We start from the raw sequence: 57671 nt of genomic DNA on the forward strand, positions 1-57671 counted from the left end.
GAGCTTCGAGTGCCAGTACCTCAGGAGATTTCTCCTCTTTCTTTTTACGTGCCATATCTTCAAGCGGTTTGGTATCCGCCTGCAAAGATACAACATTTTTTGATTTTCTGTACCGGCTTACCCAACATCTTATCGTACTTGGTTCAACATTGTAGTACTTTCCCAACTCTTCATAACTGTTGGTACCATTCAAATAAGCAGAAATAATCTCCGCTTTCTTCTCTTCTGGAATCCTTGGATTTAAAATTCTCATAAGTCTAACACATTTATTAAGTTTCTAAATGTGTCAACCTATATCAGTATAAGACACAATAGCCTCGAAAACATTTGGTGGGTTAAATAAAAAGCCGTACCTTTGCAAGCAATAACAGTAAACTTACCAAATTTATGCAATACACAATTGAATCACTTGAAAAGCTTGACCAACTATTGGCCGACCCGCAGTTCGACATCTGCCGTCGCGAGGGGCAAACACCGCTGCAAGCACTGGCTTGGCACTTGATAACTCACAAGCCATTCGATATTAACGTTATATTAAAAGGTACGTGCGCGCGCGAAGATACCATAGTTTGCGAGCCGCATTGGAACGACGATGACTTTACGGAGCAGATAAACGCCATGTACGCCCCACAGTTCACACTCGACAACAAAGAACTGCGAACATGGCTGGAAACCACTCCGCTGCACGATGTTGCCGCATGGACAGCCTACATAGTACGACGTGTGGAGTTGGATAAGATATCGAACTACTACGATGCCGCCCAGGATTTTTATGCCGACAGCTGGTACGAATGGAGCGACTACGAGAGTGGCAAGCTGGCAGCAAAAGATTTTGTAAACATAGTGATAGCCAAAGTTGACGAGGTGAACGCTCACATAGCCGATGGCAAGCAGCATGGACTATCGATGGATGAAATAGTACTGCATGATGCCATGTGGGGATTGCTACCTAAGAACATCGACGACGAACTGGGTGCTATTGCACGCGACACCCTGAAAACCGCCATCAGCAGTCTGCCCTCACGCCCATACATCTGGAGCGAGGCTGGAAAAGAAAACTATGCACAGGACATGGTAAAAATGGCAGCCGAAAAACTGCAAGCACAGGGCTACGACATTAATTACGGCAAAGGCTACTCGATAGAACAAGGCTACCTGCTGGATTACTTCAGCCGCCTGTATTGGAGAGAAGCTGCAGCAAAACCCGAGGATTAACCACACAAAAGCTAGCAACACTATGAGAAGTTTTGACGAAGAAGCCCCCCACTCAACAGCGCGCAAAGAATTCGTAAATCTTTCAGATAGCGAACTCAACCAAACATTTGATTTAACCGCAATAAGAAGTGAGGTTTACGGATTGGTACGCAATGAGGGCGAAAAGCCTTGGAATATAAAAGAACAAGAACTACTGGATGCCGACAGCGACAAGCGTGCCGAATGGATATTTGCTACACGACTATTAGCCTCGTACGGCACCTCAATCCCCCAAGTTGAGCATTTGCTAAAATCAGCACCACCTGCATTAAAACTCCAAATGCTGAGTAAGAAACGTACCGAACTCATTAACCAGTTTGCTGGCACCGAGGCAGGCCAACATTGGATGATGTGCATGAAGGAGCAAGACGGATGGAAATATGTAGCGCAGTATGCCTATGGTGCAAACGGCATACAGGATTCGGGGTTGTTGGATAGATTTATGCTGATGCTCGACCAGATAGCGATTATCCACGACGTAATTAATGGTCGTGGTCGGAAATATGGTTTCGACTTAGATATTGTAAGTACAGAGAGCATTAATGCAACCAAACAATACTGCAAACATCCAGAGAATGCCCATTTAATTCTGCAAATGCTGCACAAGATGATTGATGGACAAACCACCCCCAAACGTTCATCGCGCCCTATACGCGCAGCACTCCAATCGGGTGCATTCTGCGAAAGGCCCTCGTACGCATGGTTCGACAACGAATTTGGTAACTCATGCAAGAACGACAGTTCAAGCTATTACTCATATACCGACATGGAGAAAGAATGCCCGTACGACGACAAGCTCTATGATGAATACAAAAACGATTTCAAGAAATTCAAATAAAGAATTATGTCCGAGCGGGTGTCCGAAAAACCACCCGTTCGGACTACACAACAAACTATTTTCGGACTAAGAAACCACCCATTCGGACACCTCCGGAAGAATCCAATCTTGCATTATTTTTATTACTAGTTTTGCACTCGCTAAGGTCAAACGAAGGCGCGGTGCCGGGGAGGCCTAACCAGCAAAACTAAGTAATATATGAAACGTATTTTAATTGTGAACGGAAAAAAGATGGCACAGCCCATCAACTCGAAGGAGGAGTACTTTAACCTGCGTAACAGCGAGAAGAACCGTCTGAACCTGACACTCGCCCGAAAGGGAGACGAAGTGGCCAAGAGGCAGCTACTGCAGATTGCCTACAACGACTTGATGCCCGACGGCAAAGTAGAAGGCGCCTGCCACCCCAGCTCGATGTTTGCCTACGACATCGATTGTGAGAGCCTCGACGAGAGCAACCGCATCGCCAAGAAACTGTTGGAGATGAAAAGCGAAATCGGTCTGCTTGAGATGAGTCGCTCGGCACGCTACGGCCTGCACCTGGTGCTGCGCCGCGAGAAAGGTAAGACCATTCTGGAGAATCAGGTACGCGTATCCATCCTCACCCAGACCGAGATGGATAATGGTGCCCACGACCTGGGACGCGTGATGTTCACCACCACAGCCGACGAAGGTGAGCTGCTGTATCTCGACGATGCTATCTTCGACGAAAAGATGACCATCGAAGAGAGCGAACAGGAGTACAAAACGCTGAAGGAGCGCGAGAAGAACAAACAGGAAGAGGTGCCCGCAGGCGCCAAGAAAGCCAACAAGCACTATCGCCCTTGGGAGGACAACAGCGCTACAACAACAGCAAAGGCCGAGATGGAAGCAGCTACTATTAATGATGTACCCGCGAAGCTCGACATGCGCTACCTCAAGGCATTCAATGAGTTTATGGATGATGCAGGTCTCTCTGAGCGCTCGTTGCAGATTGAAGGTGTTCGCCACAACTCGCTGCTAAGCATCTTCTCTGTTGGAGCCTGCCGATTGATTCCCAAGGCACAGATGATAGCCATCGTACGCCATCTCACCCCTGAGTATGCCAAGGAGCAGGATTGCCAGAAGCTTATCGACGACTTCTACAAGGCCACCGATCCTAATGCCGCCCTTACCAAGCGCCAGCGTGAAATACTGGCCGAGACCTTTGGCGACAACGACGATGAAGAAGCCATCGAAGCCGAAGATGCCCAGGAAACCAGCGACAAGCATCGCCGCAAACTGATAGCCAAGCTGCTGCCCTCGGGCCTGCGCGAGCCCGTAATGGCCGCACCCAAGGAGATGCAGATGAACGTACTGTGCGCCATCATGCCCATTGCAGCCACCTATGCCGACCAGGTAGAAGTGATGTATGCCGACGAGAAGAAGCAGTACCTCGGACTGATGTCGATTATCGTAGCCCGCCAGGCTGGAGGTAAATCAGGTTGTAAAGAGGCCGTAGAGTGCTGGATGAAGATTCTGAAAGACGAGTCGGATGCCTATCGCCGTCAGGAGGATGAAATCAAGCAGAAGAACAAGTGCCGCAAGTCAAACGAGCGTGCAGAAGAGATGCCCAAGTTTCCCATCCGCAAGCTGCCCATCACGGTATCGTGCTCTACCCTACTGAAGCGACTCAAGAATGCTGCTGGCCATTGCATGTACTCGTTCTGTGAAGAGCTCGACACGCTGCTGAAAACCAATTCGGCAGGCAACTGGAGCGCTAAGTACGATATCTATCGCTACTCGTTCGACCGCGCCGAATGGGGTCAGGATTACAACAGCGATCAGGCCGAATCGGGCGATGTACAGGTAATCTACAACTGGACCATCTTTGGTACCTATGGTTCGCTTAACAAGTGCTTTCAGCGCGACAATGCCGAGAATGGACTGGGTGGACGCGTACTAATATCAGAGCTACCCGACACCCGCTTTGCCAAGATGCCCAAGTATCGTCCCTTATCAGACGAGGAACAGGAAGCCATCCAGCAGGCCGCCCGCAAACTGAGCGAACTGAAAGGCTATGTTGACACCCCTCGCTTGCGCAAAGCCATCAGCAAATGGGCTGAAGAGAAACGCATATTCTGCCTCAAGAATAACGATGAAGTGATGGATAACTTCCGCCGTCGTGCAGCTGTCATCGGCTTCCGTTGTGCCGTAGTGTTCTATCTCCTTTCAGGCGAGGAGCACGAATCGAAAGCCTGCGTAGATTTTATGCTAATGATGGCCGACTACTGTCTGGATACACAGATGCGACTGCTGGGCAATCTTATTGAGAGTCAGCAGGCGCAGAACGCCCCTGCCGAGGTACGCACCATCAGCGACAAGACCACCTACGACAAACTGCCCAAGGAGTTTACCTACGCTGATGTGAAGGACGCCAAGGGCCCTGGCTATAGCGACTCATCCTATCGCAGCTCAGTAAGCCGATGGAAAAAGTTCAATCTGATTGAAGAAATCGGAGTTGGCACAAACAAAAAGTTCCGAAAGAAAATTGCCTAACCTTAACAATAATCCCCTCCAAAATTTGGAGGGGATTACTTTGTTTTATCGGATTCTGTCCATTGAGCGGACTAACTTTTCGTCTGCCAGGATAGCTCGGCGAGCCATCAGGTAAAGTATCAGGGCAATTGCAGGGAACACTGCAGGCCATGAGGGGCGGAAACTGACAGCTCCCCACGACTTATCGCCCACCATCTGACCTACAACAAAGAATACCACATACCAGCCAATGATAAACAACACATTGAACAGGCAGAACAAAGCCTGCATCTTACGGTTGTTATATATAAATATGGTATAGGTAGCGATTACTGCTGTAGGTAGCAGAACAGCCATCAAGGGCCATGTATCAAAATGATGCTTGCCAATGGGGTCGGTGTACCAAAGGTTATACACCTTTGCCACAGAGATACCACCCAGTTTGAATGAGCCTATCTGCATACAAAGACAAATGACGGTCATAATAATGGCCGCCAAAAGATATAATGTCTGCTTACGCTGTATCATATTAATCTTCCTGGTTCTGGTTCTCGCGAGAAGGATCACGCCAGTAAACCTTATCCTCAATAAACTCCTGAGTAGCCAGAAGACTTGGTTTTGGCAGCTTTTCGTAGTAACGAGAAATCTCAATCTGCTCACGATTCTCGAATACCTCCTCGAGTGAATCGTTATATGAAGCGAACTCAGCCAGCTTCTTAGAGAGATCGTCCTTAATCTGCAGACTAATCTGATTGGCGCGCTTGCCAATGATAGCTACACTCTCGTAGATGTTACCTGTGTCCTCACACAGATCCATAATGTTACGTGTTACGGTGTTAACCGGTGCTTTTGACTTCTTATAATCCATATCTTAATCTTTAATAACTTTTTTGCACTTATTGATAAACTTCTCGGCCATAGCGGCATTCTTCGACTCAGGGAACTCGTTCAGGAATCCGTAGCACTCATCCTCGGCATCGCGATAGCGATCCATACGCTTCTCCTCCGAACTGTTCTCGGCCAACTCGAACTTAGCCTTCATAATAAGCAGCATCAAATCCTCGCGAATACTGCAGTAAGGATAGTTCTTCAGGCAGTTCTGAGCCGTAATGATACAAGCATTGTAGTTACTCTCCTCGTTTGAGTTGATGTTACCGAAGTAGCCACCCAGATTATAATACAACTCGGCTGAGAGATACTCCTTCTGAATCAGCTTCTCATGGAGCTCGTACAAACGAGACTGAGCCTGAGGACGAAGTGTTGACTCGGGATAGAGATCCATAAACTGTTGGTAGGCAGTAATGGCGCCATTAGTAGGCGACTGATCCAGTCGAGGCTCGGGGGCACTCTGATACAACGACTGACCTACATAGAAGTAAGCCAACTCAGCATAAGTACCACGAGGATAGCTTGTTGTATATTTCTTGAAAGTCTCCGAAGCAGCATCGTAATCCATATTACCATACTGAGCCATACCCAACATATATAGACACTCCTGAGCTTCGTCAGAGCCTTTCTTGATAGTCACCAATTCTTCCAACAGCGAAGTAGCCTGCTGGAATTTTCCACATGCGAATGCTTCTTTAGCATACTCATACTGATAATCAGTGTCGCCATACTTGTAGACACTGTTAAACTCTGAGGCGCAACTGCTAAGCAGTAATGCCGCACATGCCAATGTTATGATACCTTTATTCATATTCGGGGTGCAAAATTAGCACTTTTCGGTCAAATAACAAAGTTTTATGTAAGGTTTTTGGCGTTTTTTGATGTTTTTTTAATAACTTATTCGTATCTTTGCACACTCAATGAGCAAATTTATACTAACATCGGAATATAAACCCACTGGCGATCAGCCCGAGGCGATACGTCAGTTAACTGAGGGATTGGATCGCGGAGACCGTGCTCAGGTACTGCTTGGAGTAACGGGATCGGGTAAGACATTTACGATGGCAAACGTGATTGCGCAACACAATCGCCCTACCCTGATTCTGAGTCATAACAAGACATTGGCTGCTCAGCTTTACGAGGAGATGAAAGGTTTCTTTCCGCAGAATGCCGTAGAGTATTATGTAAGCTATTATGACTACTATCAGCCAGAAGCATATCTTCCCACCACCGACACTTATATCGAAAAAGACCTGGCTATCAACGACGAGATCGACCGTTTGCGTCTATCCGCCGTATCCAATCTGCTTTCAGGTCGTAACGATGTAGTTGTGGTGTCATCTGTATCATGCATATATGGTATGGGAAGCCCGGTAGCGCTTCAGGAGAATGTGATCGAGCTGAAGAAAGGTCAGATACTCGACCGCAACGCTTTGTTAAGAAAGTTAGTAGCCGCATTATACGTAAGAAACGACCTAGATTTGCAGCGTGGTAACTTCCGTGTAAAGGGTGATACCGTAGATATAGCGATGGCCTATAGCGAGGTGGTACTCCGTATCACATTCTGGGACGATGAGATAGATGCCATCGAAGAGATGGATGCCGTTACCTTTGACCGACTGGCCAGTTTCGACGAATACCGCCTGTACCCAGCTAACCTTTTCATGACCTCGCAAGAGCAAACCAACATCGCCATCCATCAGATTCAGGACGACCTGATGAAGCAGGTTCTCTATTTCGAAGAGATTGGCGATACCATTAAGGCTCAACGTATTAAGGAACGCGTAGAGTACGACATGGAAATGATTAAGGAACTGGGGCATTGCTCAGGTATCGAGAACTATAGTCGTTATTTTGATGGTCGCCAAGCCGGCGAGCGCCCTTACTGTCTGCTTGATTTCTTCCCCGACGACTATCTGCTCATCATAGATGAGAGTCACGTAAGTGTCCCCCAAATCAGCGCTATGTATGGTGGCGACCGCAGTCGTAAGCAGAACCTGGTGGAATATGGATTCCGTTTGCCCGCCGCCTTCGACAACCGTCCGTTGAAGTTCGAAGAATTTCAGCAGGAAGTGAATCAGGTAATCTACGTGAGCGCTACCCCAGCCGATTACGAGTTGAATGAGGCCGAGGGCGTAGTGGTTGAACAAGTTATCCGTCCTACAGGACTGCTCGACCCTGAGATTGAAGTACGTCCCAGCGAGAATCAGATTGACGACTTGATGGACGAAATCCTGACCCGTAGTCATCGTGGCGAGCGTGTACTCATCACCACACTGACCAAACGCATGGCCGAGGAACTCACAGAATATCTGCTGAACCACAGCGTAAAAACCGCCTACATCCATAGCGATGTAGCCACACTGGACCGTGTAAAGATTCTGAGCGATTTGCGCCAAGGCGTTTACGACGTACTGGTAGGTGTAAACCTGCTTCGTGAAGGTCTCGACCTGCCCGAAGTATCACTGGTTGCCATCCTCGATGCCGATAAAGAAGGCTTTTTGCGCAGTCATCGCAGCTTAACTCAGACAGCCGGTCGAGCCGCCCGTAACGTTAACGGCAAGGTAATCATGTATGCCGACACTATCACGGCATCGATGCAGCTAACCATCGACGAAACCCTGCGCCGCCGCCTGAAACAGATGAAGTATAACGAGGAGCATCGCATCACTCCAAAGCAGATTGTGAAGAACCTGAGTTTCAACGCCTTGCAGAAGGAGAACCGTGCCGACACGAAAGAGCTGATGCGTAACTTCTCGATGGCTGCCGAAAACGGCGATGCTGGTGTGAGAGTGGCTGCCGACCCGATAGAGGAACGCATGACCCGACCTCAGATGGAAAAACTGATTGAAGAGACTACACGCAAGATGAAAGAAGCTGCCAAACAGCTCGACTTCCTGCAAGCAGCACAATATCGCGATGAGATAGTTAGATTGCAGAAAGAGCTGGAATTGAAGTAAAAAAACATAAAATCCGTGTTAATCCGTGTAATCCGTGCGAAAATTTAAAAATAAATTAGTACTTTTGCACGGTTTTATTAATATAAAAAAGGTTATATGAAAAAGTTTTTGATAGCCATACTGATGGCAATGCCTGTAATAGCTTCGGCTCAGGACAATACTTGGGAGCGTATCGAACAGGAACCAGTTCCAACAGTAAACCCAGACGCCAAATATCTGGCAGATGGTGCAGTACCAGAGGTTAATGGAAAGGTTTGCTGGCAAACCACTATCAAAGCGCCAGGCAAATCGGCTCAACAGATTTACGACATTCTGCTTAAGCAGATGGAAAAAATGGTAAACGAGCCCAACCAGATTGCCAATAGCGCCGTTGCCATTAAGGACGCCGATAAGCATGAGCTGGGTGCCGTATTCCACGAGTGGCTGGTATTCAAGAACACCACACTGTCACTCGACCGCACACAGTTTAACTTCCAGCTGATTGTAAAATGCAGTGACGAGCAGGCCGATGTAAAAATCGCCCACATTTCGTATAACTACGACATCGATCGCAAACCCGTACGCTATACTGCCGAAGAATGGATTACCGACAAATATGCCGTTAATAAGAAGCACACTAAGCTCTATCCTCTCTCGGCTAAGTTCCGCCGCAAAACTATTGACCGTAAGGACTTTATCTTCAATAAGTTCAATACGTTGTTAAACGATAAATAAATAACATGAGCAAAGACCAGATACGCAATATTCTGAATTTTATCTTTATGATTGGTGCAATCGTGGGACTGTATTTTTTTCTCTCTAAGAACGAAGAACGACATACCCTCGGTTTGTACATCATTTTATTCTCTATGTGCTTCAAGCTAGCCGAATCGTCTATGCGAATGATCAAATAATCCATGTACAGAAGACTATACACACTTATCGTAGCACTATTGGCGCTGACTCATGTCAGCGCTCAGACCGATCGTGATTTCAATCAGATTGATGAGAACGGAAATGTAAGCCGCCGAAGCGAGAACTTCAACAAGCACAGCAAGGATTCCACACAGCATAAAGAGATCCCCAAGGGACTCTATACGTGGACCATAGACAGAAGGTTTGGTGATGTAATTCCTACAGAACCCGACACCCTGTCGCACTTGTTTATGAATACCACTTTCAATAGTGGCATGTATGGCGACTATAACACCACAGGAAGCAATTACACCGCCCGACTGAGTCGTATCTTTATCGACCGTCCTTATGGCGAATACTTCATATTCACCGAACCTTATAGTTTTGTGAACAAGAAACCTGATGCATTGCTATACATGAATACTTTGTCGCCCTACACTAGCGTACTATACGACAATTGCGGCGACAAGACCAACGGTGAGGACCATATCGATGCCAAATTCGCAGTAAATGCCAACAAGCGTCTCAACTTCGGATTCGATTTGGATTATGCTTATGCTCGCGGCTATTACAGCAATCAGAACGTTTCACACTTTAACGGTACCTTGTTTGGTTCGTATTTAGGCGATCGTTATCAGATGCATTTCTTCTTTAATGCAGCTCACCAGAAGACTTCAGAGAATGGTGGTATCACAACTGACGACTACGTAACCCATCCCGAATCTTTTACCGACAATTATACTGAAAGTGAAATTCCTACCGTACTCTCCAAGAATTGGAATCGTAACGACCACCAGCACCTGTTCCTGAGTCATCGTTACAACATTGGTTTCTATCGCATGGTAAAGATGACCGACGAAGAAATCAAGGCCCGCCAGTTTGCCAAGGAATCCATGAAGGAGCACGAGGCTGAAAAAGAGCAGAAGAATGCCGATGAGAGAGAATTGCGTAAAGAAAAAGAGGCCATAAAGCCTACCGGCCGCCCAGAAGGAGCTAAAGTAGTAGGCAAAGAACCACAAAGAGACTCACTCGATATAGCTGCCGACACCACCCGCATAAAAATTGACGGTCAGGCTGCCATCGATAGTTTGAATCGCTTGCAGGCTATTCAAGATTCTATCGACGCCACGATGAAACGCGAGTACGTACCTGTTACCAGTTTCATCCACACACTCGATATCAGCAACTACAACCACATCTATCAGGCCTATAGCACGCCAACAAATTATTATCAGAACACCTATTATAAACAGGGTTTGACATACGGCAACGACTCGATTTACGATCAAGTCAAGCACCAGCATATCAAGAACACGTTGGCATTGGCCCTGCTCGAAGGTTTCAATAAATACGTAAAGGCCGGATTAAAGGCATTTGTATCGTACGAACACAACACCTACCAGATGCCTGAATTTGAAAATGATTTGCTGCTTTGGAATAAATGGAAAGAGTATAACCTTACATTCGGTGCCCAGTTGAGTAAGACGCAAGGTAAGACGCTGCATTTCAACCTTACTGCCGAGAGATGGCTTTCGGGAGCCGATGCTGGCGACATGACTATCGACTTCAGTACCGATCTTAACTTCCCATTATTCGGCGATACCGTCCAGCTGGCAGCATCAGCTTTCTATCAGCAGTGCAACCCTGTATTCCTGCAAGCCACCTATCACTCTAAGCATATCTGGTGGGATAACAATTTCGACAGAGAAAAACGCAGTCGCATTGAGGGTCTGTTCAGTTATCAGAAGACCAATACCAAACTGCGTATAGCTGCCGAAAATATCAAGAACTACACCTACTACGGTATGAGTTACGACCTGACCGATAATGGAGGACGTAAGAATATGACCGCAGGTGTTTATCAGGAAGGCGAGAATATCCAGATACTTACAGCTCAGCTGCATCAGAATTTCCGCTTGGGCCCACTGAACTGGGAGAACGTCATCACCTATCAGAAATCCAGCAACAAGGAAGTTTTACCCTTGCCCGACCTGAATATCTTCACCAATCTTTACCTGAAGTTTAAGATAGCCAAGGTGCTGGGTGTAGAACTGGGTGCTGATGCCACCTACTTTACCAAGTATTACGCCCCTGATTTCTGTCCTGCCATCAACCAGTTTGCAGTTCAGAAAAACGAGGCCAGCCGTGTTGAATTAGGTGAGTTCCCCTTTATTGATGTATATGCTAACATGACACTGAAGGGTGTAAGATTCTTCCTGGTAATGACTAATGTAGTAAACAGTGGTGCAAACCACATGAAGTTCCTCACACCACACTATCCCACCAACGGATCAGTACTACACTTTGGTGTTTCGTGGCCTTTCTTCAACTAAAGCAGCAGAAGTCCAAGACTCACGCAAACACCATAGATAAAGATATTACGCGCTGTTTCTCCTAAGCAGAGATTCAGCGCTTTTCCTTGATATATACGCTTTATCTTCAAATACGTCATAAAATGAAGCAACAGATAGATAAACGGAAATACAAAGGCAAGCAGATGACCATTCAATAGGAATATACCACCAAGAATCATAGCGCCTACACCTACACCGATATACAATTGCAAACCAGCTTTAGCACCTAAACGCACAATAATGGTATTCTTACCAGCCTGACGATCGTTATCTCTGTCGCGGAAATTATTCACAATCAGAAGCGCATCGATAACCAGTCCACAAGCTATCGAAGCAAGTACCAGTTCCCAAGTAAACTCATGAAGCTGGATATAATAGGTACAGCAGACAGGAACCAAACCAAAAAACACAAGTACCAACAAATCGCCTAAGCCTTGATACGAGAACCACGTGGTATAAAGGAATGCAAATATCACACATATCATTCCAACCAGCACCATCTCGAAACCGCCATAATACACTAGCGGCAAACCAATCACACAAGCTATGCAGGTTGTCAAGGCAATCGCTTTCTTCATCGAATCAAGTTTAACCCAACCTTGTGCACAAGCTCTTCGAGGACCTAATCGTGTTTCTGCATCATCGGTACCATTTACAAAATCAAAAAAATCGTTGATAAAGTTGGCATCTATCTGCATGGCAAAGGCGAACAGCAAGCACAGCAATGCTGCAACCCAACTAAAAGTTCCTTCACCAAACTGTGCCGCATCAGAATATGCCAAAGCCATACCTATCATCACAGGAACCGCAGCTCCTGATAATGTTTTTGGACGGGCGGCCAACAACCATGCTTTAGCCGAATCCGTCACAATTTTTTGTTCTTCTGCCATAATTTTCTTAAAATTTCTTGCAAAAGTAACTACTTTTTTGTAAATTTGCAAAGAAAATCAAAACTTTTTATGACAAGCAATACCCCGAGTCTGGATTTAGTGGAGTTTATCGAGACACAGATTCTCCCAAAATACGCTGAGTTTGACCGTGCACATAACATGGAGCACGTCACAAGAGTTATACGCAATTCTCTCGAGCTGGTTAGGGCTACGGGAGCTGACGTCAACATGGTTTATACCATTGCTGCCTACCACGATCTGGGCATGTGCGGCCATCGCGCCGATCACCATATGCGTGGCGGTAAGATTCTGGCAGCTGATGCCCGCCTGAAAAAATGGTTCTCGATCGAACAGATCAAGATTATGAAAGAGGCCGTAGAGGATCATCGTGCATCAGCCAGTCGCAGTCCCCGTTCTATATACGGCAAGATTGTGGCCGAAGCTGATAGAGACATCGATCCCGACCGTATTATTCGTCGCTGTATCCAGTTCGGTTTGGCTAACTATCCCGAGAAATCAGTAGAGGAACATTGGGCTCGCTTCAAAGAGCATATGGCCAGCAAGTACTCAAAGGACGGCTATATTAAACTATGGATTCCCAATTCGCCGAACGCCAAGCGACTCAACGAATTGAGAACCATTATCGAACAGCCACAACAACTTCGTGAGGCTTTCGACCGTATTTTCCCAGAAGAAGCAGCTATCTCAGATACAGAAAGTAAATAGCTGCAAGTGCCACTACCATCGCAATCAGAATGGCCGACTTGATGAGACAAGAAGCAACTTTCTTAATCACCAAGAAGGCTACCACGATGGCTACCAGCACAAATATGTAATAACTCACGTTTCCCATTTTACTTAAATAGTTTTTTGAATGCAGTAGGAACAGGTGTTTCAAACTCCATAGGCTCACCAGTTACAGGGTGATGGAAGCACAGCAACCAGGCATGCAGACAAAGACGGTGGATAGGATCATCGCCATTGCCGTACTTAGGATCACCACATACAGGATGTCCCATATCAGCCGAATGCACACGAATCTGATTCTTACGACCTGTCTCGAGCTTGAACTCTACCAACGAGTAATCGGTAGTGCGGTCTAACACATGATAATGCGTAACGGCATACTTACCACCATTATCGGTAGGCGAAGAATAAGTAACATACGCCTTATTGTCCTTCAGCCAGTTGGCAATAGTACCCTCGTCGTTCTCCATTTCTCCTGAACATACAGCTACATATCGGCGATCGTACACGATATCATGCCAGTTATGCTCCAGAATCTGTTCGGTTTCCATATCCTTGGCATAAACCATCAGTCCACTGGTATCACGATCCAGTCGGTGTACCACATGTGCCGTACATTTCTGACGCGACTTCTTGAAATAATCATCCAGCACCGTCTTTACGTTCAATGTTGAGTGACCAGCCGCCATAGAGAGAATGCCCTCAGCCTTCTCAATCACAATCAGCCATTTATCCTCGTAAACGATTTTCACGTAACGACTCTTAAACGACTGCTGATTGCGCTTGGTTTTACTAACAGCCACCTTCATGCCTGGTTCCAACTGGAAATCAAACTGACTAACGGTCTTGCCGTTTACTTTGATACCTCTACCCTGCAGAGTCGCCTTAATCTTTGAACGACTTTGCTGAACATTGGCCAACAGCCATTCCAACAACGGCATCGACTCGTTGACCACCAGGTGCTCATAGTCACCCTCTCGATTATAGCCTGCGTTATATCTCATTTCAACATCTTATTTGGCGGCAAAGGTACAAAAAAAACCGCAGATTCGAAAATCTGCGGCCTCTTTTTTTATTAGTAGAATTTAAAGTAGCGTCGGGCGTTGTTATAACTGATGTCCTCAACCATGCGACTGAGAATCTCCATATCACAAGGCAACAGACCCTTCTCAACGTCGTTTCCAAGCATATTACAGAGAATACGACGGAAGTACTCATGACGTGGATAACTCAGGAACGAACGACTATCAGTAAGCATACCTACAAAGCGACTCAGCAAACCAAGAACCGAAAGGGCATTCATCTGACGAACCATACCGTCCATCTGGTCGTTGAACCACCAACCAGAACCGAACTGAATCTTGCCAGGCTCGCCACCCTGGAAGTTACCCAGCATAGTAGCAATCACCTCGTTGGCACAAGGATTCAGAGTATATAAGATGGTACGTGTAAGCTTATCCTTCATGTTCAGCTTGTTCAGGAAAGTCGACATAGCCTTAGCAGTATTGAACTCGCCAATAGAATCGAAACCTGTATCAGGACCGAGCTGGTTAAACATCTTAGTATTGTTATCGCGGATAGCGCCATAGTGGAACTGCTGTGTCCAGTCAGCATCAGCATCCATCTCAGCCATCACTGTCAGGAAGCAGTTCTTGAACTGACGAATCTCCAACTTTGAAAGCGACTGACCACGCATAGCCTTCTCGAAGATAGTCTCGATCTCAGAATCGGTGTATTCCTCATCGTAGAACTCCTCGATACCATGGTCAGAGAGCTTACAACCATTCTCAGCAAAGAAGTCGTGACGCTTCTGCAAGGCATCAACCATATCGGAAAACTTCACAATATTAACATTGCTCACCTCAGCCAACTGCTCCACATACTTTGAGAACTCAGCCTTCTCAATGTTCATAGCCTTGTCAGGACGCCATGCAGGAATCATCATGGGATCGTCCTTAGCCTTGGTCTTGGCATACTCAATGTGGTTATGCAGATCATCAACAGGATCATCGGTAGTACATACACACTCCACGTTGTAATGCTTCATCAGTCCACGAGCCGAGAACTCTGGCTGCTGAAGTTTCTCATTACACTCATCGAAAATCTCGCGTGCTGTCTTGGGCGAGAGCTGCTTGGTAATACCGAAGGCAGTTTTCAACTCCAGATGAGTCCAGTGATAAAGGGGGTTACGGAAAGTATAAGGAACGGTCTCAGCCCACTTCTCAAACTTTTCCCAATCGGTGGTATCCTTACCAGTGCAATACTTCTCGTCGATACCATTGGTGCGCATAGCACGCCACTTATAGTGGTCGCCACCCAACCACAACTCGGTTATGCTCTTAAACTTGTGGTCTTTGGCCACCATCTCAGGAATCAAATGACAATGATAGTCGATAATGGGCATCTTAGCCGCATGATTGTGATACAAGTCCTGTGCCACCTGGGTCTCCAGAACGAAGTTATCATCATTGAATTGCTTCATAAAACTGTATGTTTATAGGTCCTTCTTAAAAATTTTCTGCAAAGATAATTAAAATCTCGGAGAAAAGCACTATCTTTGCAGAAAAATAAAACGTAAACGATGACGTACCGCAGTAAAGTCCTTCTCATATACACCGGAGGCACCATTGGCATGAACCGGAACCCTCGCACTGGGGCTCTGGAGCCATTCGATTTTGAACACCTTTTATATAATGTACCCGAACTGAAGCAGTTTGATATCACTATCGAAACATACCAGTTCGATCCACCTATTGATTCAAGTGACATGTCGCCTGCCATGTGGACAGATCTGTCGCATTGTATCGCCGACCACTACGATCAGTACGATGGATTTGTAGTTCTACATGGCACCGACACGATGGCCTTTACCGCCTCAGCCCTATCGTATATGCTTGAGAACCTCACCAAGCCCGTTATTTTCACTGGTTCGCAGTTACCTATCGGACAGCTGAGAACAGATGGCAAGGAAAATCTCATCACAGCCATAGAAATTGCTGCAGCCAAAGATAGAGAAGGACATGCTTTGGTACCCGAGGTGGGCATTTATTTCGGTGGTCATCTGCTTCGTGGTAATCGCACTACCAAGCAGAGCGCCGAGGAGTTTAATGCCTTCGAATCATTCAACTATCCCCATTTAGTTGAAGCTGGTGTGAACATCACCTATTACCACGATCGCATGCTGAAGCCAGATTGGGACAAGCCGATGGCTCCCCACTTTCGCATGGACAATAATGTGATTATCTTCTCGCTCTTCCCAGGAATCCGCGAAGATTTGATTCGTCACATCATTCATACGCCCAACCTGAAGGCCATTGTGATGCGTACCTTTGGCAGTGGCAACGCGCCCCAACGCCCATGGTTGTTGAATGCTCTACGTGAAGGAACCCGCAATGGCAAAGTAATTGTAAACATCAGTCAGTGTATGCAAGGTGCCGTTGAAATGGGCCGCTATGACAACGGATACCATCTACAGGAAGCAGGTGTTATCAGTGGTTGCGATTCTACCGTTGAAGCAGCAGTTACCAAACTGATGTTCCTGCAGGCACACTACCCCGACGATCCAGAAACGGTTCGCAAATACATGCAACAGAGTATAAGAGGAGAGATATCGTTTTAGTGATATCTCTCCTCTTATTTTTTCCAGAACCACGAGGTCATATCCTCCATCTCGCCGTCTTCTTTGATACGATACAACCGCTGATTGGTTGTTGGACTCTTCAAAGGACCTAAGTGTTTGATAAACGGCCCAATCTTGATATAGTCGAAATCACGCTTGTTGATAGCCGATGATATGACCGTTTTACCACTATACCAAGCTACTTTGAACTCAGGGTGTACCTCTCGGATATATAATGCCAGCTGGCTAACGGCCTTGGGTTCGGCATCACCACCCATAAACGAGATACAAGTAATATCGGTACCAAACTTCTCTACAAACGCATCAATAGCTTCTGTATCAAGGGGTAATCCGATATCTTCCCAAAGGTAATAGCTATGACACCCAGGACAATGACACGGGCAATTACTAATGTTAATTGCCAGTGTCACTTCGTCGGGTATCTCTTGAAAAACTATGCCGGTATTGACGTATTTTAGCATAATTGTTTCTTTCCAGCATAGTAGCGACGTGAAGCCTCTTCCTGACGAGCCTGTGAGAAGTTGCTAACACGCTTCAAGTAGCCGATGATACGGGTCATGTAGTCAACATTCTTAGAATGACAATGCGGACACTCCTTCAGATAGCGCTTGTCGATATGACCACAATCATTACATACAGTATTAGGAATATTGAATGTAAAGTAGTTACATCCTTCCTTGGCAGCCACCTTCAGCAGGTGCAGATACTGCTCTTTCGACAGATGCTCATCGAGATTCATATGCAGGGCCGAACCACCTGTCAGATGTTCAATATAAGGTGCACCATGCAGTTTGAACTTATCGATAATGGTCAGCGAGTCATCCTCTACTACATAGAAGTAACTGTTATAGCAGTCGCGTGGCACAAAGTAACCATCCTCACGATCCCACTTAGCATGCTTTACACCAACGTTCTCTGCAGGAATCATCTCACAGTTGAACATCACCTCCTTAGAGCGGTACTGCTTGTTGTACTTCTCAATCAGTCCAAGAATTCCCTGAACAAAGTGCAGATACTCGTCGTTTGGAGTAATCTTCAGTCCCATGAATTCAGCAGCCTCAACCAGACCGTTGATACCGATTGTCAGATACTGACGGGCAATATTGATATAACCTGCATCGAACAGTGGCAACATACCCTGCTGCTGCAGCTCCTTCAAATTCTCATTGTAAGCCAACTGTACTTTATGGCACAGATCAATCACACCACTCAGATACTCCAAATAATCCAGCTTGTGGTTTACGGCATACTGAATACAACGGTTCAGGTTGATAGTGAGCACACTCTTAGAACCTGTACTTACACCACCTGCACCAAGTGTATAACTGAAACCATTATCAGTAATCTCATTACGCAAACGACAACAGCTAGACAGCGAGTCGGCATTATCACTCATATAGGTGAAGAACGAGTGTCCCTCAGCATACATTTCGGCCGTAAACTCTCCCCACTCCTTGTCCTTGCAGTTACCATTCTCATCAACCAGCAGAGCCATGGTTTCAACTGGGAAAGTCAACAAAGTCTTAGTACGCTCATTATTAAACCACTTCATGAAACGCTTCTGCAACCATGAAAGTCCTTCCCAATCTGGTTTTGAGCCATCGGGGAAGTAGAACTCACCAAAGATACTCTCGAAATAGTAACGATCATAGTAAGCGATATTCCAGAATACTGCCTGATAGTTACGAGCACCAGTTGGTTGGTTCAAGGTATAAACAATCTGCTCAAAGTAATCTGTTATAATCTTATCGATAGTACGTTTCTTCAAACTCAGATCAGCCTGGTCTTCAGAACGCTTATAGTAATCCAGTCCGTACTCCTTTCCAAGGAAATAGTTCATATACATCAGAAACTCTGGTGTAGCACAGGCACCACTCAGCATTGAGCTTACCATAAACACCATATTCACGAAACCACCAGCAAACGACTTCATGTTCGTGGGAGCTGTTGAGTTACCACCAATAGCCACAGTACCACCAATCAACCAAGGATACATGGTGATAGAAGCACAATAGTTGGCCAACGAAGTCTCGTCATTCTTATATATAAAGTGGTGTGTCAGCTTGTCGATATACTCATCGGCCAACTGCTTACCATACATTTTCTTAATACGATCAGTAAGGAGGCGACGGTTCAGACGGATAAAGTTCGACTTTGGGAGCTCACCAATCAGTGTAGCAATATTCTTATGCTCTACATTGGCATTTGCATCGTACTTTGATCCTGTAGCAGCATTCACCGATTCGCAGTATTCTGAAAGGAACACCATTTTCTCGAGTGTCTCACGATCCTCAGAGTGCAACTGACGATAGAGAATAAACGATTTGGCAACCTTATAATAGCCTTCACGCATTAGCGCTTCTTCCACCTGGTTCTGAATATCCTCCACAGTAATGTTGTCATGCATGTCAAGGTGGTTCAAGATTTTAGACACGATGGCTAGGTCAGCAGGTTCCTGAACGCTCTCGAAAGCCTTTACGATAGCATTCATAATTTTGTCGAGTGAGAACAAATCTTTCGATCCGTCTCGCTTGGTGATGGTAAAGTTTTTAATTTCCATGTTATTGTCTCTGTTTTTATTTATGTTTTGTTATTTAATTCTCTCCCAAAGTTTTCTTTTTTGGAAACTTTTTTGTTTTTGAATTCGGAAAAGTTTTCCAAAAAGTAAAACCGAATACGGTTGCAAAGATACAAAATATGCCAGAAAAAGCGTTCTCGACAAGCCAAAAAATTCTCTAAAATAAAGTTAATATTAAAATAATACGCTACAACATCAAGCTATAACAAACTGATCCTCAGCCACTTTCAATATTACACAGAAAGACTACGGCTTAAACAAACGCTTTCAAAAATAAAAAAACGCGTTTCACAGTCAGTAATCTTTTTGGAGCACCACCATATACACCAAGATTTTCTTTTTGGAAAACTTTTCGTTTTCAAAAATGAGAAAAGTTTTCCGTTTTAACATTTTACAACATTTCTCTTTAACCCCTCTCGCGTACCTTATTATATATATAAGAGAATACTAAAAATACACAAAAAGACCACTTAAAACTTGCAAGTATCAAATTAATATTGTATCTTTGCCGAAGATATCATTTACAATTAAACTAAACAAGTACAATTATGAAGGATCTTAAAGGAACAAAAACCGAGAAGAATCTGCAGGAAGCATTTGCAGGTGAGTCGATGGCACGTAACAAGTACAGTTATTGGGCATCAAAGGCCAAGAAGGACGGCTTTGTACAGATAGCCGCTATTTTCGAGGAGACAGCCAACAACGAGAAGGAGCACGCCAAGATGTGGTTCAAGCTTTTGGAAGGTGGTGCCATCAAGAGCACACCAGAGAATCTGGAAGCAGCTGCCGCAGGTGAAAACTACGAGTGGACCGACATGTATGCTCGCATGGCCCAGGAGGCCCGCGAGGAAGGATTCAATGAGATTGCCGCTAAATTCGAGCTTGTAGCCAAAGTAGAGGCTGAGCACGAGGCTCGCTACCGCAAACTGCTCGACAACGTCAAGAAGGAACGCGTATTCTCTAAGGATAATGACGTTATCTGGCAGTGCAGCAACTGCGGCCACATTGTTATCGGCAAGAAAGCCCCACAAGTATGCCCAGTATGTGATCATCCACAGGCCTACTTCCAGGTAAAAGCCGAGAACTATTAAAGATAGGATTAGGCAAGTATAATCTGAACAATGCGCTCTGCTGTTCGACCATCCCAACGGTCAGGCAGGGCGCATTTCTTCCATTCGCCACTCACCATTTTCTTAACAGCCTCGCTCAGTTTGTCAGCGTCCTCACCTACCAACACATTCGAACCAACATTCACGGTTTCCTGATGTTCTGTATAATTGTTCAGGGTAATGCAAGGCACGCTATTAAAAGTAGCCTCTTCCGACACATTGCCCGAATCGGTAATAATACCAAGTGCATGAGCAGTTAACCAGCCAAACTCCAAATAACTCAAAGGCTCTACAATATCAATAGCCAATCCCATGCCTTCAACCACCTTTCTGGCTTCACCACGCAAAGGAGCAATAATTCGCATACCATTAGCCGAAGCTACCATTGCCTTTAGCATCTTCTCTAAATTATCAATATCTGCAATCAGTGCCTTACGGTTCAATGTAAATACCAGATACTGTTTCTCTTCAAGTGATGGGATTGAGGCAGGCTTCTTCATGCGGTCGTAGTTGTATCGCAAAGTATCCATCAGGATATTACCCACCATATAGGTCTGTGAGCTCTCCGACTGTTCACGAGTAGCTATGCCCGTACTCTTCACGCCAGCCGTAAACAGGTAATCAGACAAGGCATCTATCACCAAACGGTTGATTTCCTTAGGCATATTGATATTAAACGAACGTGTACCAGCTACCAGATGCGCCAAGCGAATACCACGTTTCTTGGTAACTATGGCAGCAGCCATGGTCGAAGCCAAATCATCCACCACAATCACAACATCAATCTGATGCGCATCGAGGAAAGCATCAAAACGGGCCATGACCTGACTGGTAATCTCGTTCAGACTCGTTGAATCTACACCTAAATAATATTGTGGACGTGGCATCTGCAAATCATCAAACAGCGATGCCTCAAGCGTTGGATCGTTCTCACTTCCTGCATAAACCAACAAACATGTTGCTTCAGGATTCTTATTAATGGCTCTTACCAAAGGTGACACCTTAACGAAATTTGGGCGAGCACCCGCTATGATACATACAGTCTTTCCCATTTCTTTCTATTTTTGAGTGCAAAGATATAGAAAAAGTTTCTATTTACCAAGAAAAATGGCAAAAGGTTTGGATAAGTCCCAAAATAGTTGTATCTTTGCAGCAGAAACAGTGGGTCGTGCCTGATAGATCGGGATACTCTACATTAACAAAACAAATCGGGATCGTTTCCCTTGCCAATGGCGGGCCACGATTATCCTCCACGAGGAGAGCAGCAATGCCGGTGGATTACAACAGCAGGGAGCCCCCACATCGTGTGAAACAGGAGTTTTCACCAAATCATCGGCACGTACCCTTTTCTTTTTTATTAAACATTATATTTTTTGATATGTTTTCTGGAATCATCGAAGAATTTGCTACTGTAACAGCTATCCATAAGGATCGCGAAAACATCGATTTTACATTAAAGTGTTCGTTTGTCGATGAGTTAAAGATCGACCAGAGTGTTGCTCATAATGGTGTTTGCCTGACTGTTGTTGCCATTGAGAATGGCACCTACACGGTTACCGCTATGAAGGAAACACTCGACCGCACCAATTTGGGCTTGCTCAAAGTTGGTGATAAAGTAAACGTTGAACGCTCTATGCTGATGAACGGCCGATTAGACGGTCATATTGTCCAGGGCCATGTGGATGAGACAGCTCGCTGCATTGCTGTTGAGGACGCTGATGGTTCTACCTATTTTACTTTCGAATATCCAGAGAACCGCGAGATGGCATTGAAAGGCTATTTCACTGTTGACAAAGGCAGTGTTACCGTTAATGGCGTAAGCCTCACAGTCTGCAATCCAACAGCTAACACCTTCCAGGTTGCCATCATCCCCTACACTTTCGAGCACACTAACTTCTGCGATATCCGTGTAGGTTCGGTAGTCAACATCGAGTTTGACATTCTTGGCAAATATATCGCCAGACTACAGCAAATTTAATGCACCTTTATCATAACAATTCTGATGGAGCGGAGATGAAAGTCTTCGCTCCATGTTGTATCAGGAAGTCACGATCACGGAATCCCCACAACACGGAAATACAAGGCAGCCCAGAATTCGCAGCCGTTTGCACATCCACATCACTATCGCCAACATAAACTGCCCCATCTTTCTCAACGCCAAGCTCTCGTAAGGCGGCAAACACCGTATCTGGAGCCGGTTTCTTTCGGATTCCCTCAGCCTCATGTTCACCAATAGCCACCTCTATGGTATCCGGAAAGAAGTGGTGACATAGCTCCACGGTAGCAGCCATCATCTTATTGCTAACAACCGCCAGTCTGCAACCATGAGCCTTTAATTCAGCTAACGTCTCAGGAATTCCTGGATATGGTTGTGTAGTATCAAGCGAATGATGCATATAATGTTCGCGGAAAGTTGCAAAAGTCGCATCAAAGTCAGGATTATCCGCCCCGTTGGGAATAGCCCGTTCCATCAACTTTCGTACACCATTCCCCACAAACCTACGCACATCATCTACCGAATGTTCAGGCATACCATGTGTGCGGAGGGCATAATTACATGAAGCCGCCAAATCTGTTATTGTATCTAGTAAAGTACCGTCAAGATCAAATATATAAGTGTTATACATTGAAGATAAAATAATTTATAATTTAAACATTAGCGCTTTGAACGCTGAATCATGGTTTTCACCTTATTATTATATTTTTCTGCTTTCAGTAAGTCCTCGATAGAAATATGCATACGGTATTTCCAATGGTTATAAGGATCACTGGGCACATTAATACGCTCTTCACGAACATTCTTTGAGCGTAGTTCGCCATCCATAGCCAACCAGTCCTGCAACGACAACATACAGAGCATGGATGGACAATAGAGGTGCCGTCCAATAATCTCCTCAGCCAAGTGAGCTGGTAACTGCTCTGGGGCTCGACCTTGTTTCTGCAACATCGACACATAGAAACGCTGAGTACGCTCAGGACTTTCACTCCACCACAAGCGTAAGGGCGACATATCGTGCGTTGAAATCGTTGCAACAGAACGGTAAGGATTACCATCAAGATGAGCAAACTCATAGCCACTCTGTTTAGGCATCGACTGGATTTCGAGCGACAGAATACGTAACTGATCGAGTACTGGCGTCACACAATCAGGCAACATTCCCAAATCCTCGCCACAGCAAAGCATGCGGGTTGAACCAAACACATCAGTCAACTTGCGGATAGCCTCAGCCCCCCAGAAAAAGTTATGACGCTGATAGTAATAATTATTGTAAAGTCGCATAAATGCATCTTTCTCTTCAGCATTCAACGCATCAAACACAGGCTCCCCTATCACACCGATTCGTGGATGATACATACCCGGCTGTTTAGGATCCTCCAAGAAGAGCACCCCACTAATCAAGCGATAAAGCCCATCGCGAATCCATAAACTATTTTCATCTGTACGTCCCTCAAAAGCCTGCTGCACCTTTTTCTGCGTACTATAATCTGGATTCAAATCATACAGACCGTAACTCTTAGGCATCAGGAAATGTTCACGGACATATGGTGCATGCATACCAAACAGCTTATCCAGCACCCTATCGTTAATAAAAGGTCTGGTAAACAAGTCCTTACGGAAAGGCAAACCAAAGTATTCTATCTCACCAACAGTCATAGGCAACGAAGGCGAGAAGTGACCAAGTAATCCAAAGACAGCGTCGCCAGGTATCTCCCATATTCTGAAGAAGCCCAGGATATGGTCAATGCGGATGGCATCGAAATACTGTTCCATCCACCTTAAACGCTTACGGAACCACTCCACGACGCCAGTTCCCCAATTATAAGTAGGAAATCCCCAATTCTGACCGTTGGGTGAGAACATGTCTGGCGGCGCACCTGTTTGTGCATCAAGATGAAAATAATCAGGGTGGATAGCCGTTTCTACACTATTGCCATTTACGCCGATAGGTACATCGCCCTGCAGGAAGATGCCTTTTGATCGGGCATAGTCAGCCGCGACTTTCAGTTGTAAGTGAAGATGGTATTGTGTAAAGTAAACCACCCCCAATGGCAAATCCAACCACTTGGCGTAAGGCACCAACCAATCCTGATTCTCAGCAAACCAAACTTTAAATTCCTTGGCTTCAAGCGTCTGTTGGCCTTTCTCATCAAACAGTTCTTGAATATAAGCCCGCTTCACACGGCCCACCGCCTCATAATCACTATAACCAAGTGCGTTAAGTTCCTGGCGTTGACGATGATACGTATTCATTTTCTGTTTATTTCTCAATACTCCAACAGCCTCTATATCCAGATAATGAGGATGCAGAGCAAAAGCCGAAACAATATTATATGGATACGAATCACTCCAGTTTTTTGAGCACGTTGTATCGTTAACCGGCAGCAATTGGATAGCCTTCATACCCGTAGCCACGCACCAGTCAATGAATCGGTATAGATCGCCAAAATCGCCCACGCCATACGACTGCTTACTACGTAGCGAGAACACGGGAATCACCACGCCTGCAGCTCGCCATGTATGCTCTTTAACTCTCAGGTTCTCACCATAAGCCACCAGTACAGTACCATCAGGCACCATAGTCTGATCAGCTGGCAGCAAACCTGCAGTTGTGCGATTATCACCTTCCTCCCAAGTCACAAGTGCATGGGTAGCGTCATCAATAATCACATATTTATATTCTATAGGCAACAGCACAGCATCCACATTCACCGACAGCAGCCACTCGAATCTACCAATCGACTCCATACGTAGATAACGAGCCACATTCCAGCTACCCAACGCCGGATGGTTACCTATAATAGCTACCGATTGCCCCTTCTGCAATTGAGGAGCCGACACTCTGAACAGGATTGTTTTACGATACAAAGGTACACGAAGCGGCTCAACCTGCTGGTCAACAGCCAGTCCCATCGTAGTATGATAAGCCAAGCTATAAAGATGATACTGCAGAGGCACATCACGCCACAAATCAGCCATCACATAGTCTTTTGCCGAATCAAAGTAATAGGTTCGTGGTATCGCATTCCACTCTTTTCTAAGCACATTGTCATCAGCATCCTCTACCTGATAGTAGTAAGAGAACGATGCTATCGGATGTTTGCGCGATTCAAGCACGGTGGTTTCCAAGTGCCACTCCAAACCGTCAGAGGTAATCATCATCAACCGTTCCGTCTTTTTGGTCTGGTCGATGCTGAGATAAGTCAGCAGCACATAGAGATTTTGTCCCCATTGAGTGCCATATTGTATAGAAAACTTAAGTTTCATAAGCTATATTTTAGGGCAAAGATACAAAAAAATGATAAATTAGCGATAATAGTGGAGAGATTTTTGTAACTTTGCAGCGTTTTTTCAAGGATATGAAGATGAATTGGATAAAAAAGTCAAGCTATCTGGTTCCTATCATTGTATGCGTATTAGGAATCTTGGGCATCGCATATTACTATTTTGTGGGGAGTTTTTCTAAACTCAGCGCCACAGAATACGTGTATATCGACAACAACGACAATCTTGATTCAGTATGCGTCAAGTTGGAGCCGATTGCATCCGAACATGGTCTTTCGGCATTCAGAATGCTCGCACGCCATGGTGGTTATAAGGAGCATATTCGTAGCGGTCGATACGCTATCACACCCGATCAGAGTACGATCAAAGTATTCCGTAATCTGAAGAACGGACATCAGGAACCAGTAAAACTTACCATTCCCGAGAGTCGTACCATGGACAGACTGGCCGGTTACCTGTCACGAAAACTGATGATGGACAGCGTTGCTGTAGCCATCCTGCTCAGTGATTCATCGTTCTGCGCACAGCAGGGTTATGACACAGCCACTATCGCCTGTTTGTTCATCCCCAACACCTACGAGGTCTATTGGAACATCTCTATAGAGAACCTGATGAAGCGCATGCAGAAGGAGAACGAGAATTTCTGGAATGTACAGCGAACACTGAAAGCCGAGGCGCTGAAACTCAGCAAAAACGAGGTTTGCACATTGGCGAGCATTATCGACGAGGAGACAGCTAACAATGCCGAGAAACCTATGATTGCTGGCATGTATCTGAACCGATTGAAGGCAGATATGCCACTTCAGGCCGACCCCACCATCAAGTTTGCCTTGAAAGATTTTGCAATCAAGCGTATCTACCACAACATGCTGCAATTCAACAGTCCTTATAACACCTATAAGAATACAGGACTGCCTCCCGGTCCCATCAAGATTGCATCGGTAGCAGGTATCGACGCTGTACTGAATCGCACAGCCCACGATTATCTGTATATGTGCGCCAAGGAGGACTTTTCTGGCACGCATAATTTTGCCAGAACCTATCAGGAGCACCTGAAGAATGCAGCCAAATATTCACAAGCATTAAACGAAAAAGGAATAAAATAACACAAGATATGGAAGAGATAATTAAGAACGAGACAGAAGAAAAGAAGTCTGTCAGCTTCATTGAACAGAAAGTCATCAATGACCTGGCAGAGGGTAAGAACGGTGGCAGAATGCAGACCCGTTTTCCACCAGAGCCAAACGGTTACCTGCATATTGGCCATGCTAAAGCTATTGCCATCGACTTCGGACTGGCTAAGAAATATGGCGGTCAATGCAACCTGCGCTTCGACGATACAAACCCCATCAAGGAAGATACAGAATACATCGAGAGTATTGAGAACGATATCAAATGGCTCGGTTTCAAGTGGGCTAACGTTTACTATGCCAGCGACTATTTCCAGGAGCTCTGGGACTTTGCTGTATGGCTCATCCAGCAGGGACGTGCTTATGTAGATGAGCAGAGTGCCGAGGTGATTGCCCAGCAGAAGGGTACCACCACAAGTCCTGGTACAAACAGTCCCTATCGCGACCGTCCCGTTGAGGAGAACCTGAAGCTGTTCGAGTTCATGAACAGTGGCAAGTGCGAGCCAGGCACACTGGTTCTGCGCGCCAAGATTGATATGGCTCACCCCAACATGCTGTTCCGCGATCCCCTCATTTATCGTGTACTCAATATTCCTCATATCCGTACAGGCAACAAGTGGAATGCTTACCCCATGTACGATTTCACTCATGGTCAGAGCGACTACCTCGAGGGTGTAACCCACTCATGGTGTACACTCGAGTTCGTTGAGCATCGCCCCCTTTACGATCTGTTCGTTACATGGATGAAGGAGTGGAAGGGTGAGACTGACAACATTGAGGACAACCGTCCACGTCAGACCGAGTTCAATAAGCTGAACCTCAACTACACACTGATGTCAAAGCGAAATCTGCTGGCATTGGTACAGAATAACATGGTAAGCGGTTGGGACGACCCCCGTATGCCAACTATCTGCGGATTCCGCCGCCGTGGTTACAGTCCCGAGAGTATCATCAAGTTCATCGACAAGATTGGCTACACCAAGATTGACGCCCTGAACGATATGGCCCTCTTGGAGAGTGCTGTTCGCGACGATCTGAACAGTCGTGCTATCCGTGTTAGCGCTGTACTCGATCCTGTGAAGGTGGTTATCACCAACTACCCTGAGGACCAGATTGAACAGCTCACCGCTATCAACAACCCAGAGAACGAAGCTGATGGCACTCACACTGTAGAGTTCACCCGCGAGCTTTGGATTGAGCGCGACGACTTTATGAAGGAAGCCGAGAAGAAATTTATGCGATTGGCCCCTGGCAAGGAGGTTCGTTTGAAGAACGCCTACATTATTAAATGTAACGAGGATCATCCCTGCGATGAGGATGAGAATGGTAACGTAACCACCATCTATTGTACCTACGATCCTGATTCACGCAGCGGTATGCCTGGTTCTAACCGCAAGATTAAGGGCAAGACTCTCCACTGGGTAAGTTGCAAACACGCTGTCGAGGCCGAGGTTCGTCTTTACGACCGTCTGTGGAAGGTAGAGAATCCTCGTGATGACATGGCCGCTATCCGCGAAGCCAAGAACTGCGATGCAGTTACAGCGATGAAGGAGATTATCAATCCCGACTCACTGCACATCATCAAGAAGTGCTATATCGAGCCATACGCCGCCGATATGAAGCCACTCACCTATCTGCAGTTCCAGCGTATTGGTTACTTCACACCTGATACTGATTCAACAGCCGAGAAGCCTATCTTCAATAAGACAGTTGGACTCAAGGACACTTGGAAAAAATAATTTAAGAAGAAGTGCCAGAAGATTTAGATTATTTCGAAAGCGAGGATTTTAAAGAGATTCTACGCCAATACGAAGAGTCAGTCAAGTCGGGCGAACGCATCTACATAGATGCCGACGACTTGACTGACATTGCCGATTATTACCACTACAATAATCGGTTAGCCGAAGCCGAGGATGCCATTTCCTTAGCTATCGAATATAATCCTGAAGCCGTTGGTCCGATGCTTTATCGGGCCCGTGAGGCATTAGAGAAAAAGGATTTCAAGACCGCCGAGCAATATGCCGACAAAGTCGAGCCTCTGGATAGTATCGAAACAGTCTATCTGCGTGCCGAGATACTCCTCGCCAAGAACGAGGTTGAAAGTGCCGACAAGTTACTCAAACAATACCTCAATGAAGTGCCCGACGATGAATCTGTCGACTTTATAAAAGGCGTAACCGATCTCTATCACGAATACAACCAGTTTGGCAAAGCCTTCGAATGGATAGTCAATGCCACCAACGATCACTCCGACAGTTTCAAGGAGTTGATGGCTCGTACATTATTCGGCTTAGGCAAATACAAGGATAGCGAAAAACTCTTCAATGAGTTACTCGATAAAAATCCCTACTCTACGAATTACTGGAATGCCTTAGCTGGCATACAGTACATGAAAGAAGACTATTCGGCAGCGCTTAACAGCAGCGAATATGCCATTGCCATCGATCCCAACGACACCAATGGTCTGTTGTCAAAGGCCAACACCCTGTTAGCGATGGGTAATCACGACGAAGCACTCAAGTACTTCCAGAAATATTCCGAGAAGATGCCAAACGACGAGTTTGGCCATCTTCATGTGGCTATCTGTCTCGCAAACAAAGGTTTACACAAAGAAGGATTAGAGGCATTGAAGAAAGCTGTCAGCGTTTCAGCTGTCAGCTCTATATACCTACCAGAGATATATCAAGAGATGGCTTTCACTTATAATGTATTAGGCCAAATGGACAAAGCCTTATGGTGCTTAGACATGACCGACCAATTAGATTGCAACCATTACCATATGGGTGTTATCAAGGGACACATTCTCTTAGCCAACCAAAAAATTAAAGAGGCCAAAGCCGCATTCTACAAAGTAATAAAAGAATCGGGTTACAATCCTACGGTCGTACTTAGGGTTATCATCTCTTACCAAGACAACAAATACTTACAATTTGCATACGAATCCTATCTGGGATTCTTCGAAAAGGTTGGCAAAGATTTTAAGGAGGGTTATTCTTATCTGGCCTTATGTTGCAACGAGCTGATGAAGAACGATGAGTTTTTATACTACCTGAAGAAGGCCTGCGATTGCAATCCCGAGGAAGCCAGGGCCGTATTAGGCGAGTTATTTCCCGATAACATGGATCCTAAAGATTATTACAAATACGCATTAGAACATTCAGACGAATAATATGAATTTTATTACAAACATTCTCAACACACTCGGTTGGTATCCAACCATTTTCTTTCTGATGTTATTAGAAAGTACAGTAGTACCAGTACCATCAGAGTTTGTTGTAACGCCTGCAGCTTACCATGCAGCCAGTGGCTCATTAAACGTATTTTTAGTCATCCTATTTGCCACACTTGGAGCTGATATTGGAGCCAGCATCAACTACTTTGTAGCTTTGTATGTTGGTCGTCCAGTCATCTACAAGTTCGCCAACAGCAAATGGGGCAAGATGTGCCTGCTTAATCAGGAGAAAGTTGAGAAAAGCGAGAAATACTTTGACGATCATGGCATCGCCGCAACACTTACCGGTCGATTTGTCCCCGTCATCCGCCATCTCATTTCCATCCCAGCCGGTTTGGCACGTATGCATTACGGTAAGTTCCTGCTGTTTACCACCATCGGTGCCGGTGGCTGGCACAGTGTACTGGCGCTGTTAGGTTGGTATCTGCATGCCATTGTACCCGAGGATCAGTTGAACGACAAGATTAGCGAATACGCCGAATATATCAAATTCGCCATCCTGGGTCTGATTGTAGTGGCTGTCGTTTATTTCGTCATCAAACGAAAACTTAATCATAAACAAGAAAAGTCAGCGTAATAAGCATTTTTTCGCTTTTTTATGCTTTCTTTTCTATTATTTTTCGTATTTTTGCGCAATATTATCAGCAAACAACGATTATGGCAAGAACAAACAACCATTTGGTCATCATGGCAGGCGGCGTTGGTAGCCGTTTCTGGCCCATGAGTACTACCGAGAACCCAAAGCAGTTCATCGACGTTCTCGGCGTTGGCAAAACATTACTACAGTTAACGGTAGAAAGATTTGGCAATTTGGTTAAGCCCGAGAACATTTGGGTGGTAACCAACCAGAATTATCAGGACATTGTTAAGCAGCAGTTGCCTGATATGCCAGCAGGAAACATTCTATGCGAACCTTGTCGCAGAAACACAGCACCATGTATTGCTTACGTTAGTTGGCGCATTAAGTCGAAAGATCCTAAGGCCAACATCATTGTAACCCCAAGCGATCACATTGTGACCGACAAGACAGAATTTCAGCGTGTCATCAAGGAGTGCATGCAGTTCACCAGCGAGACCGACGCTATCGTTACCTTAGGCATGAAGCCCAACCGCCCTGAAACAGGCTATGGCTACATCCAGGCCGACCTGAGCACCAGCTCACTCCGAAACAAAGAGATCTTCAGAGTAGACTCTTTCCGCGAGAAGCCAAATCTCGAGACGGCTCAGGAATATATCAAGAAGAACTATTATTTCTGGAATGCAGGCATCTTCATCTGGAATGTAAATACCATTGTGAATGCCTTCCGCATCTACCAGCCCTCAATGGCCAAGATATTCGAGTCGCTGTTACCTATCTATGGTACCGACAAGGAGCAGGAGGAGATCAACCGATTGTTCCCCGAATGCGAAAACATTTCTGTCGACTACGCTATCATGGAAAAGGCCGAAGAGATTTTCGTTTGTCCATCCGACTTCGGGTGGAGCGACCTGGGCACATGGGGCTCACTTCACGAGCAAAGCAAGAAAGACCTCTATGGCAATGCCAGCATCGGTCCCGATGTCAACCTGATCGAGAGTCACAACTGCATTGTTCACACCATGCAGGAAAAGAAGGTAGTTATTCAGGGTCTCGATGGTTATATCGTAGCCGAAAACAACGACACACTGCTCATCTGCAAACTGTCAGAAGAACAGCGTATCAAACAATTCTCAGGAAATAATTAACATAAACTATAATGGATAAAAAAGTTGCTCTTATCACCGGTATTACCGGTCAAGACGGTTCATATCTGGCCGAATTCCTCATTGAGAAAGGTTATGAGGTTCACGGCCTCATGCGTCGATCATCTTCATTCAACACTGCCCGTATCGAACATCTTTATCTCGACGAGTGGGTTCGTGATATGAAGAAAGCCCGCCTTGTTAATCTCCACTGGGCCGACATGACCGATTCATCATCCCTGATTCGTGTCATCTCTAAGATTCGCCCAACCGAGATATATAACCTCGCAGCTCAGAGTCATGTAAAGGTATCTTTCGATGTTCCCGAATATACAGCCGATACCGATGCCAACGGTGTGCTCCGTTTGCTGGAAGCCGTACGCATTGCTGGTCTGGCTGATACTTGCCGTATTTACCAAGCCTCTACTTCAGAGCTCTATGGTAAGGTACAGGAGGTTCCTCAGAGCGAGACTACCCCATTCTACCCCCGCTCTCCATATGCCGTAGCAAAGCTCTATGGCTTCTGGATTATGAAGAACTATCGCGAATCATATAATATGTTCTGCTGTAACGGTATCCTCTTTAACCACGAGAGTGAGCGCCGCGGTGAGACTTTCGTTACCCGTAAGATCACCTTGGCAGCAGCCCGTATCGCCCAGGGTTATCAGGACAAACTCTATCTGGGTAACCTGAACTCACTGCGCGACTGGGGATATGCCAAGGATTACATCGAGTGCATGTGGCTTATCTTGCAGCAGCCCGAGCCCGACGATTTCGTAATTGCCACAGGCGAATACCATACCGTTCGTGAGTTTGCTACCCTCGCTTTCAAAGAGGTTGGTATCGAACTCGAATGGCGTGGCGATGGTGTCGACGAGAAGGGTTACGACAAAGCAACCGGCAAAGCACTGGTTGAGGTCGATCCTAAGTACTTCCGTCCCGCCGAGGTCGATCAGCTGTTAGGTAATCCCGCCAAGGCTAAGGCCAAGTTAGGTTGGAACCCACAGAAGACCTCTTTCGAGGACCTGGTAAAGATTATGGTTCAGCACGACATGAAGTTCGTTAAGAAACTATTCCTTAAAGCACACATGGACGATGCTGAGTAAAGATAGTAAGATATATGTAGCGGGACACCACGGACTTGTGGGTTCCGCTATTTGGAATAACCTGCTTCAACGAGGCTACACCAATCTGGTGGGCCGCACTCACAAAGAGTTAGACCTGACCGATCAGGTAGCCGTTAAGCAGTTCTTTGATGAAGAGCGCCCCGATGCCGTAGTGCTGGCAGCAGCCTTTGTTGGTGGCATCATGGCTAACTCACTGTATCGTGCCGACTTCATCATGATGAATATGAAGATTCAGTGCAACGTTATCAGCGAGGCCTATGCTCACGGTGTCAAAAAACTACTTTTCTTAGGTTCTACATGCATTTATCCCAAGAATGCACCACAGCCTATGAAAGAGGATTGTCTGCTTACATCACCATTGGAATACACCAACGAAGAGTATGCCATCGCCAAGATAGCAGGCTTAAAGATGTGCGAGAGCTACAATCTACAGTACGGCACCAATTATATCGCAGTGATGCCAACCAACCTCTATGGTCCTAACGACAACTTCCACCTGGAGAACAGTCACGTCATGCCAGCCATGATGCGTAAGGTATATCTTGCCAAGCTCATCCACGATAATGCATGGGATAAGATAGCCATCGACTTGAACAAACGTCCGGTCGAAGGTGTGAACGGCGATGCTACACAGCAGGAAATCTTGACAGTTCTGGCTAAATATGGTATCGAGAACAATAAGGTTACACTATGGGGTACTGGCACCCCACTGCGCGAGTTCCTTTGGAGTGAGGATATGGCCGATGCATCAGTACACGTACTGCTGAATGTGAACTTTAGCGACATTATCGGTATCGAGAAGTATTCTTCAGTTCACTACGGAGCCTCTACTGATGGCGCTGTAGATCGCAACCATTCTGCTGGTCGAGGAGGCGCCATTCCCAAGTTAGGCGAAATCCGCAACTGCCACATCAATGTGGGTACAGGTAAGGAGCTCACTATTCGCGAACTTTCCGAGTTAGTAGTCAAAGCCGTAGGCTTCGAAGGAACCGTAGAGTTCGACGCCACCAAACCCGATGGTACTATGCGTAAACTAATTGACGTTTCTAAACTTCATTCTCTCGGCTGGACACACAAAGTTGAGATTGAAGATGGTGTTAAGAAACTATTCGAATGGTACAAAAATACTTTATAAAAAGAAACCCGCCGTTTGGCGGGTTTTCTTTTTATTATAGATTCTTTTTCAAGGTTTCTTTCCAAGCCTCGTAGGCAGCACGATAAGCAGCACGGTTCTTGGCATCAGGCTCAATCACCTCCAACTTATCCAGCGAAGCGAAAGCCTCAGAAGCATTAGCATAGATGCCTGCACCTAAGCCAGCACCCTTAGCGGCACCAACAGAACCGTCTGTATCATACAGTTCGATAGTAGCGCCACTAACACCAGCCAGTGTATTACGGAACAATGGACTCAAGAACATGTTAGCCTTACCAGCATGAATCTTCTTGATATCCATACCCATCTGCTGCATAATCTCCATACCATAGCAGAATGAGAATACGATTCCTTCCTGAGCAGCACGAACCAGGTGAGCCTTGTTATGCTTATTGAAGTTCAAGCCGTTGATTGAGCAACCAATCTCCTTGTTCTCCAATACACGCTCAGCACCGTTTCCGAATGGGATAACAGTTACACCCTCGCTACCGATGGGCACACTGGCAGCCAGATCGTTCATCTCAGCATAACCAATCTCTGGAGTGATATTACGGTGAGTCCATGCATTCAGAATACCTGTACCATTAATACACAGCAGCACACCCAGACGAGTCTGGTCGGCAGTATGATTCACATGCGCAAAGGTATTTACACGGCTCTGTGGATCGTAGTTCACATCACCAAGAACACCATATACCACACCCGATGTACCGGCTGTAGCAGCAATCTCACCAGGATTCAGCACATTCAGCGAAAGCGCGTTGTTAGGCTGGTCACCACCTCTATAAGTAATAGGAGTACCGGCTTTCAGCCCCATCTCAGCAGCAGCCTCAGCACTTACTACACTCTGCTCAGCAAAGGTAGGCACGATATCAGCAATCAGCGAATGGTCGAATCCATAGTAATCCATCAGGAAGTCAGCCACCTGATTATTCTTGAAATCCCAGAACATACCCTCCGACAGACCGCTTACGGTGGTATTTGCCACACCACTCAGTCGCATAGCGATATAATCACCAGGCAACATCACCTTATATATTTTACTATAAAGTTCTGGTTCATTTTCTTTTACCCAAGCCAACTTGGCAGCAGTAAAGTTACCAGGTGAATTCAACAGATGACTCAAGCACTGGTCGGCACCAAGATCCTTAAAAGCCTTCTCACCATAAGGTACTGCACGTGAGTCGCACCAGATAATAGCAGGACGCAACGCCTTCAGATTCTTATCTACACAAACCAAGCCGTGCATCTGATACGAAATACCCACAGCCTTAATTTCCTCAGCTGTAGCTCCGCTTTCCTTCATAATCTTCTGCAGACTCAACTTGGCATTATCCCACCACATCTGTGGGTCTTGCTCTGCCCAACCGGCCTTTACAGCCATAATAGGAGCCTCCTTTTCAGGGTAGAAAGCTGTTGCTACACACTTGCCGCTATCGGCGTTAACCAACGATGCCTTCACTGATGAGCTACCAACATCAAAACCTAATAGATATCTATTTGCCATAATTATTTAATAATGATTCTTTATTTATAGTACGTTTCAAATGCAAATTTCCCTAAATAATTTAATAAAAACGACTTTTTTCTATAAAAAAGTGATTTTTTTATGTATTTTTGAGTTGAATTTAATTTTTTTGTTTACCTTTGCACATAGAATGATTAAAAATTGCGGATTAATATAATTCATATATGAAGAAGAAAATACTAATACTTGACGACAAAGAGACCATTGCAAAGGTTCTCTCGATTTATCTGATGAGCGACTACGATGTACAGTGGTTGCCCGATGGTTTGCAGGGTGTAAAATGGCTGCAGGCAGGCAACACCCCCGACCTCATCATCTCTGATATTCGTATGCCAGGAATGCGTGGCGATGACTTTTTGGAGTGGATTAAGCAGAACGAGCTGTTCAAGCAGATTCCTGTCATCATGCTTTCCAGCGAGGACTCCACCAGTGAGCGTATCCGCCTGCTGGAGATTGGCGCCGAGGACTATATCGTCAAGCCCTTCAACCCCATGGAGCTTAAAATACGAGTTAAGAAAATTATTCCTTAAATAAATAATATGATAGGTGTTGTATATCTTGGCAGCAATCCCAAGACCGAGGAACGATTAAGGTACATTCCCGGTCGATTGGTGCAGTACACAAGAAATTACAAAGATGCGGCATCAGCGTGTTCAACGCATGTCCGCAACGAGCATTTTATTGTGTTTTACGAGCAGGGCGAGCAAGACGACGATATTAACGCCATCAACTTTTTAAAGAAAAAAAACAAGCACATCTATATTATTCTGCTCACTAAGGATTTTACTGCAGAAAACCGTGCTATTTACCAGAAAAGCGGTATCAACGATACCCTCGACAGCAATGCCTCTATTACTGAACTCAATAAGAAGATTCAGTTTATTTCCGACCGTGAGAACATGCTGTTCGACGATCAGCAGCCTAAATACAGAATGTTACGATTCAAGATTCCTCTTTGGAAGAGAGTCTTCGATGTATTCTTCGCATTGATAGTACTCATCCTAACCTCTCCCATCTTCATACTTACAGCCATTGCCATCCGTTTGGAGAGCAAAGGCCCGATTATCTTCAAGTCAAAGCGCGTAGGTGCCAATTACACCATCTTCAATTTCTTGAAGTTCCGCTCTATGTACCAGGATGCCGAGGCACGCCTGAAGGAGGTTGCCAAGGAAGCTGGTAACCAGTATGCAGAAATGAACAAAAAGGCCGAAAAGCCATCTATGGTCAGCTTGGACATGGGCGCCAACATGATGATTGGTGACGATACCGACATGATGATTGCCGATGATGAGGTGATGCTGGTAGGCGATGACTTTGTGATCTCTGAAACCGACTATAGCAAGGAGAAGAAAGAAGAAATCGAGAACGCATTCGTTAAGATTGAGAACGATCCCCGCGTAACCAAAGTGGGTAAGTTTATCCGTAAATTCAGTATCGACGAGCTGCCTCAGCTATTCAATATCCTCAAGGGCGATATGTCGGTGGTTGGTAACCGTCCACTCCCACTCTACGAGGCCGAGAAGCTCACCATCGATACCAGTATCGACCGCTTCATGGCTCCCGCTGGTCTCACCGGCCTTTGGCAGGTTGAGGAGCGCGGTAAGGGTGGCATGATGTCAGCCGACGAACGCAAGCAACTCGACATCAAGTACGGCCAGACCTATAACTTCTGGTTGGATATGAAGATCCTGTTCCGTACTTTCTTTGCCTTCGTACAGAAGGAGAATGTATAACTAAATCCCTACATTATGAACAGATTCTATCGACTGATATTCATATTTGCTGTAGCTACAACCAGCACGACAGCCCTCGCCCAATTCAACGAGAGCGGTATTAGTGCCGGTTTCTTTGATTCCAGCAACGAAAAAGATATTAACTTTTCGGAATTCCATCTGCCACCATTGGCAGTATTATTTGAAAATGCGAAATCTAATCCGCAGATTCTTTCACTGGAAAAGGCTCGTCAATTAGCAGAAGCAGAAGTTGCCAAACAAAAACGCCACATTTTCTCATACCTCACAGGTCATGCCAGCTATAGTTATGGTATAGGTGACATGTGGGGCAATACCTCATCAGCATATAGTGCAACAATTTATCAATATCAAGGTTCCCAACAAAGTTATTGGAATATTGGAGTAGGCTTGGCAATTCCCGTTGAAGACATTTTGGATTTAACAGCCGCTGTAAAACGAAAAAGAATAGATGTGGAGAAGGCTGCTATTGAGAAAGACATTGCATACGACCAACTTAAATTACAAATTGCAACACTATTTATAAAAATCACCAATAATCTTGTATCACTCAAGACCTTAGGTGAAGCCGCTGCTGCATATCAAGGAGCTGGTGCATTAGATCGTGAAGATTTCGAAAATGGCAATATGGATATCGCCTCTTATGCATCTACTAAAATGTATGAAAGCGGTCAAGTATCTGGATATCAAAGTTTACAAACTGAAATAACCACAGATATTATTACCCTTGAAATCTTAACCCATACACCCATTATTACAAATGCAACAACAGAAATTACGCTTGATAAGAGCATTAGCAAGACACCAAAAGAACAGGCCAAAGAAAACAAGGCTAACGAGAAAAGAATCAAAGCTTTAGAAAAAGAGGAAAAAGATAAGCTCAAGAAATTGGAGAAAGCAGAAGCTAAAGCGGAAAAAGCTGCAGCCAAAGCCGCTAAGAAGCAAAAGAAATAAACAAAATTTGCCACTATGGATTTATTTAGATATATAGTCAGATTCCTATTTAAAATCAGATGGTATCTTATCATCTTACCAATGATTGCTTTGGTCGTTGCGTGGTTTTCAACACGCGATATGGAACGAGTGTATGATACAAACACCACCATCTATACAGGAATGATTACAGGATACAATATTGAGGGAGGCACAGGAACTGCAGGTGGTCAATCGCAAACAAACATGACAAATTTAATATTACTAATTACGACTGATGCAACAGTCCATGAAGTTTCCTTACGATTATTTGCCCGCTGTATGATGTATGGTAATGCAAACAAAGACAATAACTATATTTCCGCCGAACACTATCGCCAATTATATAATAGCGTTCCAGCAGAAGTAAAAGCACTAATCAACCATAATAGCGAAAATGCGACATATGCTAACTTAAAAGCTTATGAACGCCCTTCAGCTGACAACTTTGTTTTTGGACTTACAAATTATCATCCATATTTTGGAATCAATAGTATCACTTCGAGATTGAAAGTATTACAACTTCAAAGAAGCGATATTATCGATATCGGATATTCATCTAACGATGCAGGTATTGCTTATAACACCTTAGATATATTAAATGAGGTATTCGCCCGTCAATATGCTTTATTACGTTATGGCGAGACCAATAATGTAATCAAATTCTTTGAACGAGAGGTAGCTCGCCTATATCGTATTTTAACAAATGCAGAAGATGATCTGATCCGCTACAATGTTGAGAAAAGAATTATTAATTATGGTGAGCAGACGAAATTGCTTTCAGGTATGGACGCTACTCAGAAGACAACAGACAATGATCTTCTGATTAACAAAACTACAACACGTGCTCTGATGAACTATTTAGAACGTCAATTAGGCGATCGTGCAAAAGTCATCAAAGCAAATAGAGACTTCACTAATCAGGTGACCGATATTTCTCGTATTCAATCACGCATCTCAAACCTTCGTTTAATGAGCAGTGAAGGAGGTACTAGCGGAGTTGAAACACAAACCGAGCTTGCAAAAGCGCAACGTATGCTCCAAGAAGCCTCAAACAATGTCAAAGGTCTTGTTAAGGATATTGAGGCTGGCAATTATAATACAGAAACGGGTGTCAAAGCTACAGGAATGATTGATAAATGGCTAGAGCAAGTCCTAAAGCTGGAAGAAACCAAAGCCCACGAAAGCGCCCAGGATGTCATGCGAGAAAAAATTGACAAAGAAGTTTTGTACTATGCACCAATTGGTGCAACAGTATCACGAAAAGAGCGACACATTGCCTTTATTGAGGGCAATTATATGGAAATGTTGAAAGCATTAAATAGCGCTCGTCTGCGTCAGAAAAATCTTCAGATGTCTACCGCTACGCTCAGAGTACTGAACCCTCCGATGTATCCGATGAATGCTCAGCCAACAAACCGAATGATGACACTATTGGGTGCATTTATGCTTACATTTGTGTTCGTTGCTTTATATTTCTTCATTATAGAATTACTTGACAGGACTCTTAGAGACAGGATGCGTTCAGAACGAATTACCCAATTACCAGTCATGGGCTGTTTCCCCAAAGAAAGCAATTTACGTTATCGCCGATTCAATAAAACCATTGCTGACATGGCCCTCCGGCAGCTCAGTAAAGCACTATTACCCCACTTTGAGGAAGGCAAACAAAATGTACTGAATCTGATATCAACAGATGCCGCTAACGGAAAAAGTTATATTGCCCAAGAATTAGAGAACTATTGGATTTCTATAGGTCTCCAAGTACGTCGCATCACATACGATGAAGACTACTTGGCAGAGGATAGCCGCTTCATTTTGGCAAAAGATATTAAAGACATATGTCCAGATCTACTCCCTAATGAAATTGCGATTGTAGAGTATCCGAATTTGGACGATAATTCAATTCCACCAGCATTGCTCAATATGGGCACTGTCAATTTATTAGTTACTCGTGCAAACCGCACTTGGAAAGATGTCGACCAAAAAGCATTAAAAGAATTGAATGAACGATTGGAGAACAAGAATTCTCTCTTCATGTACTTGACAGAATGCCAACGTTATGCTGTTGAAGAATTTGTAGGTCAGTTACCGCCATACACCCCATTCAACAACTTCATCTATAGAATGTCACAAATGGGTCTGACTGCGGTTGAAAATAGTCATGCAAAATAAATGGTAAATAAAATATATTCAAGTAGAATATCAGAATACACCCATGAAAATGGAGGAAGAGTATTATTACTCTTTCTCCTATTTTTCCTTGCAATATACCAATTAATTACATCTGGTCTAAATGCGCTTGCTTTAATATGCGTTTCACCTCTCGTAATAGTTTTTGTATATTTAGCATTCAACCAAAGGATGTTCACGTTTTGGGCATTAATAGTCATTAACTATCTCATTCAGATGAAAGACATTACGCTTCCTATCCCAATGTCTCTACCAAATGAAATGCTCGAAATTTTGTTATTAGCTATTGCTATTTTTGATATCCGCCAAACCGCAAAAATTGAAAAGATACTAAATCCCATGCTATTAGCCTTGATTATATGGTGTAGTTTCTGCACATTGGAGATTCTTAATGACACATGTAATTTAGGCATAAATTTCGGAGCTTGGTACCAAGGAGCAAGACTTATGGCCTTTCAACTATTATACACATTTCTTGTTTTTACTATCTATATATCATCACCTAAAATATTGATGAGATACATTAAACTATGGGCATTTTTGTCTCTATTTTCTGCATTTTGGGTATGGAAACAGCAAAACATGGGGTTTACTCCTGCAGAAAACGCATGGATCCAGACTCGTGGCCGATTAACACACATTCTTAATGCCGGAACACTTATACGCTATTTTTCAACATTTAGCGATGCTGCAAATTATGGTTGTAACGCTGCAGCAACAACAGTTGCATTTATTCTTTTCGGCATGACGACGAGAATTAGAAAAGACAAACTCTTATTCTTAATTACCGGTATACTCGTTTTTTGGGGAATGTTTGCATCTGGAACAAGAACAGCAATTTTTTGTGTTGCCGCAGGTTTTGCACTTTACATATTCATATCAAAGTCATTTAAGATAGCAATACCTTTCACCATAGTATTTGGTATATTTGCCTTTATTCTAGCCTTTACCACAATAGGAAATGGTAACCAGCAAATTCGTAGAATGCGATCAGCATTCAATAAAGATGACGCTTCTGCAAATGTCCGCGAAGTAAATAAAGAAGTTATCAGGAAATACATTCAAGATGCACCATGGGGCATTGGTTTGGGTATGGGATGGGATAATGTACCTGCAAATAGTAAATATTTTAAGTTAGCTACAATACCGCCCGACTCTGAGTATGTATTTATATGGATACGTACAGGTCCCATCGGAATGACTATGTTTATTATTTGTACAGCAATAATGATAGCTGCAGCATGTTCCACAATTTTATTTAGATTGAAAAATGCATCACTTAGGGGAATAGGAGCAGGGTTCACTTGTGCCTTTTTATCGATACAACTAGGCGGATATGCAAATCAGGTTATAATGCAGTTTCCCAATTGCTTAATATTCTATGGCGGGCTCTCTATCGTTTTCATATTGCCTGAACTAGAACCTGCATGGACAGAATACGAACAACAACGAATTGCGATACAAGAAGAAAAGAAAAGATTAAAACTGGAAAAGAAACTTGCAAAACGAGTATAAATTATCCATCATAACGATCAATTACAACGGTCTGAAAGATACCTGCGAGTTGATTGGTTCCTTCCCCTTCAACAATGATATGGAGGTGATAGTGGTAGATAATGCCTCAACTCAAGACGAAGCAGGCATCATTGCTGAGAATTATCCACACGTTAAAGTCATTCGCAGTCCGCGTAATCTCGGTTTTGCCGGAGGTAATAATTTAGGTATTAAGGAAGCAAAAGGCAAGTACGTTCTTTTAATTAATAACGACACCTATTTCAAGGAGTTCAATATAGAACCGCTCATTAAACGCCTAGAATCATCAGATAAGATCGGTATCATCTGCCCCAAACTCCGTTTTGCATGGGATAGCAATCCAATTCAGTTTGCCGGCTACTCCCCTTTATCAAAAATAACAGTGAGGAACCAAGCCATTGGCTTCGGCGAAGAAGACCATGGACAATACAACAAAGCCCACCAAACTCCATACGCTCATGGAGCAGCTATGTTGCTAAAGCGTGAAGCCATTGATAAAGTCGGCCTCATGCCCGAATGTTACTTTCTTTATTACGAAGAAATAGACTGGTCAATGATGTTCACCCGGGCCGGTTACGAAATATGGTACGATCCAGCATGTACCGTTTACCACAAAGAAAGCCAAACAACTGGTCAAAACAGCCCCCTCCGTACATACTATATAACTCGCAATAGATTATTGCTAGTAAAACGAAATTACAAAGGTATTAGCAAATACCTATCATATATATACCTTATTGGTATAGTCGCCCCTCGCGACATAATCAAATACACCCTCCAAGGCAGATTTGACTTAGTCAAATCCATCTGCAAAGGCATTGTCAACTGTCAATTACAAATTATCAATTAACGACATGGATTTCTGGATTATACTATATATCATCGATTGGATACTATTTATCCCTGTTGCAGGAACAGTGCTTTATCTAGGTATTTTTTCTGTAGCCTCTCTTTTTACAAGAGATTCTGTTTTGGATAAAGCCAAAACTCAAAACCGTTTTGCCATCATCATCCCATCTCACAAACAGGACAGCGTTATTGAACAATCTGTCGTTTCTATCTTAAGCCAAGACTACCCACAACGTCTCTTCGACGTGGTTGTGGTATCCGACCACCAATCAGAGATAACTAACATGCGATTGGCCCAATACCCTATCACATTGTTGACACCCGATTTTGCAGAAAGTACCAAAGCGAAATCGCTTCAATATGCCATTCTAAAATTGCCCGAATTCAAAATCTACGATATTGCTATGGTTTTAGATGCCGACAATATCGTTGAGCAAGATTTCTTGACAAAAGTAAACGACGCCTTCGAAACTGCTGCAACAAAAGCCATCCAGCTGCATCGTATTTCCCGAAATAGAGATACGGCAGCTGCACGAATGGGATCAATTTTCGAAGAAATCAACAACAACATCTTCCGCAAAGGGCACATTAATCTCGGTATTTCAGCAGCATTAGCTGGTTCAGGAACTGCCTATGATTTCCGATGGTTCAAGACCAATGTCATGAAAGCCAAAACTGCGGGTGAAGACAAAGAGTTAGAAGCACTTTTATTAAAGCAAGGATATTTCATCGATTATTTTGACAACATACTGCTTTATGGCGAAAAGAAAAGAACCACCAGCAAAATGAATGAACAGCATGGCCGTTGGACTTTACAACAATTTCAAAACTTACTAAGAAACATTAGATATTTGCCTGGTGCATTCCTACGAAAACAATACGATTGGGCAGATAAACTCATTCAATGGATGCTGACGCCTCGTACCAGCATGATTGGCATCATGATGATTATGAGTATCATACTTCCTTTCATATATCTAACATTAGCTCTCAAATGGTGGATTGTCAGTTCCGCTGTACTATTCTTCTTTGCTTTAGCTACACCAGATTATCTGGTGGATGAAATGTGGGACCGCACGTTTTTACGTTCACCATTCATTACGTTATGGGGGATTATTACCACAAAATTAATTCATAAGAAAAAAGAAACTAACTAAATAATAATATCACTTAATTATGATTTGGCAGATATTACACATCATTGACATTACCCTATGGGTGCTCATTTTAGGCTCTGTTGCCTATGTAGCATTCTTCGCCGTTATCTCATTATTCTATGAAAAAGAAGATCGCGTAGCCATTCATGCTGCAGCATTGACCAATAGGATGACCAAATTCCTCATCCTCTATCCAGCTTACAACGAAGACCGCGTCATCATTAATGCTGTAGAACATTTCTTGGAACAGGATTATCCTGAAAACTTATATACTGTTGCTGTGATTTCTGACCACATGAAGCCAGAGACTAATGAGTATTTGCGCACGCTCCCCATCAAGTTACTAACACCAACATTCGAAAAGAGTTCTAAGGCCAAAGCCATGCAGTATGCCATCGACGAGATACCCGAAACCTTCGATAATGTCGTTGTACTTGATGCTGATAATGTCGTACGCCCAGAATTTCTGTCGCAATTAAACGTATTATGTTCTGTTTACGATGCTATTCAGTGCCACCGCTGTGCCAAAAATGCCAATAACGATGTGGCTGTTCTTGATGGCGCCAGCGAAGAGATTAATAATACCATTTTCCGTAAAGCCCATAATCGCCTAGGACTGTCTTCTGCTTTGATTGGTTCTGGCATGTGTTTTAACTATGAACTCTTTAGAAAGAATGTTTTCCAGCTCTCTACAGCCGGTGAAGACCGTGAGATGGAGGCTCTTTTGCTTCATCAGGAAATTTTTATCAAATATGCGCCTGAAATTCACGTCTTCGATGAAAAAGTCAGCAACCAGGACAACTTCCAGAAACAACGTATGCGCTGGATGACAGCTCAGGTTCAGAGTCTGATGAGTAACCTCCCCAAAATCCCAGGAGCCTTGGTTCATGGAAAAGTTAACTTTGTCGACAAAACTATCCAACAGGCATTAATCCCTAGATCTATATTGATAGTATTATTAACAGCCATCTCCATTTTTATGACTATTGCCATGCCAGAATGGTGTGAAAAATGGTGGATTACATTGGCAATATTAGGTCTGTCGTTATTCGTAGCCATCCCTAAGGAAATCCGCTTCCGTTCATTCTCTAAGGTATTTACCATCCCTGGTTTGGTTCTTCGTATGCTCAAAAACGTACTCCACATGGACAGGAAAAATACCGACTTCATTCATACCGAACATACGACATGAGTGGAAGAGTACATAAGAGCATATTAAATGCGGAAGTAAACCTAGTTTTTTACTTCCTTACTTTGTTTTTAGCTTTTTTCTCCCGCAAAGTTTTCCTCGATTGTTTGGGAGTTGAGTTTATTGGTCTAGCCGGTACACTTGGCAACATTCTAGGTTATCTGAACTTAGCAGAACTTGGAATAACAGCTTGCATCGGTTATTTCCTTTTTAAGCCACTTCAGACGAATAACAAACAAGAAATCCAAGACATACTCTCACTATTGGGATACCTATACAATTGGATTGGCTACATAATTTTAGCAGGTGGCATCCTCATAAGTCTATCTTTTCCGTTTATTTTCTCAAAAACAGAACTCGGACTTGGTATTATCTATTTTGCCTATTTTTCATTTCTAGGATCTTCACTAATTGGCTATTTTATTAACTATCGCCAAATTCTACTGACAGCAGACCAAAAAAACTATCTTGTTGCCATTTATTTCCAGTCTGCCAATATCATTAAAATATTACTGCAGATATTCTTAGCATATACATATCATAATCTTTATATCTGGGTTGGAATTGAATTCGTATTTGGAATCATCGGATGTATTATTTTAAATTGGAAAATCAATAAAGAATATCCGTGGCTTAATGTTGACAAAAAACGCGGTAGTACACTACTGAAGCAATATCCGGAGATTATGACTAAGACCAAACAAGTATTTATTCATAAGATTAAAGACTTTGTACTGGTCAAGAGTGATGAATTATTCATATTCCTCTTTGTTTCTCTAAAAATGGTTGCTTATTATGGAAATTACATGATCATCATTTCAAAATTAATATCGTTATTCTCTGCAATAACTGGTAGTGTTGGTGCCAGTGTTGGCAACTTAGTAGCAGAAGGAAACAAACAAAGTATGATGAAAGTCTTTTGGGAATTTACCACTATTCAGCATACTATAGCCGCAATTCTTAGTTTTTCACTTTATTCTTTTATTGAACCTTTCATCTCCCATTGGCTCGGTCATGAATACATCATGGATCGCAGAATTCTTATTTTGCTGATTATTTATATATATATCACCAATTCCCGTACTTCAGTTGACAGTTTTAATTATGCACATGGTTTATATGCTGACGTTTGGTCAGCATGGACAGAACTCTTTATAAATGTAAGCATAACCATCATTGGTGGACTCAAATGGGGAATTATAGGTATTCTACTAGGGAAGATTGCAAGTTTATTGACTATTGTTGTCTTATGGAAACCATATTATCTATTCACCTCTGGATTCAAAGAGTCTGTATCTATATACTGGAAAGGAGCTATTAGAAACTATAGCATTTCACTCTTTTCATTTATTCTCGCCACTTTTATTATTTCTCTTGTACCAATCAATCCCTATCAAAGTATATGGGACTGGGTCATGTATGCAATCGTTGGTATGGTTATATTCTTAACTATCGACCTCTGTGCTACTTTATTGTTTGCCAAAGGAGCTAAGAATTGTTTATCTAGAATCAAAAACATTAGAAAAAAATGAAATACTCTATTATCACCGTCAATTACAATAATAAAGAAGGATTACGCAAAACTATCGAAAGCGTGATTCATCAGACTTTTCATGATTTTGAGTTTATTGTAATAGATGGTGGTTCAACCGATGGCAGTGTTGATGTCATAAAAAAATACGACGCTTATATTAAATACTGGGTATCAGAACCTGATGGTGGAATATATCAGGGCATGAATAAAGGCATCAAGAAAGCGACAGGTGATTATCTGAACTTCATGAATTCTGGTGATAGCTTTTATACCGAAAATGTTCTCCAACATATTAATGACGAACAATTAGTCTGTGACATTATTGTGGGTAAAGACTATCATTACAACTCGCAGACACAACAAGGCTTCAGCACAATTCTACCACCACGCATTTCTATGCTCACTTTCTATATCCAGACGCTGCCTCATCAGAGTTCTTTTTTTAAACGTGAACTCTTCGATAAGACACTTTATGATGAATCACTTAAGATTGTAGCAGACATTAAATTCTATATCCAAAAAATCTGCGTTGAGGGATGTAGTGTTGGTTTAACCAACGAGATCATATGCAAAAGAGAACCTGATGGAATCAGTAAATCTCATAATGAACAACGCATCGCGGAGCACCAAGCAGTCCTTTCTGAGTTTCTACCGTGCGGTGCCATTAAAGATTATCAGACTCTTACGTTATTAGATAAAACTACAACATATAAATTCCTCGATCTCCTTGAGACCTCTAAGGGCCTCAAATGGATGACGTATCTTATCAAAATACTCTATCGTCTCATGAAAATATAATAAAGATTATGAAGTCAATAGTTATCATATTTCCCTATTTCGGCAAGTTACCTGTACAATACAAGATGTGGCGTGAATCAGCACTCCGCAATCCATCTGTTGATTTTATGTTTTTCACAGATGCAGATGTTGCCCCTGCAAAGAACATCATTGTACACAAAATGAAATTCGAAGATTTTAGACAATACATTCAGGCTGTCTTTGATTTTCCAATAGTTCTCGACCGTCCCTATATCCTATGCGATTTCAAACCTGTGTACGGACAAGCACTTCAGCAATTTATCGGGAATTATGATTTCTGGGGCTATGGCGATTTGGATGTCGTTTATGGAGACTTTAGAACTTTTTTTACAGAAGAAGTACTAGAACGTTATAAGTTTTTCTTAGGATTCGGCCATTTAACACTTTATAGAAATGACGAGGAAACCAATAACTACTATAGAGTTATTATTCCCGGCTATCAGAACTATAGAGAAGTACTAACAATACATAAACAGACGTTCTTCGATGAATATGACCATAAAGGAACAGCTGACAAATGGAAAGATTGCCGTACGGAAGACTGTTTTTTAGATTGGCAATTTGACAACATCACTCCCCCAAAACAATCATACCATATGAACAGCCTCACCCGAGGCTGGCAACAGGTTCTGTTCGAACATGTGGGCAACAAACTCTATATGCTCCGATTCAACAATGGTAATATGGAAAAGAGAGAATCACTCTACGCCCACTTCCAACACCGCCCATTTATGAAAGACACGGTGAAGGACTACGGGCACTTTCTAATTACCCCTAAAGCGATAATTGACTATCCCAAACACTTCGCCACTTTCAAGTTGAAATACTATTGTCGGAAGCGCCAACTAATGACGAAATACTATCAATGGAAAGATCGCATACTTTGGAAAATGGGAAAAGGACATATCCGATAAGAAATATGAAAGTACCATTTGAGATTAAAGACATATCCACCTATCGATCAGAGCTGATGGGGTGTGCCATTGTATGGATTATGATGTTGCACTTCACCTTCACCCAGATAAAGCCCTTGGGATTCATTTCGCAATACGGTTTTTCCGGTGTAGAGATTTTCATACTTGTATCAGGCCTTGGACTATACTTTTCGCTTGACAAAAATTCCTGCATACGAACATTTTATAGGAGAAGAATATTGCGCATTTTCCCAACCTATTACCTATTAGGAGTACCGGCCAGCATTATTCTATTCAACGATAACTTCTTTGATTATCTTTACAGATATTCTACGATTGGATTTTGGACAAATAATCTATACTGGGAATGGTACGTACCTTCTATCGTGGTACTCTATCTTCTGGCACCTTTCCTAAAAAAAATGATTGATAAGAGGCAAATGCACTTAATTATCTGCCTTGCCATTGTCATCATAGTTATTTCCTGCTTCGTGGTGGCAAAGGAAATCGTAAGCCCTAAGGATCCCCACTTTTTCCTACTATACCGCATTCCGCCTTTCATGTTAGGAATGATGTGTGCCTACTGGATGAAACAAAATACAAGTATAAAGTATTTCCTCATAATTCTAGTGGCGGGTATTCCATGCTTTATTTTGCTATACCCCCACCACCATGAGATTTACAACTACAAATACTTATCACTTGTATTTCTACTCCCACTGTTCATCATATGCTTCACCATACTGATCAAACAAGCCCGATTCTTGCGCCGAACCCTCGCAATCATCGGGAAATCAAGCCTAGAAACGTACCTGATACAAGCCATTTTCTTTCACGCCATTGTCACCGAGAACATTGTCATTGAGCCAGCTTGGCACGATACCATCACGGTAACTCTTATTATAATTTCATCACTACTCGGCATTCTCGTTCATTGGCTGATAGACAAAAGCGGAATCCTTCGCCTGCTGTAGGTCGCATATTATTGCCTTCGCAATGCATGCGTCAAGTTTTTCGTAGCCCCGACGATTCAAGTGTATTCTGTCTGCCATTAACAGATTCTGATTAATACGCTCTCTCTCTTCGTTCCAACATTCCATCGGGATATAAACAACCTGCTCCATCAGATGCTCCTCAAATAACATAACCTTCAAGGCTTCACGATACTCATGGAAATGATACATTCTGCATCCGGTCATGGTTGATTTTACAAAATCTGCCATTAAATCTTTCCAAGATTTATCGCCATAAATATGCCAAATATCCACGTCAGGAATTTCAATAATGACTGGGCGAATATGTTTAGACAAGAGGAAGTTCAGAATCATTTTATAGTGCGCACAGAATTGCTTCGTCCCCCAATTGGCAGCCGCATCATTGATGCCTGCCAAAACGATACAATAATCTGGTTCCACAATAAACAGCGTTTTGGTGCCACAACCAGTATTCTGGAACATATAGCGATATATCCCCCTACTCTTCTCGCCGCCTTTACCTTTAGAAGCAACCATTATGGGGCACGAAATACCCTTCCCCAGTTCCGAACACAAATACGAGTCCATATGCAACTCGGAATGTAGGCTAGCCCAACTGTCGCCAATCATCACAACTCTAAGAGTATCATCATTGCATTTTTTTGTTTTATAAATCGGTTCTTGCTGACATATTGACCATAAATCACGCCAACGAACATAATAAAATCCGTAAGCTAAACAAAATAGCAATAAACACCCAATTATAATAAAAGTCTTACGAACCATCAACAACTCGGCTTAAGAATTTACTTTTATGAATTAGTATAGAGACGAACAAACCGCCCAACAGAGTCAAAAAGATTTCAAATATACCCGCCATATAACCAAGCTCACTGCCTGGGAATATCCACCGATATATATCCTTTGCTAAAACGATAAAAGCGATTTCTACACTAAATATTGTCAGAGAATGTTTTCCTAATGTAAAGAAACATCTGCCAACGAATGTACCCTCCAGAAACTTCGATCCCCACAACACAACAATAGAAGCGATTATTGCTAGAAGGAAATATATAGCAATTGAAGAACCATACTCTCGAACAGAAATATTCAATTCTCCTCCCACACATCTAAGCCCTATATATAATAGCACCAAAAATAACACTTGATATGCATCCATCGATATTAAATCATGTTTTCTAATCTTCATCCCAACATAAATCAACATTGCGGTTAATGGGGCTGTATCAATACTCCAAGGCAACAATATCGGACTTTTCATGAAACATACAACCAACAACGCGTATAGAAGCATTAAAGCATGTTTATACTTCTCATAATAGACAAGAAGATAAAATAAAAAATACGACATAATCATGCTGGTAAGAAACCACATGGGGTAGTTTCCAGACGTAAAGAATTTAATATTAGGAGTAACATCCAATGGATAAAGACTAAAACGCGAATATATAATACCAATTAGTTCGCGCAAAGAAAAATGAAAAAACACGAACAGCAACACCATATTGAAAAACAAATAAGGCATAAATAGTCTCCTAAACTTTTTTGCCATCGCGTCCCTAAATGTTTCTTTAATTTTGAAGGTGTATCCAGAACAAAAAAAGAAAATCGGAATACACATGTCCATCATATACCACATCAAATCAAATGCATCAGAATGAGAACAAACAACAAGTATTAACCCGATTCCCTTTGCTATATCTACATATTCAAGCCGTTTCCCCATGTTGTATTATATTTATTTGGCTACAAAAATACAAAAATAAATGAAATTTGCCAAATTAATACAAGTTTTTTAATATCTTTGCAAAATAAAAAAATAAGAATATGAGAATTGCGATACTAACATCTGGTATACTTCCCGTTCCTGCTGTTCAGGGTGGAGCTGTGGAGAATCTTATAGACTCATGCCTTGAGTACAACGCCGAACGCCATTTACATGACATAACCGTTTATAGTGTTTTCAATTCTTCTTTGAGAAATTATAAATATCCAGTTACAACATGTAATAAATACATATACTTCAACATCAATAGTTGGTGGGGCAAAATCTGGAAAAGAATATACCTACAAAAACATGGAGGCCAGGAGTACTACCATTATTCTGTCGAGTACTTCCTTGAAAGAGCCCTAAAACATATTAAAAGACATGACTACGACATAATTATTGTTGAAAATCGTCCTGCATTCTCTCTAAAATTAAGAGGAAAAACATGTGCAAAATTAGTTTTACATCAAGAAAACGATTTCTTAAATAATCAAGTACGTCAATATCAAGACATATATGACTCTTATAGTCTAATAATCAATACATCATCATATATTACAGAAAGGGTAAAATCGATAACCCCCAAAGACACTAAAAGCCATACTGTCTTGAATGGAATAGATACCAAAAAGTTCTATCAAACAACACAAATAGCAAGACAACAAATAAGACTTAAGGATGATGATTTTGTTATTGTATATAGCGGTAGACTAACAAAAGAAAAAGGTATACTTGAACTTATTCAGGCTATCAAGCAATTAGAAGACATTCCTAATTTAAAACTTCTGATAATCGGGGCTAGTGCATATGGGAAAGACAAGACCCCCACTCCCTTTGTCACTAAACTCATAGAAGAGTCGGAACCAATAAAAGACAACGTAATATTCACTGGCTTTATCAATTACCAAATGATTCCATCATATCTTAAGGTAGGAGATATCGCCGTCGTACCATCTATGTGGGAAGAACCATTCGGACTTACAATTGTAGAGGCTATGGCCGCAGGATTACCACTCATAACAACACGCAGCGGTGGAATACCGGAAATTTGCGAAGGTGTAGCTACAATAGTTGAAAGAAATAATATCATAGACAATCTTGCAGCAGCAATTCTCGACCTCTATCAGCATCCCAAGAAGCGCGAACAGATGTCAAACGCTTCATTAGAACGCTCAAAGTTTTTTGATAAAGAGACATACGCCCAAAATTTTTTCGCAGCATTAAAAAAAATACAAATATAAAAAAAACTACACAAATCTACAAATTTATTGATACTTATAAATAATAATAAAAAGTCGTGCAAAGCATATACTTTACACGACTTAAAATATACTTATTAAGAATCTTACTTTGTATATACCTTTCCATTTTGGGGTTTGGTGTACCAATTTGTTCCAAGAATATCCTTATTTTGTGAAACCCAATTGTTGAATTCCTTATATGCATCCTTGATACAAACCTTTTCAAGTGGATACTTGAAGTCGTAAGGTAGCATGATTCCGTGAGGATCCTGGCCTTTTTTAGACAGTTTAACCTCCATGCCAGTTGATTTGTCGTAGAGGTATGGCTGAGTAGCCTCATCCAGGAAGCTGAATGCCTCACTTACCTCCTTAGTTACTACAATTGGCTCAATATATTCAGCACCACTCTCAGTGTTGATAAACACATTTGTACCCTTACCGAAGAGAGAATGGATTTCAGTATCGTCATTTATCACTCCGGCATTTATATTCTTGACAAATAGATTATCGTAGGCACCGCAGGCAACAATAGCATACTGTACATGAGTTTTGTCAAGACGCTTTGCCTTAATAACAACATCGTTCAAGTCATAATCACCCAGCTGTCGGTCCTCAAAGCAATAGGTATAAGTATTGTGTTCAAACTCTACCACAGTCTCTGGATCTGATACACTACCCTCTACTTCCAAAAGAATATCATTAAAATCAGCATCGGTTCCAGACTCCCAACAAAGCAATATGCGATCTTCCATCTTAAACCATGTAGCACGAGGTTGACCATCCTTTAACTTTGAACTTTTAAAGTTAAAATCATCATCACTATTAATTTTTGTATTTAAACGTCCATCGAAATACAATTCACCTTGCTTTCTGGGCTTCTTAGGATCTCCTTCTGCATAATCAGTCTTCGCACGTACCATAAAGCCAATCTTATAGCCCTCGGGGAATATAAATGTGCCCTTTTTGCCAATCTCTGGAGTACCATCGCCAAAATAGAGGCATGCATAAGCAGAACGCTTTTCTAGTTTATCATCTTCATTTTCGCCAAAATACTGATTAAAAGGTATCAACTTGTACTTCGGCAAATTCTGCAAGAAAGCAGTTTTATTTGCAGCAGCATTTAAATCAGCCTCTTTAAAATAATAATAGTACAAATCTGAATTATAAACCTCATTACCATATTTTGTTGCACCATCGCACTTGTAAATTGGACAAACTACAATTGGTGAATTCTCACCCGTTGTTGTACGATAAGCATTGTCATCGCTATATCCCGTAGCAAGAACCTTTTTATAATTTTCATGAGTTCTTCCATTAGGGAAGTATGCAAAAATTAAGTCTCTCAGTCTGTTTGCATAGCCATCTGTATAAGCAGGAGCATCCATCTTTAATCCTGCATAATCATTGAAAGAGTAAAGTTTCTCATCGGTAACGCCATCAACTAAATAGCCCTCACGCTGTGCGGCATAAGAGGACTCGCTTGAGGCAATACTGAACTCGCCCGTTGGGATTGGGAAGACATCGGTTGCACGAGTTTTAGCTGCGCGACTGAATGCAACAGCATTGCCTTCAATCTTTTGATAATAGCAACCATTATCCGTATAGAATGCTGCATACAAGCCTTCGTTCTTACCTGGAGCATCGTAATTAATACTCAATGAAGACTGTCCGTTAGTTTCTGCCTCATTCAGTACCGTCATTGAGTTGAATGTCTCACCATCTTCATCAGTCTGAGCTACTAATGCCATAATGGCGACCTTCTTTACATTCGCGTTTGCAGTAACATTAACAGAACCTTTTGCAGTAGTAATCCAGTCCTGCTCAGAAGAGTAAGATACTCCGAAAATATTTTCGAAGTTTGCTTTGACTTCTTCATCAGTTACACCTGTTGGTGTTGGATCGGGAGTTGGCTCTGGTGTTGGCTCTGGTGCATCAAAACCCTTTGTACAGCCGGATAATACTAATCCGAAAACTGCTAATGAAAGTAACTTTTTCATAAATGTCAAATATTTAATTGATTATATTGCTTATTTTTTGGCAAAGTTACAAATTTAAATCCTAAACAAGGATAAAAAATCTACAAATCTAAGAAATTTAACATTAATTACACAACAAGAAGCGCGTGCAACTGATTGCACACGCCTCTTATGATATAAAGAATTATAGTTATTTTACAGATACACTCATCACTTTTCCATCCTCTGGAGCTAGATACCAATTAGTAGAGCTTACAGGATTCTCGCCCCAGTTATTAAACTGCTTATAAGCATCCTTAATACAGGTCTTCTCTATAGGATACTTGAAATCGCTAGGAATCATGATACCATGAGGATCCTCGCCCTTTTGCGACATCTTAACATCGTAATCCTGAGTCTTATTGTAGATATACACCTGCTTAGAGAAATCTGTAAAACTGAACGAAGGATCGACTGTAATTACTTCTGAAACAGGCTCGTAGTTCTTGGTCTGGGTATTGATAAACGTCGAGAGATTGGTAACGTTAAACAATGCGTGAATCTCGGTGTTCTCATTCAATGTCTGACCATTGATATTGCGAAGATAAAGTTCATCGTATGCACCACAGGCAACTACAGAGTACTTAACCTGTGAAATATTCAGGCGCTCGGCCTTGATTACAACGTCATTCATATCATAGTCACCAAGTTTGCGATCCTCGAAGCAGAAAGTATACACATTACTATTAATCTCATGGGCAGCATCAACCTCTTTCAGGCCACCATTAATTTCTACTATTATATCTACGAAGTTAACATCACTTCCGTCTTCAAACATCATATATGCTTTTTGGTTTGCACCAAAGATGGCAGCACGAGGGTCATTCAGCAACATACCTTTATCTACAGCCTCGTTAAACTTCGGATACTGATTAATCTGCTCGTTCAAACGACCATCAGCATATACCTCGCCATTTTCAATTTTAGCATATGATTTATTAGCATAGTTTGTTCCGTTATAGCCAGTAATATCGTTATTTGGCATATAAGGATCTTTATAGTCGTTCTTATTCTTTCTTAGCATAAAGCCTATATAATAGCCTGCAGGAATTGTGAAGCCCTGCACTTCAAGATCAGTAGTAGGACTACTCGTCACATCACCGAAATAAGGCAGAACATATTCATGAACCTTAAAGAATTCACCATTACCACTAGCGGTGCCGCTTGCTTCCTTTGTCTGCTTACCATCAACACACTTGAACTTAGGCAGGTTCTTTAGGAAAGTAAGTTGCTCTTCCTCTGACTTACCCTCCAACTCGCTTGGTTTAAAATAATAATAATACAAGGCTACACTAGAATAATCCGTAGTTTGTATCTGAACAGGCGTCAATGTGATAGGAGCTTTTCCATCAGCAACCAGGTAATTTTTAGTCAGCTGATATACTGGAGAATTACGAATGATCTCCAAATTTTCTTTTTTATGAGTATCATCACGTCCAAATCTTCCACCAACATCTTTCAAGATCGTCTCCAACCCTTGCTTCTCCGCATCGGTTATTGTAACCTCACGGAAAATGGTCTGTCTTTCAACTTTCCAAGTATCATTACCACCTTCATTATTAAACATCCAGATGCGCTCATTGTTCCAATTGCTGTTCAGCCAAGGATTAATGCTGGCATCTTCACCATCCTGTCCAGCCTTTTGAGCACGGATAGCATTATATGAGAGAGCTGAATTTCTGTATTTCATCTTCAAGCCGCTTGTAGCTGGGAAAGCAGGAAGATCATATGCTGCTCTTGTGCGGGCCTGGGCTACTTTCCGGAAAGTAACTTGAGCATCGCCTGCCTTGAAACCTGCTATATAGTAGATTCCTTTACTATCAACGCAAGCAGCTACCAACTCAGTATATTCGGCAGGGCAGTCGTATGTCAACGCAACAGATTGGCCTTTACTGGTTGTGGCCTCGTTCAGCACACGGGCATCCTCGTTAAAGTAAGGAGCTTCTGTCAAAATCTGAACTTTTGCGATGTCACTCATTGGAGCATCAGCTGTGATTGTAACTGTATACTTGGTTGTAGAACTCCAATCCTGATTGGGACTGAAGGTAGTTCCAAAAACATTAGCAACGTTGGCATCAATCTCAGCTTGAGTTACCTCGTTGTTTGTTGGGGTTGGGTCTGGGGTTGGATCGGGAGTTGGCTCCGGTGCATCAAAACCCTTTGTACAGCTGGATAATACTAATCCAAAAACTGCAATAGATAATAACTTTTTCATAAGCGTCAAATGTTTAATCGATTAAATTGTTTATTCTTCTGCAAATATACAAAAAGTTACCCTAAATGAAAAGAAAAAGCCTACGAATCTTTTAAAATTAACTTTTATTATAATTATACATTATTGTTTACTCACGCAATTTCACCCAATACACAGTTCCCGTCATTTTATGCTGACTCTTAAAGCGGTATTCTGGACGATTCAAGAAGGCACCTATTTTACGGAAGGTATTACTTTCTTCCTTGTAGCCTTTAAACGATTGTTTCAAGATGGCGGAGATATCCTTAAGCGACATCCATTGAGCATCAGAATCGTTGTCTACAGGACGCTGCAACACTGCCATCAACATCTCGCCAAGACCACTAAGTTGCTGATAACTAAGGTTTCGCTGTATCAGTTGCTGTTCCTGTTCGCGAGTAGGCCAATAACGTTCGCCGTTATGAATTTCGTGTAGTAATTGAGCGTAGAGCTGAGGGTAATCCACAGGTGTTCTAAAGTCAACATCACCCTCAACCATCACACAGATAAAACGGCGGGCACCACTAGGATCGGTCAATGGCAACATCTCGTTAGTGGTACCAATGAACGATGCAAAACGTCGATGTTCCGAATAAGCCTTTCCGTACGGAGGACGATATTTCAAATCGGCTGTAGATACTAAATATTTTAATACAATCTGTTGACGCTGGGTTATCTTATCAAACT

49 protein-coding genes (1 of these 49 running past the window's edge) are annotated in these 57671 nt (G+C 43.0%); 30 read left to right on the forward strand and 19 right to left on the reverse strand.

Features of this window, described 5'->3' with window-relative positions; translation table 11 throughout:
* A partial coding sequence (locus T500_RS0110065; RefSeq protein WP_028908007.1) for a helix-turn-helix domain-containing protein occupies positions 1 to 253 on the reverse strand: 253 nt, incomplete at its 3' end.
* 134 nt (positions 254 to 387) lie between these two features.
* Between T500_RS0110065 and T500_RS0110070 the strand changes: the two genes are divergently transcribed.
* The 3 genes from T500_RS0110070 to T500_RS15760 all read left to right on the forward strand — a co-directional run bounded on the left by T500_RS0110070 (position 388) and on the right by T500_RS15760 (position 4606).
* Positions 388 to 1215 carry a hypothetical protein gene (locus T500_RS0110070; RefSeq protein ID WP_028908008.1) on the forward strand — a complete coding sequence of 276 codons (828 nt, stop codon included), beginning with the start codon at positions 388 to 390 and terminating at the stop codon, positions 1213 to 1215.
* Between the two features lie 22 nt (positions 1216 to 1237).
* The gene (locus T500_RS0110075; protein WP_155267508.1) at positions 1238 to 2092 is read left to right on the forward strand and encodes a hypothetical protein; all 855 of its coding nucleotides are present in this window, start codon (positions 1238 to 1240) and stop codon (positions 2090 to 2092) included.
* 198 nt (positions 2093 to 2290) lie between these two features.
* Positions 2291 to 4606 carry a hypothetical protein gene (locus T500_RS15760; protein WP_155267509.1) on the forward strand — a complete coding sequence of 772 codons (2316 nt, stop codon included), beginning with the start codon at positions 2291 to 2293 and terminating at the stop codon, positions 4604 to 4606.
* Positions 4607 to 4651: 45 nt separating this feature from the next.
* On the opposite strand, the gene T500_RS0110085 is transcribed toward T500_RS15760, so the two are convergent.
* From T500_RS0110085 to T500_RS0110095, 3 genes are read right to left on the reverse strand one after another with little or no spacing between them, the layout of a single operon-like run.
* Complete coding sequence (locus tag T500_RS0110085) at positions 4652 to 5113, reverse strand: DUF4293 domain-containing protein (protein ID WP_028908010.1); 462 nt, start codon at positions 5111 to 5113, stop codon at positions 4652 to 4654.
* A gap of 1 nt (position 5114) precedes the next feature.
* On the reverse strand, positions 5115 to 5453 hold the full coding sequence (locus tag T500_RS0110090) for a DNA-directed RNA polymerase subunit omega (protein ID WP_013063820.1): 339 nt from the start codon (positions 5451 to 5453) through the stop codon (positions 5115 to 5117).
* 3 nt (positions 5454 to 5456) lie between these two features.
* Positions 5457 to 6284, reverse strand: a complete 828-nt coding sequence (locus T500_RS0110095) for an outer membrane protein assembly factor BamD (RefSeq protein ID WP_028908011.1) — start codon at positions 6282 to 6284, stop codon at positions 5457 to 5459.
* A gap of 109 nt (positions 6285 to 6393) precedes the next feature.
* Here T500_RS0110095 and uvrB point away from each other — a divergent pair, with 109 nt between their 5' ends.
* The 3 genes from uvrB to T500_RS0110115 all read left to right on the forward strand — a co-directional run bounded on the left by uvrB (position 6394) and on the right by T500_RS0110115 (position 11660).
* Positions 6394 to 8433 (forward strand): excinuclease ABC subunit UvrB, encoded by a 2040-nt coding sequence (gene uvrB, locus T500_RS0110100; protein ID WP_028908012.1) that lies wholly within the window; start codon positions 6394 to 6396, stop codon positions 8431 to 8433.
* 96 nt (positions 8434 to 8529) lie between these two features.
* The gene (locus T500_RS15765; RefSeq protein WP_036908971.1) at positions 8530 to 9147 is read left to right on the forward strand and encodes a DUF4468 domain-containing protein; all 618 of its coding nucleotides are present in this window, start codon (positions 8530 to 8532) and stop codon (positions 9145 to 9147) included.
* 182 nt (positions 9148 to 9329) lie between these two features.
* A complete protein-coding gene (locus tag T500_RS0110115; protein ID WP_028908014.1) occupies positions 9330 to 11660 on the forward strand; it encodes a putative porin in 2331 nt (776 codons plus the stop codon).
* Here T500_RS0110115 and menA read toward each other — a convergent pair.
* On the reverse strand, positions 11657 to 12571 hold the full coding sequence (gene menA, locus T500_RS0110120) for a 1,4-dihydroxy-2-naphthoate octaprenyltransferase (RefSeq protein WP_028908015.1): 915 nt from the start codon (positions 12569 to 12571) through the stop codon (positions 11657 to 11659). The two genes, T500_RS0110115 and menA, sit on opposite strands and share 4 nt — an antisense overlap.
* 69 nt (positions 12572 to 12640) lie before the next feature.
* On the opposite strand from menA, the gene T500_RS0110125 reads away from it, so the two are divergent.
* The gene (locus tag T500_RS0110125) at positions 12641 to 13297 is read left to right on the forward strand and encodes an HD domain-containing protein (RefSeq protein ID WP_013064404.1); all 657 of its coding nucleotides are present in this window, start codon (positions 12641 to 12643) and stop codon (positions 13295 to 13297) included.
* Here the strand turns inward: T500_RS0110125 and T500_RS17160 are convergent.
* The 3 genes from T500_RS17160 to uxaC form a co-directional block, all read right to left on the reverse strand.
* Positions 13272 to 13424 carry a hypothetical protein gene (locus T500_RS17160; RefSeq protein WP_170857807.1) on the reverse strand — a complete coding sequence of 51 codons (153 nt, stop codon included), beginning with the start codon at positions 13422 to 13424 and terminating at the stop codon, positions 13272 to 13274. The two genes, T500_RS0110125 and T500_RS17160, sit on opposite strands and share 26 nt — an antisense overlap.
* A 1-nt stretch (position 13425) precedes the next feature.
* Complete coding sequence (locus tag T500_RS0110135) at positions 13426 to 14322, reverse strand: RluA family pseudouridine synthase (RefSeq protein WP_028908016.1); 897 nt, start codon at positions 14320 to 14322, stop codon at positions 13426 to 13428.
* A 71-nt stretch (positions 14323 to 14393) separates the two neighbouring features.
* Complete coding sequence (uxaC, locus tag T500_RS0110140; protein ID WP_028908017.1) at positions 14394 to 15800, reverse strand: glucuronate isomerase; 1407 nt, start codon at positions 15798 to 15800, stop codon at positions 14394 to 14396.
* Positions 15801 to 15899: 99 nt separating this feature from the next.
* Between uxaC and T500_RS0110145 the strand changes: the two genes are divergently transcribed.
* Positions 15900 to 16937 (forward strand): asparaginase, encoded by a 1038-nt coding sequence (locus T500_RS0110145; RefSeq protein WP_028908018.1) that lies wholly within the window; start codon positions 15900 to 15902, stop codon positions 16935 to 16937.
* 14 nt (positions 16938 to 16951) lie between these two features.
* On the opposite strand, the gene nrdG is transcribed toward T500_RS0110145, so the two are convergent.
* Together nrdG and nrdD are read right to left on the reverse strand one after the other, a co-directional pair.
* A complete protein-coding gene (gene nrdG, locus T500_RS0110150; protein ID WP_028908019.1) occupies positions 16952 to 17419 on the reverse strand; it encodes an anaerobic ribonucleoside-triphosphate reductase activating protein in 468 nt (155 codons plus the stop codon).
* Positions 17413 to 19518 carry an anaerobic ribonucleoside-triphosphate reductase gene (nrdD, locus tag T500_RS0110155; protein WP_028908020.1) on the reverse strand — a complete coding sequence of 702 codons (2106 nt, stop codon included), beginning with the start codon at positions 19516 to 19518 and terminating at the stop codon, positions 17413 to 17415. The genes nrdG and nrdD overlap by 7 nt, the downstream gene beginning before the upstream one ends.
* 566 nt (positions 19519 to 20084) lie before the next feature.
* Here nrdD and rbr point away from each other — a divergent pair.
* On the forward strand, positions 20085 to 20627 hold the full coding sequence (rbr, locus tag T500_RS0110160; protein WP_013063889.1) for a rubrerythrin: 543 nt from the start codon (positions 20085 to 20087) through the stop codon (positions 20625 to 20627).
* A gap of 8 nt (positions 20628 to 20635) precedes the next feature.
* On the opposite strand, the gene T500_RS0110165 is transcribed toward rbr, so the two are convergent.
* Entirely contained in the window at positions 20636 to 21697 is a 1062-nt protein-coding gene (locus T500_RS0110165; protein WP_028908021.1) for a UDP-N-acetyl glucosamine 2-epimerase, read from the reverse strand.
* Between the two features lie 326 nt (positions 21698 to 22023).
* Between T500_RS0110165 and T500_RS0110170 the strand changes: the two genes are divergently transcribed.
* Positions 22024 to 22623 (forward strand): riboflavin synthase, encoded by a 600-nt coding sequence (locus tag T500_RS0110170; protein WP_013063884.1) that lies wholly within the window; start codon positions 22024 to 22026, stop codon positions 22621 to 22623.
* Positions 22624 to 22633: 10 nt separating this feature from the next.
* Here T500_RS0110170 and T500_RS0110175 read toward each other — a convergent pair whose 3' ends face one another.
* On the reverse strand, positions 22634 to 23272 hold the full coding sequence (locus T500_RS0110175; protein ID WP_028908022.1) for an HAD family hydrolase: 639 nt from the start codon (positions 23270 to 23272) through the stop codon (positions 22634 to 22636).
* Positions 23273 to 23301: 29 nt separating this feature from the next.
* Positions 23302 to 25911: a 4-alpha-glucanotransferase gene (locus tag T500_RS0110180; RefSeq protein WP_028908023.1), complete on the reverse strand. Its 2610-nt coding sequence runs from the start codon at positions 25909 to 25911 to the stop codon at positions 23302 to 23304.
* A 98-nt stretch (positions 25912 to 26009) separates the two neighbouring features.
* Here T500_RS0110180 and mltG point away from each other — a divergent pair, with 98 nt between their 5' ends.
* From mltG to T500_RS0110215, 7 genes are all read left to right on the forward strand, one after another.
* Positions 26010 to 27035, forward strand: a complete 1026-nt coding sequence (mltG, locus tag T500_RS0110185) for an endolytic transglycosylase MltG (protein WP_028908024.1) — start codon at positions 26010 to 26012, stop codon at positions 27033 to 27035.
* 8 nt (positions 27036 to 27043) lie between these two features.
* Positions 27044 to 28798, forward strand: coding sequence for a glutamine--tRNA ligase/YqeY domain fusion protein (locus tag T500_RS0110190; protein WP_028908025.1), 1755 nt, complete (start codon positions 27044 to 27046; stop codon positions 28796 to 28798).
* A gap of 11 nt (positions 28799 to 28809) precedes the next feature.
* Complete coding sequence (locus tag T500_RS0110195) at positions 28810 to 30228, forward strand: tetratricopeptide repeat protein (RefSeq protein ID WP_028908026.1); 1419 nt, start codon at positions 28810 to 28812, stop codon at positions 30226 to 30228.
* 1 nt (position 30229) lies between these two features.
* Positions 30230 to 30868 carry a DedA family protein gene (locus tag T500_RS0110200; protein WP_013065076.1) on the forward strand — a complete coding sequence of 213 codons (639 nt, stop codon included), beginning with the start codon at positions 30230 to 30232 and terminating at the stop codon, positions 30866 to 30868.
* An 80-nt stretch (positions 30869 to 30948) separates the two neighbouring features.
* Complete coding sequence (locus T500_RS0110205) at positions 30949 to 32016, forward strand: mannose-1-phosphate guanylyltransferase (RefSeq protein WP_028908027.1); 1068 nt, start codon at positions 30949 to 30951, stop codon at positions 32014 to 32016.
* 11 nt (positions 32017 to 32027) lie between these two features.
* Complete coding sequence (gene gmd, locus T500_RS0110210; protein WP_028908028.1) at positions 32028 to 33119, forward strand: GDP-mannose 4,6-dehydratase; 1092 nt, start codon at positions 32028 to 32030, stop codon at positions 33117 to 33119.
* Complete coding sequence (locus tag T500_RS0110215; RefSeq protein ID WP_028908029.1) at positions 33109 to 34275, forward strand: GDP-L-fucose synthase family protein; 1167 nt, start codon at positions 33109 to 33111, stop codon at positions 34273 to 34275. Before gmd ends, T500_RS0110215 begins: the two co-directional genes overlap by 11 nt.
* Before the next feature lie 34 nt (positions 34276 to 34309).
* Here T500_RS0110215 and T500_RS0110220 read toward each other — a convergent pair whose 3' ends face one another.
* A complete protein-coding gene (locus T500_RS0110220; RefSeq protein WP_028908030.1) occupies positions 34310 to 35800 on the reverse strand; it encodes a xylulokinase in 1491 nt (496 codons plus the stop codon).
* 185 nt (positions 35801 to 35985) lie between these two features.
* On the opposite strand from T500_RS0110220, the gene T500_RS0110225 reads away from it, so the two are divergent.
* The 12 genes from T500_RS0110225 (at position 35986) to T500_RS0110280 (ending at position 49706) form a co-directional block, all read left to right on the forward strand.
* Entirely contained in the window at positions 35986 to 36351 is a 366-nt protein-coding gene (locus tag T500_RS0110225) for a response regulator transcription factor (protein ID WP_013063705.1), read from the forward strand.
* 9 nt (positions 36352 to 36360) lie between these two features.
* Positions 36361 to 37554: a sugar transferase gene (locus tag T500_RS0110230; protein ID WP_028908031.1), complete on the forward strand. Its 1194-nt coding sequence runs from the start codon at positions 36361 to 36363 to the stop codon at positions 37552 to 37554.
* Positions 37555 to 37569: 15 nt separating this feature from the next.
* The gene (locus T500_RS0110235) at positions 37570 to 38526 is read left to right on the forward strand and encodes a TolC family protein (protein WP_028908032.1); all 957 of its coding nucleotides are present in this window, start codon (positions 37570 to 37572) and stop codon (positions 38524 to 38526) included.
* A gap of 15 nt (positions 38527 to 38541) precedes the next feature.
* Positions 38542 to 40719, forward strand: a complete 2178-nt coding sequence (locus T500_RS0110240) for a GumC family protein (RefSeq protein WP_028908033.1) — start codon at positions 38542 to 38544, stop codon at positions 40717 to 40719.
* A 234-nt stretch (positions 40720 to 40953) separates the two neighbouring features.
* Positions 40954 to 42252, forward strand: a complete 1299-nt coding sequence (locus T500_RS0110245; RefSeq protein WP_196243499.1) for an O-antigen ligase family protein — start codon at positions 40954 to 40956, stop codon at positions 42250 to 42252.
* Positions 42236 to 43120, forward strand: coding sequence for a glycosyltransferase family 2 protein (locus T500_RS0110250; protein WP_028908035.1), 885 nt, complete (start codon positions 42236 to 42238; stop codon positions 43118 to 43120). Before T500_RS0110245 ends, T500_RS0110250 begins: the two co-directional genes overlap by 17 nt.
* 4 nt (positions 43121 to 43124) lie before the next feature.
* The gene (locus T500_RS15770; protein WP_036908972.1) at positions 43125 to 44276 is read left to right on the forward strand and encodes a glycosyltransferase family 2 protein; all 1152 of its coding nucleotides are present in this window, start codon (positions 43125 to 43127) and stop codon (positions 44274 to 44276) included.
* A 19-nt stretch (positions 44277 to 44295) separates the two neighbouring features.
* The gene (locus T500_RS0110260) at positions 44296 to 45468 is read left to right on the forward strand and encodes a glycosyltransferase (protein WP_028908036.1); all 1173 of its coding nucleotides are present in this window, start codon (positions 44296 to 44298) and stop codon (positions 45466 to 45468) included.
* Positions 45465 to 46997 (forward strand): lipopolysaccharide biosynthesis protein, encoded by a 1533-nt coding sequence (locus tag T500_RS0110265; protein ID WP_028908037.1) that lies wholly within the window; start codon positions 45465 to 45467, stop codon positions 46995 to 46997. The genes T500_RS0110260 and T500_RS0110265 overlap by 4 nt, the downstream gene beginning before the upstream one ends.
* Positions 46994 to 47797: a glycosyltransferase family 2 protein gene (locus T500_RS0110270; RefSeq protein ID WP_028908038.1), complete on the forward strand. Its 804-nt coding sequence runs from the start codon at positions 46994 to 46996 to the stop codon at positions 47795 to 47797. The genes T500_RS0110265 and T500_RS0110270 overlap by 4 nt, the downstream gene beginning before the upstream one ends.
* Before the next feature lie 8 nt (positions 47798 to 47805).
* Positions 47806 to 48732: a DUF6625 family protein gene (locus tag T500_RS16445; RefSeq protein WP_051612010.1), complete on the forward strand. Its 927-nt coding sequence runs from the start codon at positions 47806 to 47808 to the stop codon at positions 48730 to 48732.
* 5 nt (positions 48733 to 48737) lie between these two features.
* Complete coding sequence (locus tag T500_RS0110280) at positions 48738 to 49706, forward strand: acyltransferase family protein (RefSeq protein ID WP_028908039.1); 969 nt, start codon at positions 48738 to 48740, stop codon at positions 49704 to 49706.
* On the opposite strand, the gene T500_RS0110285 is transcribed toward T500_RS0110280, so the two are convergent.
* On the reverse strand, positions 49647 to 50492 hold the full coding sequence (locus tag T500_RS0110285) for an SGNH/GDSL hydrolase family protein (RefSeq protein ID WP_155267511.1): 846 nt from the start codon (positions 50490 to 50492) through the stop codon (positions 49647 to 49649). The genes T500_RS0110280 and T500_RS0110285 overlap by 60 nt on opposite strands.
* On the reverse strand, positions 50482 to 51453 hold the full coding sequence (locus T500_RS0110295) for an acyltransferase family protein (RefSeq protein ID WP_028908041.1): 972 nt from the start codon (positions 51451 to 51453) through the stop codon (positions 50482 to 50484). The genes T500_RS0110285 and T500_RS0110295 overlap by 11 nt, the downstream gene beginning before the upstream one ends.
* Before the next feature lie 101 nt (positions 51454 to 51554).
* Between T500_RS0110295 and T500_RS0110300 the strand changes: the two genes are divergently transcribed.
* Positions 51555 to 52736 carry a glycosyltransferase family 4 protein gene (locus T500_RS0110300; RefSeq protein ID WP_028908042.1) on the forward strand — a complete coding sequence of 394 codons (1182 nt, stop codon included), beginning with the start codon at positions 51555 to 51557 and terminating at the stop codon, positions 52734 to 52736.
* Between the two features lie 104 nt (positions 52737 to 52840).
* Here the strand turns inward: T500_RS0110300 and T500_RS0110305 are convergent, their stop codons facing one another.
* From T500_RS0110305 to T500_RS0110315, 3 genes are all read right to left on the reverse strand, one after another.
* A complete protein-coding gene (locus T500_RS0110305; RefSeq protein ID WP_155267512.1) occupies positions 52841 to 54733 on the reverse strand; it encodes a DUF4114 domain-containing protein in 1893 nt (630 codons plus the stop codon).
* Between the two features lie 169 nt (positions 54734 to 54902).
* Positions 54903 to 56966 carry a DUF4842 domain-containing protein gene (locus T500_RS0110310; protein ID WP_028908044.1) on the reverse strand — a complete coding sequence of 688 codons (2064 nt, stop codon included), beginning with the start codon at positions 56964 to 56966 and terminating at the stop codon, positions 54903 to 54905.
* A gap of 127 nt (positions 56967 to 57093) precedes the next feature.
* On the reverse strand, positions 57094 to 57671 hold the 3' portion of the coding sequence (locus tag T500_RS0110315; RefSeq protein ID WP_028908045.1) for a BT4734/BF3469 family protein. Its footprint extends 1579 nt past the window's final position; only the last 578 of its 2157 coding nucleotides appear in the window; its start codon lies beyond the right edge, outside the window; it ends in the stop codon at positions 57094 to 57096.

This window comes from Xylanibacter ruminicola Ga6B6, assembly GCF_000687715.1.
Classification (GTDB): domain Bacteria; phylum Bacteroidota; class Bacteroidia; order Bacteroidales; family Bacteroidaceae; genus Prevotella; species Prevotella ruminicola_B.

What these genes read in the sequence shown, in the direction of transcription:
- T500_RS0110070 (WP_028908008.1), top strand. Translation starts at nt 388, where the DNA reads ATGCAATACACAATTGAATCACTTGAAAAGCTTGACCAACTATTGGCC.
- T500_RS0110075 (WP_155267508.1), top strand. Translation starts at nt 1,238, where the DNA reads ATGAGAAGTTTTGACGAAGAAGCCCCCCACTCAACAGCGCGCAAAGAA.
- T500_RS15760 (WP_155267509.1), top strand. Translation starts at nt 2,291, where the DNA reads ATGAAACGTATTTTAATTGTGAACGGAAAAAAGATGGCACAGCCCATC.
- T500_RS0110085 (WP_028908010.1), bottom strand. Translation starts at nt 5,113, where the DNA reads ATGATACAGCGTAAGCAGACATTATATCTTTTGGCGGCCATTATTATG.
- T500_RS0110090 (WP_013063820.1), bottom strand. Translation starts at nt 5,453, where the DNA reads ATGGATTATAAGAAGTCAAAAGCACCGGTTAACACCGTAACACGTAAC.
- T500_RS0110095 (WP_028908011.1), bottom strand. Translation starts at nt 6,284, where the DNA reads ATGAATAAAGGTATCATAACATTGGCATGTGCGGCATTACTGCTTAGC.
- uvrB (WP_028908012.1), top strand. Translation starts at nt 6,394, where the DNA reads ATGAGCAAATTTATACTAACATCGGAATATAAACCCACTGGCGATCAG.
- T500_RS15765 (WP_036908971.1), top strand. Translation starts at nt 8,530, where the DNA reads ATGAAAAAGTTTTTGATAGCCATACTGATGGCAATGCCTGTAATAGCT.
- T500_RS0110115 (WP_028908014.1), top strand. Translation starts at nt 9,330, where the DNA reads ATGTACAGAAGACTATACACACTTATCGTAGCACTATTGGCGCTGACT.
- menA (WP_028908015.1), bottom strand. Translation starts at nt 12,571, where the DNA reads ATGGCAGAAGAACAAAAAATTGTGACGGATTCGGCTAAAGCATGGTTG.
- T500_RS0110125 (WP_013064404.1), top strand. Translation starts at nt 12,641, where the DNA reads ATGACAAGCAATACCCCGAGTCTGGATTTAGTGGAGTTTATCGAGACA.
- T500_RS17160 (WP_170857807.1), bottom strand. Translation starts at nt 13,424, where the DNA reads ATGGGAAACGTGAGTTATTACATATTTGTGCTGGTAGCCATCGTGGTA.
- T500_RS0110135 (WP_028908016.1), bottom strand. Translation starts at nt 14,322, where the DNA reads ATGAGATATAACGCAGGCTATAATCGAGAGGGTGACTATGAGCACCTG.
- uxaC (WP_028908017.1), bottom strand. Translation starts at nt 15,800, where the DNA reads ATGAAGCAATTCAATGATGATAACTTCGTTCTGGAGACCCAGGTGGCA.
- T500_RS0110145 (WP_028908018.1), top strand. Translation starts at nt 15,900, where the DNA reads ATGACGTACCGCAGTAAAGTCCTTCTCATATACACCGGAGGCACCATT.
- nrdG (WP_028908019.1), bottom strand. Translation starts at nt 17,419, where the DNA reads ATGCTAAAATACGTCAATACCGGCATAGTTTTTCAAGAGATACCCGAC.
- nrdD (WP_028908020.1), bottom strand. Translation starts at nt 19,518, where the DNA reads ATGGAAATTAAAAACTTTACCATCACCAAGCGAGACGGATCGAAAGAT.
- rbr (WP_013063889.1), top strand. Translation starts at nt 20,085, where the DNA reads ATGAAGGATCTTAAAGGAACAAAAACCGAGAAGAATCTGCAGGAAGCA.
- T500_RS0110165 (WP_028908021.1), bottom strand. Translation starts at nt 21,697, where the DNA reads ATGGGAAAGACTGTATGTATCATAGCGGGTGCTCGCCCAAATTTCGTT.
- T500_RS0110170 (WP_013063884.1), top strand. Translation starts at nt 22,024, where the DNA reads ATGTTTTCTGGAATCATCGAAGAATTTGCTACTGTAACAGCTATCCAT.
- T500_RS0110175 (WP_028908022.1), bottom strand. Translation starts at nt 23,272, where the DNA reads ATGTATAACACTTATATATTTGATCTTGACGGTACTTTACTAGATACA.
- T500_RS0110180 (WP_028908023.1), bottom strand. Translation starts at nt 25,911, where the DNA reads ATGAAACTTAAGTTTTCTATACAATATGGCACTCAATGGGGACAAAAT.
- mltG (WP_028908024.1), top strand. Translation starts at nt 26,010, where the DNA reads ATGAATTGGATAAAAAAGTCAAGCTATCTGGTTCCTATCATTGTATGC.
- T500_RS0110190 (WP_028908025.1), top strand. Translation starts at nt 27,044, where the DNA reads ATGGAAGAGATAATTAAGAACGAGACAGAAGAAAAGAAGTCTGTCAGC.
- T500_RS0110200 (WP_013065076.1), top strand. Translation starts at nt 30,230, where the DNA reads ATGAATTTTATTACAAACATTCTCAACACACTCGGTTGGTATCCAACC.
- T500_RS0110205 (WP_028908027.1), top strand. Translation starts at nt 30,949, where the DNA reads ATGGCAAGAACAAACAACCATTTGGTCATCATGGCAGGCGGCGTTGGT.
- gmd (WP_028908028.1), top strand. Translation starts at nt 32,028, where the DNA reads ATGGATAAAAAAGTTGCTCTTATCACCGGTATTACCGGTCAAGACGGT.
- T500_RS0110215 (WP_028908029.1), top strand. Translation starts at nt 33,109, where the DNA reads ATGCTGAGTAAAGATAGTAAGATATATGTAGCGGGACACCACGGACTT.
- T500_RS0110220 (WP_028908030.1), bottom strand. Translation starts at nt 35,800, where the DNA reads ATGGCAAATAGATATCTATTAGGTTTTGATGTTGGTAGCTCATCAGTG.
- T500_RS0110225 (WP_013063705.1), top strand. Translation starts at nt 35,986, where the DNA reads ATGAAGAAGAAAATACTAATACTTGACGACAAAGAGACCATTGCAAAG.
- T500_RS0110230 (WP_028908031.1), top strand. Translation starts at nt 36,361, where the DNA reads ATGATAGGTGTTGTATATCTTGGCAGCAATCCCAAGACCGAGGAACGA.
- T500_RS0110235 (WP_028908032.1), top strand. Translation starts at nt 37,570, where the DNA reads ATGAACAGATTCTATCGACTGATATTCATATTTGCTGTAGCTACAACC.
- T500_RS0110240 (WP_028908033.1), top strand. Translation starts at nt 38,542, where the DNA reads ATGGATTTATTTAGATATATAGTCAGATTCCTATTTAAAATCAGATGG.
- T500_RS0110245 (WP_196243499.1), top strand. Translation starts at nt 40,954, where the DNA reads ATGAAAGACATTACGCTTCCTATCCCAATGTCTCTACCAAATGAAATG.
- T500_RS15770 (WP_036908972.1), top strand. Translation starts at nt 43,125, where the DNA reads ATGGATTTCTGGATTATACTATATATCATCGATTGGATACTATTTATC.
- T500_RS0110260 (WP_028908036.1), top strand. Translation starts at nt 44,296, where the DNA reads ATGATTTGGCAGATATTACACATCATTGACATTACCCTATGGGTGCTC.
- T500_RS0110265 (WP_028908037.1), top strand. Translation starts at nt 45,465, where the DNA reads ATGAGTGGAAGAGTACATAAGAGCATATTAAATGCGGAAGTAAACCTA.
- T500_RS0110270 (WP_028908038.1), top strand. Translation starts at nt 46,994, where the DNA reads ATGAAATACTCTATTATCACCGTCAATTACAATAATAAAGAAGGATTA.
- T500_RS16445 (WP_051612010.1), top strand. Translation starts at nt 47,806, where the DNA reads ATGAAGTCAATAGTTATCATATTTCCCTATTTCGGCAAGTTACCTGTA.
- T500_RS0110280 (WP_028908039.1), top strand. Translation starts at nt 48,738, where the DNA reads ATGAAAGTACCATTTGAGATTAAAGACATATCCACCTATCGATCAGAG.
- T500_RS0110285 (WP_155267511.1), bottom strand. Translation starts at nt 50,492, where the DNA reads ATGGTTCGTAAGACTTTTATTATAATTGGGTGTTTATTGCTATTTTGT.
- T500_RS0110295 (WP_028908041.1), bottom strand. Translation starts at nt 51,453, where the DNA reads ATGGGGAAACGGCTTGAATATGTAGATATAGCAAAGGGAATCGGGTTA.
- T500_RS0110300 (WP_028908042.1), top strand. Translation starts at nt 51,555, where the DNA reads ATGAGAATTGCGATACTAACATCTGGTATACTTCCCGTTCCTGCTGTT.
- T500_RS0110305 (WP_155267512.1), bottom strand. Translation starts at nt 54,733, where the DNA reads ATGAAAAAGTTACTTTCATTAGCAGTTTTCGGATTAGTATTATCCGGC.
- T500_RS0110310 (WP_028908044.1), bottom strand. Translation starts at nt 56,966, where the DNA reads ATGAAAAAGTTATTATCTATTGCAGTTTTTGGATTAGTATTATCCAGC.